This window comes from Pseudonocardia sp. NPDC046786 (assembly GCF_040645415.1).
Taxonomy (GTDB): domain Bacteria; phylum Actinomycetota; class Actinomycetes; order Mycobacteriales; family Pseudonocardiaceae; genus Pseudonocardia; species Pseudonocardia kongjuensis.
The window spans coordinates 1-57035 of the sequence record NZ_JBEYYF010000021.1 but is presented as its reverse complement, the minus strand read 5'-3'; the positions used below and the strand labels follow the sequence as shown (position 1 = coordinate 57035).

Here is a 57035-nt window from a genome sequence, read left to right as displayed (position 1 = left end):
CGTCCCGGGTGACCCGCCGCACCGTCTGCAGCACCGACGACCTGGCCGGCATCACGTTCGAGCCCGATGCCGGGGAGCCGGTCACCGATCCGGTGATGCTGGTCTGCGCGCACGGCAGGCGCGACGTGTGCTGCGCCGTGCACGGGCGGGCGCTGGCCGCGGAGGTGGCCGCCGAGGACGCCGACGTCTGGGAGTGCACGCACCTGGGCGGGCACCGGTTCGCGCCGACCGCGCTGGTGCTGCCCACCGGCTACGCCTACGGCAGGCTGGACACCGGCAGCGCGCTGTCCGCGCTCAAGGCGGCGGGCGGCGGCAACGTCGATCCGTGGTCCTGCCGCGGGCACGCCGGGCTGGATCCGGTCGCGCAGGTCGCCGAGCTGGCGGTCCGCGAGCACACCGGGATCGGCGACGCCGGCGCGCTGCTCGTGCAGCCGGTGGACGGTCCCGGTCCGGTCGTCGTCCGGGCCCGCGACGGCCGCCGGTGGTCGGTGGACGTGCGCAGCGACAGCAGCCTGCCGCCGCGGCCGCCGTCCTGCGGTGCCGCCCTGGAACCGACGACGCCGCTGGTCGCGGCCGCGCCGGTCGCCCTGCGCGGCTAGAAGAACCGGCGCAGCGCGGCGGCGAGGCCGTCGTCGGTGACCGGTCCGGTGGTCGCGTCGGCGTCGGCCAGCACCTCGGCGGGCGCCTGCCCCATCGCGATCCCGTGCCCGGCCCAGCGCAGCATCTCGCGGTCGTTGTCGCCGTCGCCGACGGCGAGCACCTCGGACCGGTCGATGCCCAGCCGGGCGGCCACCCTGGCCAGGCCGGACGCCTTGGACACCCCGGCCGGGACCAGCGTCACCCAGGGCAGCTCGTGGTCGAGGGTCATGGTGGTGCCGTCGACGTCGAGCGCGGCGGCCCGGGCCGCGGTCTCGGCGGGGGTGCGCCCCGGCCAGTAGGCGATCAGCTTCGGGGTCGGTTCGAGCAGCAGCCCGTCCTGCCCGACCTCGGTGACGGTGCCGGCCAGCAGGCCGTCCGGGAACGGGCCGCTGACCCGCTGGCCGACGCCGACGTGCTCGGCGGCGAACACCGCGTCCGGGAACAGCTCGCGCAGCCGGCCCAGGGCGGCGGTGACGTCGAACCGGGCCACCGAGAGCACCTCGCGGGACGCGGTGTCCATCTCGACGGCGCCGTTCGAGGTCAGCGTGACGCCGCCGGTGAGCCCGATCTGGTCGAGCGCGACGGCGGCGCCGATCACCGTGCGGCCGGTGCAGAGCATCACCTCGGCGTGCTCGGCGGCCGCGGCGATCGCCGCGTGCACGGCCGGGCTCGGCGGGTTCCGGCCGTCGACGATCGTGCCGTCGATGTCCAGGGCGACGAGTCGGGGACGGTGCACGTCCCGACCCTAGTCGTCGTGCGCGCGCGGCCGGGTTCACGGCAGGGCGTACCGGTCGACGCCGTCGACGGTGCCGGTGTGCTGCATGCCGAGCCGTTCCAGGACCCGGACCGAGGCGTCGTTGCCGGGCTCGACGCCGGCCACGATCCGCCGCACCCCGCCGGCCCTGGCCAGCTCGACCAGCGCCCGGGCCGCCTCCACGGCGTACCCGCGACCGCGCCGGGACGCGACGACGCCGTAGCCGACCTCCAGCCCGCCGTCGCCGTCCGGGAACAGGCCCGCCCCGCCGACGACGAGCCCGCTGGCCCGTTCCACCAGCAGCCGGTGCCCGTAGCGGCCCCAGCCGGGGCCGTCCGGCTCGTCCGCGAGCAGCCGGGCGACGACCCGGTCACCGTCCGCGGGGAAGTCGGCGGCCCAGCCGTCGCGGCGGGCCCCGGCGACGACGGCGGCCGCGGTCTCCGGCGTCCACGGGCGCAGCAGCAGCCGCACGGTCGGCAGGTCGGGCCCGGTCATCGGGGCATCGTCCTCCGTGCCGCCGGCCGACACACAGCCGGTGCACAGGTCGGCCACCGCTGCGGCACAGCCGGCCCGACGAGCGTCGGTGCACGTGACCAGCACCCTGGACCGGGTCTGTCCGGACATCCCAGCCCACTTCCCCAGCCCGTCGCACCGGCTCCGGCACCTGCCGCTCGCCGTCCTGCTCGCCGGGACGGCGCTGCTGTACCTGTGGGGCCTGTCCCGGTCCGGCTGGGCGAACGCGTTCTACGCCGCCGCGGCGCAGGCCGGTGCGCAGAGCTGGTCGGCGTGGTTCTTCGGCGCCTCGGACGCGGCGGGCGGCATCACCGTGGACAAGGCGCCCGGCGCCCTGTGGATCATGGGGCTGTCGGTGCGGCTGTTCGGCCTGAGCAGCTGGAGCATCCTGGTCCCGCAGGCGTTGATGGGCGTCGGCTCGGTCGCGCTGCTGTACGCGACCGTCCGCCGGGTCGCCGGGCCCGGCACCGGGCTGCTCGCCGGGGTGGTCCTCGCACTCACCCCGGTCGCGGTGCTGATGTTCCGCTTCGACAACCCGGACGCCGCGCTGGTACTGGTCCTGACCGGGGCCGCGTACGCGCTCACCCGGGCCGTCGAGCAGGGCCGCACCCGCTGGCTGGTGCTGGCCGGGGCGCTCGTCGGGTACGGCTTCCTGGTCAAGATGCTGCAGGCGTTCCTGGTGCTGCCGGCGTTCACCCTGGTGTGGCTGCTGGCGGCGCCGGTGCCGTGGTGGCCGCGGATCCGGGCGCTGCTCGCGGCCGGCGTCGCGCTGCTGGTGCCGGCGGGCTGGTGGGTCGCGGTCGTCGAGCTGTGGCCGGCCGCGGACCGCCCGTACATCGGCGGCTCGCAGACCAACAGCGTGCTGGAGCTGGTGTTCGGCTACATCGGCCTGGGCCGGCTGACCGGCGACGAGGTCGGCTCGGTCGGCGGGAACGGCGGCTGGGGCGAGACCGGGATCCTGCGGCTGTTCGGATCGGAGATGGGCGGCGAGGCGTCCTGGCTGTTGCCCGCGGCGCTGCTGCTGCTCGGGGTGCTGCTGTGGCGGACCCGGCGGGCGCCGCGCACCGATCCGCTGCGCGCCGCCACGCTGCTGTGGGGCGGCTGGCTGCTGGTCACCGGCCTGACCTTCAGCTTCATGGCCGGGATCGTGCACGGCTACTACACCGTCGCGCTCGCCCCGGCCGTCGCCGCGCTGGTCGGGATCGGCGCCACCGTGCTGTGGCGGGACCGGGCCGCGGCGTCGTCGCGGGTGCTGCTCGCGGCGACGGTCGCGGTGACCGCGTTCTGGTCCGCTGCTCTGCTCACGGACGCGACGGGCTGGCTGCCTTGGCTGCCCTGGACGATCGTGCTCGGCGGGCTGCTCGCGGCCGCCGCGCTGACCGGGGTGCACCGGATGCCCCGGGTGCTCGCCGCCGGGGGTGGTCGCGCTGGCCGTGCTCGCCGGACTGGCCGGGACGGCGGCGTGGTCGGTCGCCACCGCGGCGACCACGCACAGCGGGGCGATCCCGGCGTCCGGGCCCGCCGGGTACGGCGGCGGACCGGTGGGTCGGGGCGGGCTCGGCATGGGTGGGCCGGGCGGGAGCGGCACCGCCGGGCCGGGCGCAAACGGCACCGCCGGGCCGGGCGGGAGCGGCACCGCCGGGCCGGGCGCGAACGGCACCGCCGGGCCGGGCGCGAGCGGCACCGGTGCCGGCGGGACCGGCAGCACCACCGGGCAGGCTGGCGGCAGCAGCACCGGCACCGGCAGCAGCGGCAGCACCGGTGGCGGCTCCGGCCCCGGGGGCGGCCGTCTTCCGGGCGGCGGCCTCCGATCCGGCGGCCCGGGCGGCATCCTGAGCGCCCCCACCCCGTCCGCCCGGGTCACCACCCTGCTCCAGGACGACGCCGACTCCTACACCTGGGCGGCCGCCGCGGTGAGCTCCAACCAGGCCGCGGGGTACCAGCTCGCGTCCGGCCGCCCGGTCCTCGCGCTGGGCGGGTTCAACGGCACCGATCCCTACCCCACGCTCGACCTGTTCCGGTCGATGGTCGCCGAGGGCCGGGTGCACTGGTTCGTCGGCGGCGCCGGCCGCACCGGTTCCGCTTCGGGTGGCAGCGACGCCGCCGCCGAGATCGCCGCCTGGGTGGAGGCGACCTTCCCGGCCCGCACGGTCGACGGCGTCACCCTCTACGACCTGTCCGGGGATGCGTCGTGACCGGCGTCGCAGCCGGCGATGCGGCACGCACAGCCGGCGCACAGGTCGACCACATGATCACGACAGCGCCGGGGACGACGGTTGCGGCCATGACCCCAGTCGTGACCGGTCCGCCGACCGGCATCCGCCCGCCGGGCGAGGACCGGCTCCCCGTCGACGACGGTCCCGCGCGCACGGTGCTGGACATCGTCGTCCCGGTGTTCGACGAGGAGACCGACCTGGAGCCGTCGGTCCGCCGGCTGCACGCCTTCCTGACGGCCGGGTTCCCCTACACCTTCCGGATCACCATCGCCGACAACGCCAGCACCGACGCCACGCCGGTGATCGCGCGCCGGCTGGCCGCCGAGATCCCCGGGGTCCGCGCGGTCCGGCTGGAGCGCAAGGGCCGTGGCCACGCGCTGCAGGCGGTCTGGTCCACCTCGGACGCCGACGTGCTCGCCTACTGCGACGTCGACCTGTCCACCGATCTCGACGCCCTCCTCCCGCTGGTCGCGCCGCTGGTGTCCGGGCACTCGGACCTGGCGATCGGCACCCGGCTCGGCCGCGGCTCCCGGGTCGTCCGCGGCCTCAAGCGGGAGATCGTCTCGCGCGGCTACAACCTGATCCTGCGCGGTGCGCTCGCCATCCGGTTCTCCGACGCCCAGTGCGGGTTCAAGGCGATCCGGTCCGACGTCGCGCGCCGGCTGCTTCCACTGGTCGAGGACGCCGGCTGGTTCTTCGACACCGAGCTGCTGGTGCTGGCCGAGCGGGCGGGCCTGCGCATCCACGAGGTCCCGGTGGACTGGGTGGACGACCCGGACTCGCGGGTGGACATCGTGCCGACCGCGATCGAGGACCTCAAGGGCGTCTGGCGGCTCGGGCGGGCGCTGGCCACCGGGACGCTGCCGCTCGCGGAGATCGGCACCCGGCCCGGCCGGGCCGACCCGGCGCGGGTCCCGGGCGTGCCGCGTGGCCTGCCGGTGCAGCTGGCCCGCTTCGCCGCGGTCGGCGTCGTCTCGACGGTGGCGAACGTGGCGCTGTTCCTCGCGCTGCGCGGCGTGCTCGGGCCGATCGCGGCGAACGTCGTCGCGCTGCTGCTCTGCGCCGTCCTGAACACCGCCGCGAACCGCCGGTTCACCTTCGGCGTACGCGGCCGCGACCGGCTGGCCGTCCACCAGTTCCAGGGGCTGATCGTGTTCGGCCTCGGCCTCGCGCTGACCACCGGTGCGCTCGCCCTGCTGGGCGTGCTGGCCGCGGGCGCACAGCTCGCCGCCGAGGCCGCGGTGATCGTCGCCGCGAACCTGGTGGCGACGGTGCTGCGCTTCGTCCTGTTCCGCTCGTGGGTGTTCCGCCCGGCGAGCACCACCGCCCCGACGGAGGCTGCGCTCCGATGACGACCACCCTCGACCGCGATCCCGCGACCGCCGCCGATCCGGCGCCCCCGCCGCGCCGGCGGCGCCGCGAACCGATCGCGCTGATCGCCCTGCTCGTCGGCGCCGGTCTGCTGTACCTGTGGAACCTGGGCGCGTCCGGCTACGCGAACTCGTTCTACGCCGCCGCGGTGCAGGCCGGGGCGAACGACTGGACGGCGTTCCTGTTCGGCTCGCTCGACCCGTCGAACGGGATCACCGTCGACAAGCCGCCCGCGTCGCTGTGGCCGATGGAGATCGCGGCCCGGCTGTTCGGCTTCGGCCCGTGGTCGCTGCTGGTGCCGCAGGCGCTGATGGGGGTCGCCGCGGTGTGGCTGCTGTACGCGGCGGTCCGCCGGGTGTCCGGGCACGGCGCCGGGCTGCTCGCCGGGGCGCTGCTGGCACTCACCCCGGTCGCCGCCCTGATGTTCCGCTTCGACAATCCGGACGCGCTGCTCACGCTGCTGCTGGTGGCCGCGGCGTACCTGGTCGTCCGGGGTGTCGACGACGGCCGCACCCGCTGGATCGTGGCCGCCGGGCTGGTGATCGGGGTCGCCTTCCTGACCAAGTCGTTGCAGGCGTTCCTGGTGCTGCCCGGACTGGCCCTGGCGTACCTGTGCGCGGCGCCGGGCGGGTTGTGGCGCAGATCGTGGCAGCTGGTGGCCGGCGCGGCCGGGATCGTCGCCGGTGCCGGATGGTGGCTGTTGACGGTCGCGCTGTGGCCGGTGGACGCGCGCCCGTGGATCGGCGGGTCGGGCGACAACACCCCGCTCGGCCTGGCGCTCGGTTACAACGGCCTGAGCCGGATCGTCGGTGGCGCGGGCGGCGGCCCGGGTGGCGGCGGGGGCGGGTCGTTCGGCGGGGAGCCGGGCCTGCTGCGGATGTTCGGGGCGGCGTTCGGCACCCAGGTGTCCTGGCTGCTGCCGGCGGCGCTGCTGCTGCTCGTTGCCGCGCTGGTGGCACGCGGGCGGGCGCCCCGTACCGATCCGGTCCGGGCGTCGCTGCTGCTGTGGGGCGGTTGGACGCTGGTCACCGTGTTGGTGTTCAGCCTCATGGGCGGGATCGTGCACCCGTACTACGCGGTGGCGCTGGCACCCGGGATCGCGGCGCTGGTCGCGATCGGCGGTCGGACGCTGCTCGGACCGGGTGCCCCGCGGTGGTCGCGGGCCGTGCTCGCGGCCGCGACGGCGGTCACCGCGGTGTGGGCGTTCGTGATGCTGGGCTGGTCCCCGGAGTTCCTGCCCTGGTTGCGGTGGGTGGTGCTGGTCGCCGGGCTGCTCGCCGCCGCGGCGCTGCTGCTCCCGTCCCGCCTGGTCCGGCCGGGCCGGGTGCTCGCGGTGGTGCTCGGCGTCGCGGTACTCGCCGGGGCCGCCGCGCCGGCCGCCTACGCAGTGCAGACCGCCGCGACCACGCACACCGGTTCGACGCCGTCGGCCGGGCCCGAGGTGGCCGGTGCGGGTGGCGGGCCCGGTGGGATGCCGAGCGGCGGAGCGGGCCCGGGCGGTGGCGGGATGCGCGCTGACGGGATCCGCGCTGACGGCGGGATGCCGGAGGGCACCGGCAGCGGACCGGACGGCGGCACTCGGGGCGCGGGGCCCGGGGAGGCCGCGACCGGCACGGAGCTCACCGAGCTGCTGCGCACCGCGGGCGACGCCCGCTGGGCGGCCGCGACGATCGGCTCGCAGCGGGCCGCGTCGATGATGCTCGCCGCCGGCGGCGACACCGCGGTGCTGGCGATCGGCGGCTGGTCCGGCGGCGACGCCTACCCCACCCTCGAGCAGTTCCAGCAGTACGTCGAGCACGGCGAGATCCGCTGGTTCGTCGACGGCGGCGACGGCGGGCCCGGCGGCGAGCGCGGCACCGGCCCTGCGATCGCCGCATGGGTCGCCGAGCACTACGCCGCGACGACGGTCGGCGACAGCGTCGTCCACGACCTGAGCGCTCCCGTCCGATGAGCACCCACCCCACTTTCGGACACGGCACCGTGCCGGACGGCGCGGCCACATGCCCTCCCCGCCCGCGTTCGGCAGAGTGGGGGCATGACCGCCACCGGCCCACTCACGACCGGCGACGCCGCCGACGCCGGCGCGCTCCCGCTTCCACTGCGCCCGCCCGCGAACCGGGTGAGTCCGCGCGCGATCTGGTGGTGGCGGCTGCGTGCGGTGCCGACGCCGGTCGTGCTGCTGGTCGGGCAGGGCGTCGCCTGGTCGCTGCTGCCCGCGGCGCCGTGGCACGGGCTGCTGATCGCGACGATCACGCTGACCGTGCTGTGGATGCTCGCCGGGACACTGGTGGTGCCGACCCTGCGCTACCGGCTGCACCGCTGGGAGGTCACCGACGAGGCCGTTTACCACCGGTCCGGCTGGCTGGTCCGGGAGTGGCGGATCGCGCCCATCCCCCGGGTACAGACCGTCGACACCGAGCACGGCCCACTGCAGCAGGCGCTGCGGGTGGCGACGGTGACGGTGACGACGGCGTCCGCCCGCGGTCCGGTCCGGATCGCCGGGCTGGACGCCGACGAGGCCCGCGAGCTGGCCCGGCGGCTGACCGAGACGACCGGCCGCCACCCCGGGGACGCGACGTGAGCGAGCGCGAGCACCGGGGCCCGGCCGTGCCGGGGCCGGCCGTGCCGGGGCCGGCCGTGCCGTGGGACGACAACGCCCGGCCCGGCCCGGCACCCGCCACCCCGGGCGACGGCGACCGGCCCCACCCGGCACCCGCCGTGCCCGACCCGGGCACCCCGCCGGGGCCGACGTCCGCACCGGCCTACCCGCGCCCGGGCGCACCTGTCGTGCACGGACTGCCCCCGGGCCGCCCGGGCGCGGCGCCCGCGCACCGGGAGACCGCCGGCATCCCGCCGCCCTGGGCGCGCTACCCGACCCCGGCCGGACTGCCCGCCGCACCCCCCGCCCAGGACGACGGCTGGCGTCGGCTGCCCGCGATGATGCTGCTCGTCGCCCCGGCGACCGCCCTGGTCAAGCTCGCCCCGGCGGTGATCGCGCTGCTGATCTTCGGCGCCGGGCGGGGCAGCGCCACCCAGCTGTGGATCGCCGCCGGGATCGCACTGCTCGCCGTCGGGGCCGGGGTGATCCGCTGGCGGACCACCCGCTACCGGATCACCCCGGAGCGGGTGGAGCTGCACAGCGGTCTGCTGAACCGGCAGCGCCGCTCGGTCCCGCGGGACCGGATCCGGACCGTCGATCTCACCGCTCCGCTGCTGCACCGGCTGGCCGGGCTGAGCGTGGTCAAGGTCGGCTCCGGGCAGAGCGCCGGATCGGACTCCGGTCTCGATCTGGACGCCGTCAGCACCGGTGAGGCCGAACGTCTGCGCCGCGAGCTGCTCACCCGGTCCGATCCGGACACCGGGCCGGGGACGGCACCCGGCACCGGACCGGACGCCGAACCGGCCGAGGAGATCGACCGGATCGACTGGTCGTCGCTGCGCTACGCCCCGCTGACCGTCAGCTCGCTGGCCGCCATCGGTGCGCTCGCCGGGGCAGGCTGGAACCTGCTGCGGGAGGCGAACATCGACCCGCGCACGCTGCCCGGCGCCGACGCCGTCACCGGTGAGCTGACCACCGCGCCGATCTGGCTGTCGGCGCTGCTGGGCGTGGCGGTGCTGCTGTCGGTGATGGTCGCCGGCTCGATCGTGCTGTTCGTCGAACGCTGGTGGGGCTTCCGGCTGACCCGGGAGCCGGAGGGCACCCTGCGGGTCCGCCGCGGGCTGCTCACCCGGCGCTCGCTGTCGGTGTCCGAGCAGCGTCTGCGCGGGGTCACGGTGACCGAGCCGCTGCTGGTCCGGGCGATCGGGCGTGGCGCCCAGGCCGGCGTGCTCACGGTCGGGCTGGCCGGGGCGGGCGGCGAGGAGACCGGTGGCGGGGCGATCGGCCCACCGGTCCGCCGGGACCGCGCACACGAGGTCGCGGCGACCGCGGCCCGCGCGGAAGCCACGATCACCTCCGGGCCACTGCGGGCGCATCCCGCCACGGCGCGCACCCGCCGGCTGGTCCGCGCGACCGTCCCTGCGCTGGCGCTGCCGGTCGCCGCGGGCGTCGTCGCCTACCTGGGCGGTCCGGTGTGGCCGGTGGTCGTCGCGGTGCTGCTGCTGCTCGCCGCGGTGCCGCTCGGGCTGGACCGCTACCGGGCGCTCGGGCACCGGCTCGACGCACGCTATCTGGTCGCCCGGCACGGCTCGCTGGTCCGGACGACGTCGGCGCTGCGCCGCGACGGCGTGATCGGCTGGCGGATCCGGCAGAGCCGGTTCCAGCGCCGGGCCGGCGTGCTCACCCTGGAGGCGACCACGGCGGCCGGTCCCGGATCGGTGCTGATGCTCGACCTGGCCCCGGCCGACGCCGTCGCGCTGATGGCGGAGATCACCCCGGACGCCGTCGCCGGCTTCCGCACCGGAGAGCAGGCGGTCAGCGCCGCCGGCGGGTCCCGAACAGGCTCCGGGTGATCTCCCGGGTCACCGTGTTCGTGATCTGCCGCCCGGTCGGCGACGACAGGAAGTCACCGATCTTCGACAGGAACCCGCCGGACGGCTCCGGCGGGGGCGGCGGGGCCGCGTCCGCCGGCGGCGCGCCGACCGGTGTCGCGGCCTCCCCCGGCCCGGCCGCAATCCGCTGGGTCAGCTGCTCGTAGGCGGAGTCCCGGTCGATCGCCTCGCCGTACTTCGGCTGCAGCGGCGACCCGGCGGCGGACTCGCGCACCGCGTCGTCGCCGATCGCGGACATCAGCGACCGCGGAGCCCGCAGCCGGGTCCAGGCGACCGGGGTCGGCGCGCCGCGTTCGGAGAGCACCGTGACGATCGCCTCGCCGGTGCCCAGCGAGGTCAGCGCCGACTCGAGGTCGTAGACGTCGGACCGGGGGTAGGTCCTGACGGTCCGGGTGAGCGCCTTCTGGTCCTCCGGGGTGAACGCGCGCAGCGCGTGCTGCACCCGCGCGCCCAGCTGGGACAGCACGTCGTTCGGGATGTCGGTGGGCAGCTGCGTGCAGAAGAACACCCCGACGCCCTTGGACCGGATCAGCTTCACGGTCTGCTCGATGCGCTCCAGGAACGCCTTCGACGCATCGGCGAACAGCAGGTGCGCCTCGTCGAAGAAGAAGACCAGCTTCGGCTTGTCCAGGTCGCCCGCCTCGGGCAGCTCCTCGTACAGCTCGGCGAGCAGCCACATCAGGAACGTCGAGAACAGCACCGGCTGGGCGGCGCGCTCGGCGAGCTGCAGCAGGGTCACGACGCCCTTGCCGTCCAGCACGCGCATCAGGTCGGCCGGATCGAACTCGGGCTCCCCGAAGAACGTGTCGCCGCCCTGCGCCTCCAGGTTCACCAGCGCGCGCAGGATCACCCCGGCGGTGGCCGCCGACACCCCGCCGATCCCCTTCAGCTCGGCCTTGCCCTCGTCCGAGGTGAGGTGCGTGATCACCGCCCGCAGGTCCTTGGTGTCCAGCAGCGGCAGCCCGCGCTGGTCGGCCCAGTGGAAGATCAGCCCCAGGGTGGACTCCTGGGTGGCGTTGAGCCCGAGCACCTTGGACAGCAGGATCGGTCCGAAGTCGGTGATCGTCGCCCGGACCGGCACCGCGATCCCGCCGTCGCCGAGCGACAGGAACTGCACCGGGTAGGCGGTCGGCGTCCAGTCGTCGCCGGTGTCCCGGGACCGGGCGTCGATCTTGTCGTTCGGCTCGCCGGGGCGGGCCATCCCGGACAGGTCACCCTTGACGTCGGCCAGCAGCACCGGCACGCCGTGATCGGAGAGCTGGCCGGCGAGCGCCTGCAGCGTCTTCGTCTTGCCGGTGCCGGTCGCCCCGGCGACCAGGCCGTGCCGGTTCAGCGTCGCCAGCGGGATGCGGACCCGGGCCTCCGGATCGCAGACGCCGTCCACCAGCACCGTGCCGAGTTCGAGCGCGGCGCCCTCGGTGGCGTAGCCGGCGGCCACCGTCCGGGCCGGGGAGTCGGGGCTGGCTGGGGTGTCGGAGGTCACGGACCCGCAGCGTAGGGCACTCACGCGGACGCGCACCGCGAGGCGCGCGCCACCCGAACGGAAGTCACATAGTCTGCACCGATGACGGACCGGCTGGTGTGGATCGACTGCGAGATGACCGGGCTCGATCTCGGCAAGGACGCGCTCATCGAGATCGCTGCGCTGGTCACCGACGGCGACCTGAACGTGCTGGGCGACGGCGTCGACGTCGTGATCAGCTGCGACGAGGAGAAGCTCGCCGGGATGCCGGACGTGGTGCGCGACATGCACGCCCGCTCCGGGCTGACCGAGGAGGTCCGCCGGGCGACGGTGACCCTGGAGGAGGCCGAGCAACGGGTGCTCGACTACATCCGGGCGCACGTCCCGGACGCCCGCAGCGCGCCGCTGGCCGGCAACTCGATCGCGACCGACCGCGGGTTCCTGGCCCGCGACATGCCCGAGCTCGACGGCTACCTGCACTACCGGATGATCGACGTCAGCTCGGTGAAGGAGCTGGCCCGGCGCTGGTTCCCGCGGGTGTTCTACGCGAAGCCGGAGAAGGGCCTGGCGCACCGCGCCCTCGCCGACATCCAGGAGTCGATCCGGGAGCTGGCGTACTACCGCAAGGCGCTGTTCGTCGCCCCGCCCGGCCCGACCACCGAGCAGGCGCAGGCCGCCGCGGCGTCCGTCGCCGACGTCGCCGGCGGGGCGGATCCGCAGGCCGGGGGCGGTGCGCAGGCCTGAACGAACCCCCGCGCGGCCGGGCCCGGCCCGGGGGCTATGCTGTATCAGCGCTTCCGGCCACGGCCGGGAGAGTCCGCATGGTGGGTGTAGCTCAGCTGGTAGAGCACCTGGTTGTGGTCCAGGGGGCCGCGGGTTCAAGTCCCGTCACTCACCCGGTTGCCGACCTGGCGATCGACCCCGGAATGTCTGCTGCTAGCTTTCCGGGGTCGCAGTCGCCCGGGTCCGGCGGACACCCTAAATGAATACGCGCCGTTAGCTCAATTGGCAGAGCAGCTGGCTCTTAACCAGCGGGTTCGGGGTTCGAGTCCCTGACGGCGCACGCACGACAATTCCACATGCGCCGTTAGCTCAATTGGCAGAGCAGCTGGCTCTTAACCAGCGGGTTCGGGGTTCGAGTCCCTGACGGCGCACCATTGTTCACACCGGCCGTCCTTCCTTCGGAAGGGCGGCCGGTGTCGTCTCCGGCACCTCCGGCGGGGATCCGGGTTCCTGGACCGAGTGGCCGTCCTGCTGCGGCACGTCCGCACGGGACGCTCCCGCCGGGAGAGGCGATGCTCCGCCACGGTCACCCGCACGCCCGGTGGCCGGGCCACCCGACATGCCACGATATCCCCATGGCGCGCCCCGACCACACCGTGTTCCTCAAGCGGTCCTTCTCCAAGATGGACCAGCTGGCGACCCCGTTCCTGACCGGTCGCCGGCTCTGCAGGCAGCTCGCCCAGGTCGTCCCACAGGGGACGAACGGCGTGGTCGTCGAGCTGGGCGCCGGGCCCGGCGTGCTGGCCGAGCCGATCCGCGCCCGGCTCGGCCCGGACGCCCGCTACCTCGCGATCGAGATCGACGAGGAGCTGGTCGCCCACCTGCGGGCGCACAAGCCGTGGCTGGAGGTCGTGCAGGGCGACGTCGCCGATCTGGACCGGATCCTCGACGACGCCAGCATCGAGCGGGTGGACGCGTTCGTCTCCACCCTGCCGTGGGCGGTCTTCCCGCAGGCCCTCCGGATGCGGGTGATGGGGGTGATCGCACGCCGGCTGGTCCCGGACGGGGTGCTGAGCATGATCATCACCTGGATGGCGCTGCCGAACCGGGTGCGTGACCTGCGGGCGCTGCTCGACGCGCACTTCGACGAGGTCGTCGAGACCGCCACCGAGTGGCGCAACCCGCCGCCGGCCCGGACCTTCCTGTGCCGGCGGCCACTGCCCCGGTTCAACTCTCTCGACGAACGAGACACTCGCTCAGCAAGCTAATTTTGCGGGCGTGAACACACCGGTCCGGACCGTCGTCGCGGGCGGCGGCCCCGGCGGGATGCTGCTGGCCTACCTGCTGGCCCGCGCCGGCATGCCGGTGACGCTGCTGGAGCGCCACCACGACTTCGACCGCGACTTCCGCGGCGACTCGCTGCACCCGTGGACCCTGGAGCTGCTCGACCGGCTCGGCCTGGCCGGACGACTGCTGGAACTGCCGCACATCAAGGCCCTCCAGTTCCGCTTCCGGACCCCGCGCGGCCGGGCCCCCACCTCCGACTACGGCCTGCTCGACACCCCCTACAACTACGTCGCGCTGATGCCGCAGGCCCGGTTCCTGCACTTCCTGGCCGCCGAGGCCGCCACCCTGTAGACCTTCGAGCTGCGCACCGGCTTTGGCGTCTCCGGGCTGCTCGGCACCGGGACCGCGGACGATCCGGTGCGCGGCGTCCAGCTGCGCGACGGCGAGGAGATCCCGGCCGGGCTGGTGGTCGCCGCGGACGGCCGGTTCTCCACGATCCGCGGCCTGGCCGGGCTGACCGCGCAGTCCCAGGGCGCCACCACCGACCTTCTGTGGTTCGCACTGCCGCAGTACGCCACCGATCCGCCGGACGCCGACGTCGATCTCTTCTTCGGCGAACGGCACTACGTCGGCCTGCTCGGCGGCCCGGTACCCGCCGGTGACCCGCCGGACCCGCGGGTGACCGGGCGCTGGCAGGTCGGGCTGTCACTGCCCAAGGGCGGGTACGCCGAGCTCCGCGAGCGCGGTGTGGAGTACGTCCGGCGCGAGGTCGGGACCCGGGTGCCGTGGCTGGCCGACCGGACCGCGCTGCTCCCCGATCTCTCCGCGGCGACGCTGCTGTCGGTGGACATCTCCCCGGGTGCCGGTCTGGCACCGGGCCGGGCTGCTGCTGATCGGCGACGCCGCGCACGTCATCTCCCCGGTCGGCGGCAACGGGATCCTGATGGCCTGCCAGGACGCGCTCGCCGCGGCGGACCGGCTCGTCCCGGCCCTGCGCGGCGGCGGCGTCCCCGGCCCGGACGTGCTGGCCGCGGTCCAGGCCGACCGGGAACCGGCCATCGTCACCGTGCAGGACCAGCAGGTCCGGGTGGAACGGACCGTCGCCCGGGCCCGCGAGCGCGGCCGGCCGGTCACCCCGCCGTCGTTCCTGCGGCTGCTGTCCCGGATCCCGGCGGTCCGGAAGCGGTCGGCCCGGCGCAACGCCTACGGGCCGGCGCCGGTCCGGCCGTCGGCCGAGCTGGAGCGCGCACCGCGGCTGGGCCCGCCGCCCGCCTGACGACGGCGCCGGGGCCACGCCGGACCCGCCACCGCCGCCCGACCAGCCACATCCCGGCCGCCGCCGGACCGTGTCGGCCGGCGCCGACCGCCGGCGCGGCACCCGGCGGTCGACGACGTAGCGTCGTCCCGTGCGCCCCACCGGTAGTGCCGTCCCGCCCGTCCTCGCCGGCGCCGTCCCGCTGGCCCACGTCGAGCGGGCGGGTGAGGTCGAGTCGGTGCACCTGGGCATCCTCGCCGTCGTCGGTCCGGACGGCGCCCCGCTACCGGGGCGGGGCGGGGCGGACACCCCGTTCCTCCCCCGCTCCGCGCTCAAGCCGGTGCAGGCGGTCGCGATGCTGCGCGCCGGGCTGGATCTCGACGGCGAGCTGCTCGCGCTGGCCTGCGCCTCGCACTCCGGCGAACCGGGACACGTCGCGGGCGTCCGCCGGATCCTGGACGGCGCCGGGCTCACCGACGCCGACCTGGACAACACCCCGGACCTCCCGCTGGGCACCGAGGCCGCGGCGATCGCGCGGGCCGCGGGCACCGCGCCGTCGCCGCTGCTGCAGAACTGCTCCGGCAAGCACGCCGCGATGCTCGCCTGCTGCGTCGCCGCCGGCTGGCCGGTCCGCGGCTACCGGGATCCGGGGCACCCGCTGCAACAGCTGGTCAGGGCCACCATCGCCGACCTGACCGGCGTCGACCCGCACGTCACCACCGTCGACGGCTGCGGCGCACCGCTGTTCGGCTGCACCCCGGCCGGGCTGGCCCGCGCGTTCGGCCGGATCGCCGTCGCCGCTCCCGGGACCCCGGAGGGGCGGGTCGCCGCCGCGATGCGGGCGCACCCGTGGTGGGTCGGCGGGACCGACCGGTCGGTCACCCGGCTCGCCGAGGCGGTCCCGGGGCTCGTCGCGAAGGACGGCGCCGAGGGCGTGCTGGCGGCCGCCCTGCCGGACGGCCGGGCGTTCGCGGTCACGGTGCTGGACGGGGCGGTGCGGCCGTTGCCGGTACTGGCCGCCGCGGTACTGGACGGCTGGGGCGCGGGCGGCCCCGCCCTGTCCGCGGCCGGACGGGTGGACGTGCTCGGGCACGGGCTGCCGGTCGGGCGGGTGCACGCCAACCTGGCCTCATAGTGAACGTTGCGTTCCCTATGATCCCGCGCTAGCCTGGGGGAACGCAGCGTTCACTACCGGGGAGTCGCGATGGCCGGAGCACGCACCGGGCCCCCGGTCGCGGCCCTCGCCGCGGTCATGGTGCTGGCCCTGCTCGGCGCACTGGACCAGACGCTGCTCACCGCCGCGCTCGCCGTGATCGCCCGCGACCTCGGGCAACCGCACCTGGTGCCGGCCGTGCTCACCGCGTTCCTGGCGGCGACCACCTCGACCATGCTGCTGTCCGGTGCGCTGGGCGACCGGCACGGGCGCCGCTTCCTGCAGGGGCTGGGCGCCGGAGCGCTGATCGTCGGGGCCCAGGCCGCCCTGGTGGTGCTCCGCGGCCTCCCCCGGGCCCCGGGCCCCCGGGCCACCCGGAACCGGCCGTTCGACGTCACGGGATCGGCCTCGTTCGCGGTGCTGTCGCTCTCGGTCGTGCTGTGCGGCGCCGCCCTCGGACGGACCGGCGGGCTGCCGCCGTGGACCGCACCCGCCGCCGCGGCACTCGCCGCGGCCTCCGCCATCGGCTGGTGGGTGAGCACGCGCCGCGCACCCGCCCCCATCCTGCCGGCTCGGCTCCTCACCGGGCGCGGCACCGGCGTCCCGGCGCTCGTCTCGTTGCTGACGGGTGCCGCCCTGTTCGGCACGCTCGCCGGACGCCGGATGACCCGGACCGGCCGCTACCGAGCGATCCCGGTCGCGGGCGCCGCGGGCTGCGCGGCGGCGCTGGGCACCCTCGCGGCGCTCGGGCCCGGTGCGCCGCTGCCACCGCTCGTCGCCGTGCTGTTCCTGCTCGGTGGTGGTGCCGGAATGGTCGTGCAGGTGATGGTCCTCGTCGCGCAGAATGCCACCGGCCCCGATGAGCTCGGCTCGGTCACCGGCACCGTCACCTGCCTGCGTCAGATCGGCGCGACCCTCGGCGTCGCGGTCGTCGGCACGCTGCTGACCGGCCGGGGGCGGGTCGTTGCTCGATCCGGGAACCGCGGGGCACGCCCTGCAGGTGGGCAGCGCCGTGCTGGCCGTGGCGGCCGGGATCGCCGCCCTGGCCGTGCCGGCCGTCCCGCTCCGCACCCGGCCCGGCGGGACGGCCACCGGCCCCGGTCGGGCGACCCGGCCACACTCGCGCCGCCCGGTCACCCCCACGTGCGACGGCTCGGCCGCACCCGGACCGCGCCCGTCCCACCCGACGGAAGGACCACCCGATGACCCGACCGACACCGGCCCGGCCCGATCCGTCCGTCCCGGACACCGGGGACCGCTGGATCGTCCCGCTCGGAGCGCTCGGCAGCGGTGATCTCGCCGTCGCCGGAAGCAAGGGCGCCAACCTCGGCGAGCTCGTCCGGGCCGGGTTCCCGGTGCCGGACGGCGTGGTGATCACCACCGCCGCCCACCGGGCCGTGGTCGGGCACGATCCGGCGCTCCGCGACGCCGTCGCGGCCGGCGATCCCGGCGACGGCGAGTCACTGCGCGAGCGGTTCGCCACGGCGGCCGTGCCGGACGGACTCGCCGACGCGATCACCGACGCCTACCGCCGGCTCGGCGCCGGCCCGGTCGCGGTGCGGTCCAGCGCGACCGCGGAGGATCTGCCCGGTGCCGCGTTCGCCGGGCAGCAGGACACCCTGCTCGGGGTCGTCGGCGAGCAGGCGCTGCTCGACGCCGTCCGGCGGTGCTGGGGTTCGCTGTGGACCGACCGGGCGATCGCCTACCGGCGGCGGCGCGGGATCGACCCGTCCGGCGCGGCCGTCGCCGTCGTCGTGCAGCGGATGGTCCCGGCCGACTCCGCGGGCGTGCTGTTCACCGCGAACCCGGTGACCGGCGCGCGGGACGAGATCGTCGTCGACGCCGGCGCCGGGCTCGGCGAGTCGGTGGTGTCCGGGCTGGTCACGCCGGACCATGTCGTCGTCGGACCGGACGGCGTGATCCGCTCCCGGCGGACCGGGCGGCGCGAGGTCGTGCTGCGCCAGCTGGCCGGCGGCGGCGTCGAGCGGATCACTCCGGACCCGCGGGACACCCCGCGACCGCTGCTCCCCGATCCGGTCGACCGCGAGCTCGCCGACCTGGGCCGGGCGGTCGCCGCCCACTTCGGCCGGCCGCAGGACGTCGAGTGGGCCCGGCACGGCGGCCGGCTCGTGCTGCTCCAAGCCCGGCCGATGACCGCGCTGCCGCCGGCGCCGATCCGGCTGAACCGGCGGCAGCGGTTCCTCGGCCCGATGTTCGCCGAGCTGGTCCCGGTCCGCCCGTACCCGATGGACATGAGCGCGTGGCTGCTCCCCGGGCCGGGCCGGATGGTCCGCCGGATGCTCGCCGAGATCCCGGGCGCGGACCTCGACCTCACGGACGTGCTGCCCGAGGTGGACGGCGTGGTGGACCGGTTCGTGCCGCCCTCGCCGCGGCCGACCCGGGCGGTGCTCGGCGCGCCGCGACGGCTGCTGCCGCGGCTGCGCCGGTTCCGGCCGGCCGGCTGGACCGCCGACCGGCGGTTCACCGCGTTCGAGCAGCAGGTCCGGCAGCTCGACCGGCTCGACCCGGCCACCCTGGACTGGCCGGAGCTGCGCGGGCTCCCGCGGCGCGCCACCGAGACCGCGGACCTGGTCACCGACCTGCGGGTGGACTACCTGCCGCGGGCCGGGCTGGACCTGCTGCGGCTGCGGCTGGCCCTCGGCGCGCTGCGGTCGGGTGCACTGTTCGGCGACCTGGCGGCCGGGCCGAGCCGCACCACCGACGCGAACACCGCACTCGACGCGCTCGCCGCCACGGTGCGGGAGACCCCCGCGCTGCGCACCGCGTTCTCCGGGGCCGACGCCACCGGCCTCGCCGAGCGGATCGCCACGGATCCGGGTTGGGCGGCCTTCCGGGACGCGCTGCACGCGTTCCTCGCCGAGTACGGGCACCGGGAGACCACCAGCCTGCTGCTGATGTCCGGGCCGACCTGGCGGGAGGACCCGGCGACGGTGCTGTCGACGCTGGCCGCGCTCATCGCCGATCCACCCGCACCCACCGGGATCGACCGGGCCGGGCGGGCGCGGCGCAGGCTGCTCGCGCACCCACTGGTCGGGCGGCGCCGGATCGGGACGCTGGACCGCCTGGTCGAGGACGCCCGTGCGGCCGTCGCCCTTCGGGAGGACACCCACTTCCACTGCACCCGCACCCTGCCGGCGCTGCAGCGCGCGGTCCGCGAGATCGGGTCCCGGCTGGCCGCGGCGGGCGTGCTCGACGACCCGGCCGACGTGCTGCACCTGCGCCGGGAGGAGATCGAGCGGCTCCCCGCGCCGGACGTGCTGTCCGCGACCGAGGCCGGTGCGCTCCGCGGGCTGGTCGCGGCGCGTTCCGCCCGGCGCGACGAGCTGGCCGGGAGCCCGCTGATCGCCCCCGCGGTGCTGTTCGGCGACCGCACCCGCGACGACGACGTCCTGCTGACCGGCACCCCCGCCGGTGGCGGCCGGGTCACCGGGCCGGTCCGGATCGTCGACGGGCACGCCGGGTTCGCCCGGCTCACCGCGGGCGACGTGCTGGTCTGCCCGGCCACCAACCCGTCCTGGACACCGCTGTTCTCCCGGGCCGCCGCCGTGGTGGTCGACCAGGGCGGCGCCGCGTCGCACGCCGCGATCGTCGCCCGGGAGTACGGGATCGCCGCCGTGATGGGCACCGGGACCGGCACCGCGGTGCTGACCGACGGGCAGCTGGTCACCGTCGACGGGAACGCGGGCACCGTCGCCGACGCCGGCACCCACACGAGCACCGACGCCGGCCGGGCAGGCTGAGCGGATGGACACCGGACAGACCGGCAGCGCCACACCCGACGGCGCCGCACCCGGCAGCGGTCACCGCAACCGGCCCCGCCGCCGGGGCCCGCAGCTCGACGCCGAGATCCTGCAGGCGACCCTGGCCGAGCTGGCCGAGCGGGGCTACCCGGACCTGACCGTCGAGCGGGTCGCCGCCCGGGCCGGGGCCGGGAAGGCGTCGGTGTACCGGCGCTGGCCGGACCGGGCACATCTGGTGCTCGACGCCGCCCGCTCGGTGATGCCCGAGCCGGAGCGCCCGCCGGACACCGGCTCGCTGCGCGGTGACCTGCTGGCGGCGCTGCGATCGGTCGCGGCCGCACTGGACGGGCCGCTCGGACAGGCGCTGCGCGGGCTGCTCGGCGAGCTGCTCACCGGGCCGGACCGGGTCGAGTCGCTGCAGGCACTGTCCCGGCGCAGCGGACGGAGGCTGGTCACGGAGGTCGTGCGGCGTGCCCACGACCGGGGCGAGCTCGACATGTCCGGGATCACCGACCGGATGCTCGACGTGGCGCCGACCATGCTCCGGTTCCACGCCCTGGTGCACGGCACCCCGGTGCCCGACGACGTGGTCACCGGCATCGTCGACGAGGTCGCCCTGCCGCTGCTCGCCCCCGGGTACCACTAGGGGGCCCGGACCGCGCTGCCGGGTGCGGTTTGTCGATCACCGATACGGTGTCCGGTATGCCCGTTCCATCCGGTCGCGCGCGCCTGCTCGGCGCCGGGGTCCCGCTCGTCGCCGCGCTCGCCCTGCTCGCCGGATGCACCGGCGGGGGCGCGGAACCGCAGCCCGGGGCGGACACCCCGGACGGGCCGGAGCTGAGCTCCGCCTCGGTCGCACCCGCGGACGGCCTGCTCCCGCAGGCCACCGCCGGGGAGCCCGAGATCCTGGCGACCGGACTGTCCGCGCCGTGGGCGGTGGCGTTCCTGCCGGACGGCGACGCGCTGGTCACCGAGCGGGACACCGCGCGGATCCTGCGGCTGTCCCCCGACGGCGAGCTCACCCCGCTCGGCGTCGTCGACCAGGTGACCCCGCAGGGCGAGGGCGGCCTGCTCGGTATCGCGGTGTCCCCGGACTTCGCGACCGACGACCGGGTACTCGTCTACTACACCGCGGCCGACGGCAACCGGATCGTCGCGCTCACCATGGCCGACGACGGCACCATCGACGGCGCCGACCAGCAGACGGTGATCGACGGGATCCCCAGCGGGTTCACCCACAACGGCGGCGCCCTCGTCTTCGGCCCGGACGGCGAGCTGTTCGTCGGCACCGGCGACGCGGGCGACCGGTCGCGCTCGCAGGACCCCGACGACCTCGCCGGCAAGATCCTCCGGCTGACCGCGGACGGCGCCGCCGCACCGGGCAACCCGTTCGGCACCGAGGTGTACGCGCTGGGCATCCGGAACTCACAGGGCATCGCGTTCGGCCCGGACGGCGAGGTGTTCGCCACCGAGTTCGGCGCCCGGACCGCCGACGAGATCAACCTGATCGAGCCGGGCCGCAACTACGGCTGGTCCGAGGTCGAGGGCCCCCAGGAGCCCCCGATCGACGACGCCTACACCGAGCCGCTGCTCGTCTGGCCGGTCGACCAGGCGTCCCCGAGCGGGCTGGCGCAGGCCGGCGGCTCGCTGTGGATGGGCGCGCTGCGCGGCGAGCGGCTGTGGCGGATCCCGATCGGCGCCGGGGACGGCGCGGCCGGCACCGTCGGGGAGCCCGAACAGCTGCTGAACGACGACTTCGGCCGGCTCCGCGGCGTCACCGCCACCCCGGACGGCTCGGCGCTCTGGATCACCACCAGCAACCGGGACGGCCGCGGGAACCCGACCGCCGACGACGACCGGATCATCGTCCTTCCGCTGGAGTGATCCCGGCGCCGCGGGACGCCGCGGCGGCCCGGCCGAAGCGGGCCGCCAGCACGTCCAGGTGCTCCACCAGCTCCGGTGGCTCCAGCACGTGGAAGTCCACCCCGAACGAGCCGAGCCACATGCCCAGCGAGTCCAGCGTCCAGGCGCCGACGGCGAGCTCGCAGCGCCCGTCCCCGAGATCAGTGACGGTGCCCGACGCCGGGGTCACCCACTCCCCCACCTGCTCGGCGGGCGCCTCCAGCAGCACCCGCGCCCGGTACGGGTAGACCCCGCTGGTGATCCCGCGCTGGGCGAACGCGGCGATCCCGCCCTCCGGCGGGTCGCGCGGGACGAATCGCGGCCCGGCGGGCAGCTTCAGCCGCATCCGGTCCACCCGGAAGGTGCGGCGGTCGTCCCGCCCGGTGTCCCAGGCGACCAGGTACCAGCGGCGGCCGGTGTGCACCAGCCCCTCCGGCTCGGCGGTCCGGCGGGTCGGCGTGCCGTCCGCCGCGACGTAGTCGAACCGCAGCAGCTCGTGGTCCCGGCAGGCCGCGGCCAGCGCGGAGAGGTCGTCGGCGTCGACGGTCGGGCCGCGGACGGCGAGCGTCTCGGTGGCGGTGCCGAGCGCGGTGACCCGGCGGCGCAGCCGGTTGGGCAGCACCTGCTCCAGCTTCGCCAGCGCCCGCACCGAGGTCTCCTCGATGCCCGCGACGGTGCCGCCCGCGGCCGTCCGCAGCCCGACGGCGACGGCGACCGCCTCGTCGTCCTCCAGCAGCAGCGGCGGCAGCGCGGCACCGGCGCCGAGCCGGTAGCCGCCGGTCGTGCCGGGGGTGGAGTGCACCGGGTAGCCGAGGGTGCGGAGCTTGTCGACGTCGCGGCGGACCGTGCGCACGTCGACCTCGAGCCGCGCGGCCAGGGCCGGCCCGGTCCAGTCACGGGGCACCTGCAGCAGCCCGAGCAGGCGCAGCAGCCGCGCCGAAGTCTCCATCACCGGACCAGTGTGCCCGTCGATGCGGACAGTTCCGGTCCTGAATCGCCGGGGTGCCGGGGCGGCCGGACCGGCCGGGGCGGCCGCCGTCTACGGTCGCGCCCGTGGAGACGAGCGAGCGGGTGGGCCGGTACGTCCGGATGGTGGCCGTCGAGGGACAGGGGAGCGAGCTGGCCGCGGCGCTGCTCCGGGTCGCCGACGGGATGTCGGTCCAGCCCGGCTGCCTGGCGTACGTGGTCAACGCCGCGCCCGACGAGCCGGACACCGTCTGGGTGACCGAGGTGTGGTCGGACCCGGCGGCGTCCGAGGCCGCGCTCAACCGCGACATCGGCGAGGCCGGGCTCGGCGCGGTGCTGGAGCTGCTGGCGGCGCCGCCGGAGTACATCGAGGTCACCCCGCTCGGCGGCCCCGGCCTGCCCTGATCCCGAGGCCCGGCCCGGGCCGGCCGCTCAGTTCTGCTGCTCGGTGCGCTCCTTGCGCGCCCGCAGCGACCCCGGCTTCGCCTTCATCCCCGGGTCGCTCCGGGTCTTGATCAGGCTCGCGACGGTGACGATCGCCAGGATGCCCAGGATGACGACCAGGCTGAGCGTGGTCGGGATCTCCGGCACCGAGGGCGAGATGTCGACGTGTGCCCAGTGCAGCACCAGCTTCACCCCGATGAAGCCGAGGATGATCGCCAGCCCGGTGGACAGGTACACCAGCCGGTCGAGCAGGCCCTTCACCAGGAAGAACAGCGCGCGCAGGCCGAGCAGGGCGAAGGCGTTCGCGACGAAGACGATGTAGGCCTCCTGCGTCACGCCGAACACCGCGGGGATCGAGTCGAGCGCGAAGAGCAGGTCGATCCCGCCGATCGCCACCAGCACGATGAACATCGGGGTGGCGACCCGGCGGCCGTTCTCCCGGGTGAACAGGCGGCCGCCGTCATAGTTCTCGGTGACCGGGAACAGCCGGCGCGCGCCGCGCACCACGAGATTGTCCTCGACGTCGGGTTCCTCGTCCTTGTGCCGGTAGAGCTGGACGGCCGTCCAGAGCAGCAGCAGGCCGAACAGCAGGAACATGAACGAGAACAGGTACAGCAGGGTCGCGCCGACCACGATGAAGATCGCCCGCATGATCAGGGCGAGCACGATCCCGAAGGTCAGGACCTTGTGCTGGTGCTCCTCGGGCACTGCGAACGTGGTCATGATGATCACGAAGACGAACAGGTTGTCGACCGAGAGACTCTTCTCGACGATGTAGCCGGTGAAGTACTGGGTGCCGAAGTCCCAGCCGTGCACCATCGCGAAGACCACACCGAAGGCAATCGCGATCGCGATGTAGAAGACCGACCAGGCGCTCGCCTCGGCGAAGCCGACGCGATGCGGCTTCCACCAGGCGAGAAGCAGGTCGAGCGCGAGCAGCCCCACGATCACGCCGATCGTGATCGCCCATTCGAGCCCGCTGATCTCCAGCACCGGACACTCCTCCCCCGGGTGCCACGGCCGGGCCGGTTCGGACCGGTTGCGCGGCGCACCCTGTTGCGTTGTGCACCATAGCGGGGGATACCGACATTCCGCTGCGGAACGGGCGTCGGCGCCGCCCGTTCCGCTGCCGGTCAGCGCCTCGGCGCGGCGAACACCCCGTCCGCGGGGAACGCGCCGTTCGCCAGCGCAATGCGCACCAGCCCGCCGCCGATCTCACCGAGCCGCGCGGCGCGCTCGCTCCCGAGCGCGGCCCAAGGAGCGGCCCCGATCCGGTGGGTCTCGTCCTCCAGCCGCTTGCGCAGCGCGGTGCCCTCCTCGGTGAGGACCGGATCGACCGCGTCGTCGGACGGGGCCGCCTGCTCCAGCAGGCCGCGCTCGGCGAGCCGGGCGACGCCGTCGTTCCACTCGGTCCGCGACCAGCCGCGGCTGGCCCGCGCGAACGGCACGGTGAACCCGGTGCCGGTCGCGGTCGCGGTGATCAGCGCCTCCAGGCCGCTCAGCCCGGCGGCGGTGAGCAGCGCGATGTGCCCGTCGCCGCGGTGCTCACGCAGGATCGACAGCGCGTGCCAGAGCACCACGTGCGGGGCCGTGGGCCACTCGAGGTCCAGGTGTGCGGCGGCGAGCGGGCGGCCCTCGGGCGTCACCGCCTCGGCCGCGGTGCGGGCGATCCCCGCGGCCTCGGCGACCTCCGGCGAACCGACGCCGTCGTCGCCCAGCAGCCTGCGCAGCGAGGCGTCGGCGACCTCGAACCGGGCCGCGACCAGGTCCGCGGGCGACACCAGGTCCCAGGCACGCGGGATCGACGCGGCGACCAGCCGGGGCGAGAAGTTGTAGAACGTCGCGGCCACCGTGGACGGCCCGACCGCCCCGATCGGCGCGGCGCGAGGAGCGAAGTAGGTCATCCGGCCCTCGTCGAGACCCGCCCGGACGAACCGGGGTTCGGCCTCGGGCGCGAAGTAGATCTGGGCGTGCAGCGGCTCGAGGCCGCGGGCGAGACGGCCGGCGGCGACGGCGGCATCCGAGTTGCTCATGATCGTGACGGTAGCCCGCGCGTCCGCGCCCCGCCCGGTCCCGCACGGCGCTGCCGGAGCACGTGCCGATGCCCGCCGGCCGGTCGGCCGCCCGGTCAGCGCCGGGCCCAGCCCATGCTGCGTTCCACCGCGCGCTGCCAGTTGACGTGCTCCCGGTCGCGCAGGGCGGGATCCATCGACGGCTCCCACGCGGCGGCCCGGTGCCAGTTGCGGCGCAGCACCTCCTGATCCGGCCAGTACCCGACGGCGAGCCCGGCGGCGTAGGCGGCGCCGAGCGACACCGCCTCCGACCCCAGCGGACGCTCGACGGTCAGGTCCAGCACGTCGGCGACGCACTGCATGAGCAGGTGGTTCGCCGTCATGCCACCGTCCACCTTGAGCCGGGTGACGCCGAGCCCGGAGTCGGCGTTCATCGCGTCCAGCACCTCGCGGGTCTGCCAGGCGGTCGCCTCCAGCACCGCGCGGGCCAGGTGCCCGCGATGGATGTAGGACGTCAGCCCGACGATCACCCCGCGCGCCTCCGGCGACCAGCGCGGCGCGTACAGCCCGGAGAACGCCGGGACGACGTAGCAGCCGCCGTTGTCCGGGACGCTCAGCGCGAGGGTCTCGATCCGGGCCGCGGTGGAGATCATCCCGAGCGCGTCGCGGAACCACTGCACCAGCGACCCGGTCATCGCGATCGAGCCCTCCAGTGCGTACACCGGCTCGTCGCCGAACAGGTAGCCGACGGTCGGGATCAGCCCGGCGTCCGACCCGGCGATCCGGGACCCGGTGTTCTTCAGCAGGAACGCTCCCGTCCCGTAGGTGCACTTCGCCTCGCCGGGCGCGAAGCAGGTCTGCCCGACCAGGGCCGCCTGCTGGTCGCCCAGCGCGCCGGCCACCGGCACCCCCGGCAGGATCCCGACGCACCTGCCGTAGACCTGCGCGTTCGGCACGATCCGCGGCAGCATCGCCGGCGGCACCCGCAGCGCCGCGCACAACCGGGGCGACCACTCGCAGGTGCGCAGGTCCATCAGCATGGTGCGGCTGGCATTGGTGACGTCGGTGACGTGCACCCCGCCGTCCGGGCCACCGGTCAGTCGCCAGATCAGCCAGCTCTCGATCGTCCCGAACAGCACGTCACCCCGCTCGGCCCCGTCCCGGGCGCCCGGCACGTGATCGAGCAGCCACTGCAACCGCGGCCCGGCGAAGTAGGTCGCCGGACCGAGCCCGGACACCCGGGCGTAGAGCCCGGCGTCGTCGGCCAGCCCGGCGACGATGCCGTCGGTGCGGGTGTCCTGCCAGGTGATCGCCCGGGCGAGCGGGACGCCGGTGTGCCGGTTCCAGATCACCGTCGTCTCCCGCTGGTTGGCGATGCCCAGCGCGGCGACGTTCTCCGGGCCGAGGCCGGCCTGCCGCAGCGCCGCGGGCACCACCCGGGTCACCGCCCGCCAGATCTCGGCCGCGTCGTGCTCGGCCCGGCCCGGGCTCGGGAAGTGCTGCCGGTGCTCGCGCTGGGCCACCGCGACCATCCGGCCGGACCGGGTGAACAGCAGGCAGCGGGTCGACGTCGTCCCCTGGTCGATCGCCGCGACCACCCGCTCGGACGCCGGGACGGTGGTCATGCGAGCCCCTCCAGACCGGCCGCGATCTCGGCGGCCGCACCGGTCAGCCCGTCCAGCGGATCCGGCCGCGCCCGCCCGTCGCCGCTGAACAGCTGCTCCACCGGTCCCCCGACGCCGAGCGCCGCCACGGTCAGCCCGCCGCCGCTGCGCACCGGCACGGCCAGCCCGCCCGCGCCCGGCTCCCACCCGCCCGGGTCGGCGGCCCAGCCGCGCCGCCGGACCGCGGTCAGCTCGCGGGCGAGCACCACCGGATCGACGACGGTGCGCCGGGTGTAGCGGTCCAGCGGCTCCACGACCCGCACCGACGCCGGCGCGAACGCCAGCAGGCACAGCCCCCACGCGGTGGCGTGCAGCGGCTGCACCGTGTTCGTCCGCAACTCCTGCGGGCTGCCGTCCGGCCGGAACACGTGGTGCACCACGTCCACCCCGCGGCCGTCCGCCGCGGGCACCCCAAGGTAGACCGCACAGCCGGTGCCGGCCGCCAGCGCGTCCGCCCAGTTCATCGCCCGGGCCCGCAGGTCGTGCCGGTCCCACGGGGTGCCGAGCCGGCCCAGCCCGTCGCCCAGCAGGTAGCGGCCGGACGCGCCGTCCTGCGCGACCAGGCCCTCCTCGCGCAGCGTCCGCAGGATCCCGTGCGCGGTCGGCCGCGGCAGGTCCAGCGCCGCGGCGAGCTCCGCCAGCGCCAGCGGCCGCCCCGCTCCGCCGAGCAGCCGCAGCAGGGCGGCCGCCCGTTCCACCGACTGGATCTGCCGGGCCACGCCGCCGATCCTAGGCACCGGAAAGCGATCATGGGCCGTTCGACCCGCAACATTCGACATCGCCGAACGCCTCGCGTTGCCGCGGGACCCTGTCGCTCCTAGCGTCCCCGGGCACGCGACGGGGCCGCCCGGCCCCGTGCTGGGACGACACCAGGAGGGGGTTCGATGACGAGCTCCGAGAAGACCGGTGACGGGGCGACCACCGCCGCACCGAGCACACCGGCCCGCGGCCGGCCGCCTTCCCTGCTCGGCGAGCTGAGCGCCGAGTTCGCCGGAACGATGATCCTGATCCTGTTCGGCGTCGGCGTCGTCGCGCAGGTGGTCACCACACCGGACGGTTCGGCCGGTCAGTACGACTCGATCGCGTGGGCCTGGGGCATCGGCGTGATGCTCGGCGTCTACGTCGCCGGACGGATCTCCGGCGCGCACCTCAACCCGGCGGTGACGATCGCGTTCGCCGCCTACGACGGCTTCCCGTGGCGGAAGGTCGCCCCGTTCATCGCGGCCCAGTTCCTCGGCGCGTTCGTCGCGGCGCTGATCGTGCGGGCCACCTACGCCGACCTGATCCGCTCGGTCGACCCGACCCTGACCGAGACCCAGGGCATCTTCTCGACCTTCCCGTCCGACGTCACCACCATCCAGACGGCGTTCCTCGACCAGGTGGTCGGCACCGCGATCCTGGTCTTCGTGATCTTCGCGCTGGTGCACCCGCGGAACAAGGGACCGGCAGCCAACATGGCGCCGTTCATGATCGGCGTGCTGGTCGTCGGAATCGGCATGGCCTGGGGTTCGAACGCCGGCTACGCGATCAACCCGGCCCGTGACTTCGGCCCCCGGCTGGCGTCCTGGATCACCGGTTACGAGAACGCCTGGGTGACCGGCGACGGCGTCCAGTACTGGTGGTTGCCGATCCTGGCCCCGATCATCGGTGGTCTGGTCGGCGGCGGGCTGTTCAAGCTCCTGGTCGACCGCTACATCCCGGCCGAGGACGCCCCGCAGGAGGTCGGACGGGTCTGACGCCCGGCCGATCACGTACCCGACCCGCACATCCTTAGGAGAGCTCAATGGCAGAGTTCGTCGGCGCCGTCGACCAGGGCACGACCAGCAGCCGCTTCATGATCTTCGACCACTCCGGCAACGAGGTGGGCCGCCACCAGCTGGAGCACGAGCAGATCCTGCCGCAGGCAGGCTGGGTCGAGCACGACCCGATCGAGATCATCGAGCGCACCAACACCTGCCTGCAGCAGGCACTGACCAAGACCGGGCTGTCCGCGTCCGATCTCGTCGCGCTGGGCGTCACCAACCAGCGGGAGACGACCGTCGTCTGGAACCGGCACAACGGCCGGCCCTACTACAACGCGATCGTCTGGCAGGACACCCGCACCGACCGGATCGCCACCGCCCTGGAGCGCGAGGGCAAGGGCGAGGTGATCCGCCGCAGGGCCGGCCTGCCGCCTGCCACCTACTTCTCCGGCGGGAAGATCCAGTGGATCCTGGAGAACGTCGACGGGGTCCGCGAGGCCGCCGAGAACGGCGACGCGATCTTCGGCAACACCGACACCTGGGTGATCTGGAACCTCACCGGCGGCACCCAGGGCGGGCGGCACGTCACCGATGTGACCAACGCCAGCCGCACCATGCTGATGGACCTCGAGACCCTGGACTGGGACGACGAGCTGCTGGGCTTCTTCGGCATCCCGCGCCGGATGCTCCCGGAGATCAGGCCGTCGTCGTCGGCGACCGCGTTCGGCACGACCCTGGCGACCGGGCCGCTGGGCGGCGAGGTCCCGATCACCGGCGACCTGGGCGACCAGCAGGCCGCCACCGTCGGCCAGGTGTGCTTCGCCCCCGGCGAGGCCAAGAACACCTACGGCACCGGCAACTTCATGCTGCTCAACACCGGCAACGAGCTGGTCCGCTCGGAGTCCGGGCTGCTCACCACGCTGTGCTACCAGTTCGAGGGCGAGCGCCCGGTCTACGCCCTGGAGGGCTCGATCGCGGTCACCGGGTCGGCCGTGCAGTGGTTGCGCGACCAGCTGGGGATCATCTCCGGCGCCTCCCAGTCGGAGTCGCTGGCCCGCCAGGTGGAGGACAACGGCGGCGTCTACTTCGTGCCGGCGTTCTCCGGGCTGTTCGCGCCGTACTGGCGGTCCGACGCGCGCGGCGCGATCGTCGGGCTGTCCCGGTTCAACACCAACGCGCACCTGGCCCGGGCCACGCTGGAGGCGATCTGCTACCAGTCCCGCGACGTCACCGAGGCGATGTCGAAGGACTCCGGCGTCGCGCTGGACGTGCTGAAGGTCGACGGCGGCGTCACGCTCAACGAGCTGTGCATGCAGATCCAGGCGGACGTGCTCGGCGTCCCGGTGTCCCGCCCGGTCGTCGCGGAGACGACGGCGCTCGGTGCCGCCTACGCGGCCGGCCTGGCCGTCGGGTTCTGGAAGTCCACCGACGAGCTGCGGGAGAACTGGAACGAGGCGCGTCGCTGGGAGCCGCAGTGGGACGAGGCCCAGCGCGACGCCGGGTACGCGAAGTGGAAGAAGGCGGTCGAGCGGACGCTCGACTGGGTGGACGTGGACTGACACCCGCCCGCCCGGTGTCGCCCCGCGGGGCGACACCGGGCACATCCGGGCGCAGAACGCTGTTGGAACGGGTAGTCCCCGTGTGACGCAACGACTCAGAAGGGTCCGATCATGAAATCGGTGGCACTCTCCCCGGAGGCCCGTACCGCGGCGCTGCAGGCGATGGGCGACCGTGAGCTCGACGTGCTCGTGGTCGGCGGAGGTGTCGTCGGCGCCGGAGCGGCGCTCGACGCCGCGACCCGCGGCCTGTCCGCCGGCCTGGTCGAGGCCAGGGACTTCGCGTCCGGCACCTCCAGCCGGTCCTCCAAGCTCGTCCACGGCGGCCTGCGCTACCTGGAGATGCTGGACTTCCGGCTGGTCGCCGAGGCACTCGCCGAGCGCGGGCTGCTCATCCAGCACCTGGCACCGCACCTGGTCCGCCCGGTGCCGTTCCTCTACCCGCTGCAGCACCGCGGCTGGGAACGGCTCTACGCCGGGGCCGGTGTGGCGCTCTACGACACCCTCGGCTTCCTGTCCGGGCGCTCGCGGGGCGTGCCGCACCACCGGCACCTGACCCGGCGCGGCGCGCGCCGGGTGGTCCCGTCGCTGCGCAAGGACGCGCTGGTCGGCGCCCTGCAGTACTACGACGCCCAGGTCGACGACGCCCGGCACACCATGTTCATCGCACGCACCGCCGCCGCCTACGGCGCGCACGTGGCGACCCGGGCGCGGGTGGTCGGGCTGCTCAAGGACGCCGGCCGGGTGGTCGGCGCGACCGTGCAGGATCTCGAGAACGGGCAACAGACCCAGGTCCGCGCGCGTCAGGTCATCAACGCGACCGGGGTGTGGACCGACGAGACCCAGGCGCTGGCCGGTGAGCGCGGCCTGTTCAAGGTGCGCGCGTCCAAGGGCATCCATCTGGTCGTCCCGCGGGACCGGATCCGCGGCGACTCGGGACTGATCCTGCGCACCGAGAAGTCGGTGCTGTTCGTCATCCCGTGGGGCAGGCACTGGATCATCGGCACCACCGACACCGACTGGGACCTGGACAAGGCCCATCCCGCGGCGTCCGCCGCCGACATCGACTACCTGTTGCGGCACGTCAACGAGGTGCTGGAGCAGCCGCTCACGCACGACGACGTCGAGGGCGTCTACGCGGGCCTGCGCCCGCTGCTGTCCGGCGAGTCGGAGTCGACCTCCACGCTGTCCCGGGAGCACGCCGTCGCGACGCCGGTGCCCGGCCTGGTGGTGGTCGCCGGCGGCAAGTACACGACCTACCGGGTGATGGCCCGCGACGCGGTGGACGCCGCCGTGCACGGCCTGGACGCCAAGGTCGCGAAGTCGGTCACCGAGGACGTCCCGCTGCTGGGCGCCGAGGGCTTCCACGCGCTGCGCAACGCCACCGCACGGCTGGCCGCGCAGTCCGGGCTGCACCCGGGGCGGATCGAGCACCTGCTCGGCCGGTACGGCTCGCTGATCCAGGAGGTGCTGGACCTGGCCGCCGAGGACCCGACGCTCGCCGAGCCGCTGGCCGGGGCGTCGGACTACCTGCGCGCCGAGGTCGTCTATGCGGCCTCGCACGAGGGCGCCCGGCACCTGGAGGACATCCTGGCCCGCCGCACCCGGATCTCGATCGAGACGTTCGACCGGGGTGCGGGTGCTGCCGAGGAGGTCGCGACGCTGGTCGCCCCGGTACTCGGCTGGAACGACGAGCAGGTCGCCCGCGAGGTCGACCACTACGTCAAGCGGGTCGAGGCGGAGCGGGAGAGCCAGCGGATGCCCGACGACGAGACCGCCGACGCGGCCCGGCTCGGCGCGCCGGACGTGGTGCCGGTCAGCGGCTGAGGACGTCGCGGATGGGCGGTCCCGAGCTCGGGCGGACCCCGGACGGCCGGTACGTCGTCGTCCGGGGCCGCCGCTGGCGGGCCGCCGATCCGATCCTGCCCGACGACGTGCGGGCCGAGCTGCAGCAGCACCTCGGCCGGGCGCGCGCCGAGGTCGGCGCCGGGAAGCGGACCGGCGACGACGAGCGCGTCCGCGCGGCCCGGGAGCGGGTCGGCGCCGCCAGGCACGGTCTCGGTGAGCGCGGGACGCCGTGGTGGGAGCTGGACGGGGCGGCCCGCCGCGCCCGCTGGGAGGACGCCCTGCGCGCGCTGCGGCAGTGACCGCCGTCCTCGCAGAACGTGCGGATCCGTGTCCCATCGAGGACCGGAGCTGTCCGCATCGGGTCATAGCGTCGTTCACGTCGGACCGGGGGGGAACCGGGACGGCACCCGACGACCGAGAGGCGACCCGATCATGAACGCCACAGCCGAGACCACCGGGCAGCAGGCACCGGCCGGTGAGCGCGCCGAGCTGATCACCACCCTGGAGCGGCACCGCGGGTTCCTGCTGCAGACCGCGCAGGACCTCACCGAGGAGCAGGCCCGCACCGCGAGCACGGTCAGTGCGCTGACGATCGCCTCGCTGCTCAAGCACGTCGCGGACGCCGAGGAGCAGTGGTTCCGGTTCGCCGTCGAGGGCGCCGGCGCGTTCGGCTCCGAGCACGAGGTCTACGGCGACGACATCGACTGGAACGCGATCGCCGAGAACGACAGCTGGGCCGAGACCGAGTGGACCGACACCCGGTTCGTGCTCGCCGAGCACGAGACCCTGGAGCACCTGCGGGCCCGGGTCGAGCAGGTCGCCGCCCGCACCGAGGAGATCCTGCGCTCCGCCGACCTGGACTCGGCGCACCCGCTGCCGGTGGCACCGTGGTTCGAGCCGGGCGTCAGCTGGTCGGTGCGGCGGGTCGCGATCCACGTGCTCGCCGAGATCAGCCAGCACGCCGGCCACGCGGACATCATCCGCGAGGCGATCGACGGCCGGAAGACGATGGGCTGAGCTATGACCACCGCCGACTCCATGTCCGAGCTGCTCGCCGCCGTCCCCGCCGATCTCGACGGCGAGCGCCGCACCCTGCTGGAAACCCTCGCCAAGCACCGGATGCTGCTCCGGCACACCGTCGCCGAACTGTCCGACGCCGACGCCCGGCGGCGCCCCACGGCGAGCGCGCTGACCCTGGCCGGGCTGCTCAAGCACGTCGAGGGCGTCGAACGGGGCTGGGTGGACTTCATCCTCACCGGCACCGTGGAGGGCGCCGACGGCTGGGAGCAGGCCGCGGAGCCGGGAGCCGAACGGGACGACTTCGCCCTCGACGACAGCGACAGCGACAGCCTCGCCGCGCTGCTCGAGCGCTACACCGCGACCGCCGCCCGCACCGACGAGCTCGTGGCCACCGTCGACCTGGACCTCTCGCACCCGTTGCCGCCGGCGCCGTGGTTCCCGGAGGAGATGCACTGGAGCGCCCGCCAGGTGTTCGCCCACATCGTCGGCGAGACCGCCCAGCACAGCGGGCACGCCGACATCATCCGGGAGACCATCGACGGCCGGAAGACGATGGGCTGACGCCCGCAGCGCCGGGCCCGGTCACTACCGTCGCGGCCATGGCCGATCTGGTGACCCTCGACGACATCGAGACCGCGGCGGACCGGATCGCCGGGGACGTGCTGCGCACCCCGACGGTCCCCTCCCCCGGGCTCTCCGCGCTGCTCGGCGCCCCGGTCCTGCTGAAGCTGGAACAGTTGCAGCGCACCGGGTCCTTCAAGCCGCGCGGGGTGCTCGCGAAGCTCGCCACGCTTTCCGCCGACGAGCGCGCCGCCGGGCTGGTCGCGGTGTCCGGCGGGAACCACGGCCTGGCCGTCGCCGACGTGGTGGGCGCGGCCGGGGTGGCCGCCGTCGTCGTCATGCCGCAGAACGCGCCCGCCCGCTCGGTGGCCGCGGCCCGCACGGCCGGTGCGGACGTTCGGCTCACCCCGGACATCCCGGCGGCGTTCGCGCTGGCCACCCAGCTGCAGGCGGACGGGATGACGCTGCTGCACCCGTTCGACGATCCGGTCACCCTCGCTGCGCAGGGCACCGTCGGGCTGGAGCTGGCCCGCGACGCGATCGCCCTCGGCGAGCCGCCCACCGACGTGCTGGTCTCGGTGGGCGGCGGGGCGCTGCTGTCCGGGATCGCGGTGGCGATCACGGCGCTGCTCCCGGGGGCCCGGGTGTGGGGGGTGGAGACCCTGGGTGCCGAGGCGATGTCCGCGGCGCTGGCCGCCGGTGGCCCGGTCCCGGTCACGATCACCTCGGCGGTGACCACGCTGTCCGCGCCGTCGGTGTCGCAGCTGACCTACGACCACGTCCGCGAGCTGGTCGAGGAGGTGCTGGTGGTCACCGACGCCGACGCCCACGCCGGCTCGGTCGCGTTCGCCGAGCACGCCGGGATCTGGGCCGAGCCGGCCGCCGGTTGCCTGGTCCCCGCGGCGCGGACGGTCCTGGAACGGCACCCCGGCGCCCGCCTGGCGCTGGTGGTCTGCGGCCGCAACGCCGACGTCCCCGGCTGATCACCGCTGTCGATCACCCGGGATGAGCGCGGGTGGTGGCGGCGTTGCCCTGGAGGTGGGACGGGTAGCGGTGGTGGTGATCGGCGCGGGGCAGGCGGGCCTGTCCGCGGCGGCCGGGCTGCGCCGCGGCGGGCTCGTGCCCGGCCGGGACATGGTGGTGCTCGACGGCGAGGACGGCCCGGGTGGCGCCTGGCGGCACCGCTGGCCGACCCTGGTGATGCTCACCGTCAACGGCATCCACGACCTCGCGGGCGTCCGATCCGGGTTCGACGAGCCGGGGGCCGATCCGGACCGGCCGGCCCGGGAGGCGGTGCCGGAGTACTTCGCCGAGATCGAACGGACCGCCGGCCTGCAGGTGGTCCGGCCGGTACAGGTGCACGCGGTGCGGGACGCGGTGCAGGACGGCCTGCCGGACGGCGGCCCCGCCCCGGCCGCCCGGTCCGGCCCGCTGGCCGTCGAGACCGACCGCGGCACCTGGATCGCCGATCGGGTGATCAACGCGACCGGCACCTGGACCCGGCCGTTCGTCCCGGCCTACCCAGGTGCGGCGTCGTTCCGCGGGCGCAGCCTGCACGCCCGCGACTACCCGGGCCCGGCGGCGATGGCCGGGCTGCGGGTGGTCGTCGTCGGCGGCGGGATCACCGCGGTGCAGCTGCTGCTGGAGATCGCCCCGCAGGCCGCGGCGACGACCTGGGTGACCCGGCGCGAACCGGTGTGGAACGACGGCCCGTTCGACGCCGAGCGCGGCCGCGCCGCGGTGGCCCTGGTCGAGGAACGGGTCCGGGCCGGTCTGCCGCCGAGCAGCGTCGTCGGGGTGACCGGGCTCGGGCTCACCCCCGAGGTGCGCGCGGGCATCACGAGCGGGGTGCTGCGACGGCGGCCGATGTTCGCCGCGCTCACCCCGGACGGGGTGCGCTGGGCGGACGGCAGCACCGAGCCCGCCGACGTCGTGCTGTGGGCGACCGGCTGGCGTCCGGCGCTGGGGCATCTCGCGCCGCTGCGGCTGCGCGGGCCCGGCGGCGGGATCGTGATGGGTGAGCCGCTGGACACCGGGGTGGTCGCCGACCCGCGGCTGCACCTGGTCGGCTACGGACCGTCGGCCAGCACGATCGGCGCGGACCGGGCCGGGCGCGCCGCGGCCCGCGCGGTGCTGCGCGACCTCCCGCTCGCGGCCTGACCGCGGCGCGGCCACCCCCGCTCAGGCCCCGGACACCCGGGCGCGGCCCGCCCTGGCGCGGTCCGGCCTGGCGCGGTCCGGTCCCCTGGCGCAGCTGCCCCGCCCCACCCCGCACCGTCACATCGCGCGTTCCCGGCGCAGCAGCCGGTACTCCCGCACCACCAGCACGATGATCGCGATGTCCAGCAGCGCGAGCACCGGCAGCAGCACCGAACCGGTGTGCCAGGCGTGCACGAGCTCATAGACCACGAACAGCCCCAGCACGACGACGGCCGGCGGGTACGCCGGCAGCCACCGGCGCAGCAACGCCCACACCAGCGCCAGCTTGATCACGCCGTGCAGCGCCAGGTAGACGATCACGAACGTCCGGCCGCCGCCCGCGACGTCGTCGACGGCCGTCGTGAGGTGCCGGGCGAGCGGCGCGTCCGGCGGGCCCAGCAGGTCCCGGGCCAGCACCTGCGCGACCACCTGGTGCAGCCGGTCCCCGGAGACCAGCAGCAGGGCGATCGCGGCGAGCAGCTCGGCCGCCCCGTCGACGCCCTTGACCAGCATCGCGATCCGGAACAACCGCTCGGTCCGCCGGGCGGCCCGTGGCACGAACGGTTGCGCCATGCCACGAGCCTACCGACCGACGGGGTCAGTCGGTGCGGACCTCCGCGCCGTCCTGGCTCCACCGGGTGTGGAAGGCGCCGTCGGCGTCGGTCCGGTGGTAGGTGTGCGCGCCGAAGTAGTCGCGCAGCCCCTGGATCAGGTTGGCCGGGCCGCGCTCGCGGCGGTAGCCGTCGTAGTAGCTCAGGCTCGACGAGAACGCCGGGATCGCGACGCCGTGCTCGGTCGCCGTCACCACCACCCGCCGCCACGCGTCCTGCGCGTTCCCGACGGCCTCGGTGAAGTACGGGACCATCAGCAGGTTGTCCAGATCGGGGTGCGACTCGTAGGCCTCGGTGATCCGGTTCAGGAACTGGGCGCGGATGATGCAGCCGCCGCGCCAGATCCGGGCCATCGCGCCGAGATCGAGGTCCCAGCCGTTGGCCTGCGAGGCGGCCCGCATCTGGGCGAACCCCTGCGCGTAGGCGACCACCTTGGACGCGTAGAGCGCCTGCCGGACGTCGTCGACCAGCCGGTCGACGTCGGTGGCCGGCTTCGGCGCGGGCCCGGCCAGCGTCGTCGACGCTGCCCGGCGCTCGTCGCGCAGCGCGGACAGCGTCCGGGCGAACACCGCCTCGGTGATGCCGGTCAGCGGGACGCCGAGATCGAGCGCGTCGATCGCGGTCCAGCGGCCGGTGCCCTTCTGCTCGGCCTGGTCGGTGATCACGTCGACCAGCGGCCCGCCGGTCCGCTCGTCGGTCTTGGCCAGCACGATGCCGGTGATCTCGATCAGGAACGACTCGAGGTCGCCGGTGTTCCACTGCTCGAAGATCGTCCCGATGTCCGGCGCGGACAGCCCGCCGACGTGCGTCAGCAGGTCGTACGCCTCCGCGATGAGCTGGATGTCGGCGTACTCGATGCCGTTGTGCACCATCTTCACGTAGTGCCCGGCGCCACCCGGCCCGACGTGCGTGCAACAGGGGGTGCCGTCGACGTTCGCGGCGATCGCGGTCAGTACGTCGGCGATCTCGGCGTAGGCGGCCGGGTCCCCGCCGGGCATGATGCTCGGCCCGTTGAGCGCGCCCTCCTCGCCGCCGGACACGCCGATGCCCATGAACCGCAGGCCCAGCTCCGCGCAGTGCGCGGTGCGCCGGTCGGTGTCCGGGAAGTGCGAGTTCCCGGCGTCGACGATGATGTCGCCCTCGTCGAGCAGCGGCGCCAGCTCGTCGATGACGGCGTCGACCGGCTTGCCGGCCTTCACCATGACGACGACGGTGCGCGGCGTCTGGAGCGCGTCGACGAAGTCCTGCAGCGACTCCGAGCCGGTGAAGGCGCCCTCGTGGCCGTAGTCCTCGATGAACTGGGTGGTCTTCGCGGTGGTGCGGTTGTGCACCGCCACGGTGAAGCCGCGGCGGGCCATGTTGCGGGCCAGGTTCGCCCCCATCACCGCCAGCCCGGTGACCCCGATCCGGCTCTTCTCCGCCATCGTGCTCCTCCGTCTCGCCGGGCGCGGCCGGCGCCGCGCGTTCGTCCTGCCCCATCCTGGCCCCTCGCGCCCACGGCGTGCGCGGACCGTCCGGTGTCCGCTCGGTCACCCCGGTGCGGGCGGGCTCAGCGCAGGAAGTCGAGCAGCAGCTCGCTGGTCCGTTCCGGCGCCTCGGCCGGGATCCAGTGGCCCGCGCCGGCGACGCGCTCGTACCGGAAGTCCTCGGCGAACTCGGCGGAGCGCCGCATCTGGCTCTCGGTCAGCGCCATGTCGCGGTCGCTCCACACCCCGAGCACCGGGACCCGGACCGGCGGCATCTGCAGCGGGCCGGTCGGCACGAACGTCGCCGGGTCGATGTTGGCCCGGTACCAGTTCAGCGACGCGGTGAGCGCGCCCGGCCGGGACAGGTCGGCGATCTGCTGTCCGGGCAGCGGATGCCCGTCGTCGAACGACACGTGCGCCCAGGTCCGCAGGAACGCCCAGTCGTCGGCGGGCAACACCTCCTCGGCGACGCCGGGGAACTGGAACCACAGCATGTACCAGGACTTGGCCTTCTGGATGAGCCCGTCGGAGACGAACGCGGCCGGATGACCGACCGAGAACGCGGCGTAGCGGGTGACCCGCGGCGAGCGCAGCGTGATCGCCCAGCCGAGCGAAGAACCCCAGTCGTGCCCGGCGAGCGCGAAGTCACCGACGCCGAGCGCGTCCGCGACGCCGAGCACGTCGGCGGCGAGCGCCCCGATCCGGTAGTTCTCGACGCCCTCGGGCCGGTCGGAGTCGCCGAAGCCGCGCAGGTCGGGGGCGATCACCCGGTGCCCGGCGGCGGCCAGCGCCGCGATCTGGTGCGCCCAGAGCGTCGCCCGGTCCGGCCAGCCGTGCAGCAGGACGACGGGCGGGCCGGATCCGCCGCTGTCCAGGACGGAGAGGGTGGTTCCCGGCGGGGTCGCGCCGGGGACGGTGATCCGCTGCGGCTCGGGGAGGGCCGGGTCGGGTGAGGCCATGGCCGCGACACTAACCCGGCGCCCGGACCGGGCGGCGCCGCGCGGGCGAACAGCGGAGAACGGAACGGGAGAGCGGAAACGGCGCGCGAGCGCGGCGGAATGCGCTACTCTGTGGGGTGCCTTCAGATAGCAAAGCCACAGCAATACATTCAAACTATAGCACGGTCGGCAAGCCCGGTACCAGCCCCCGGTTCGCCGAGGAGCTCGCCGCCGAGACCACCCGGCTGCGGTGGCTGCACGGGCTGCTCACCGCCGAGCTCACCGCGGTCGACACCCGCGCCGCGACCGCCCGGTCCACCCCCGCCGGCGAGGAGCTCAGCGCCCGCTGGGAGCGCGACGTCTCGGAGTTCCGTTGGTCGGAGCGGGCCGGTGCGCTGCGGGCCGCCCGGTACGGGCTGTGCTTCGGCCGGCTCGACCACACCGACAGCGGCCCGACCTACGTCGGCCGGATCGGGCTCACCGACCCGGCCGACGGCGAGAGCGCGCTGATCGACTGGCGGGCGCCGGCCGCCCGGCCCTTCTACTGCGCCACCCCGGTCACCCCGCTCGGCGTGACCCGGCGCAGGCACTTCCGGCTGGCCGGCACCGCCCCCGACGAGCGGGTCGACACCTTCCACGACGACGTGCTGGACGGCGCGCTCGCCCACCGCACCGAGGCCGCGTCCGATCCAGCCCTGCTGGCCGCGCTGAAGGCACCGCGCGGATCGACGATGCGCGATATCGTCACCACCATCCAGGCCGAGCAGGACGACATCATCCGACTGCCGCTGGCCGGCACGGTGGTGATCGAGGGCGGGCCGGGCACCGGCAAGACCGCGGTCGCCCTGCACCGGGTGGCCTACCTGCTCTACGCCCACCGGGACCGGCTCGCCCGCAGCGGCGTGCTCGTCGTCGGGCCCAGCGCCGGGTTCGTCCGCTACGTCGGCGGGGTGCTGCCCGCGCTCGGCGAGTCCGCAGTCGTGTTCACCACGCCGGGGCGGCTCGCGCACGGGATCGTGGCGAGCGCGACCGACCCGCCGGAGGCCGCCCGCCGCAAGGGCGACCTGTCGATGGTCGACGTGCTCCGCCGCGCCGTCGCGGACCGGCAGGGGCTGCCCGCCGCGACCGTCGCGATCGAGCTGGAGGACGTGACGCTGCGGCTGGACCGGGCGACCGCGGCGGAGGCCCGCCGCCGGGCCCGGGCGACCGGTCTGCCGCACAACGCCGCCCGGGCGACGTTCCGGGACACCCTCGGCAGGCTGCTCGTCGACCAGGGGCTGGAACGGCTGGACACCCGGCTGGCCGACCCGCCGGAGCTGGCCGAGCTGCTCGCCGGATTGGACCTGCCCGAGATCGAGCCGGCCGGCGCCGCCGAGGTGTCCGCCGACCTGCGCCACGAGCTGCGCTCGGAGCTGCGCTCGGCGCCGGAGTTCCACGAGGCCGTCGAGGACCTCTGGCCGCTGCTGACCCCGCAGCGCGCGCTCACCGACCTCTTCGGCTCAGCCGACCGGCTCGCCGCAGCGGGCGAGGGCGCCGATCTCGCCGTGCTGCACCGCGCCCCGGGAGCGCCCTGGACGGTCGCCGACGCCCCGCTGCTCGACGAGCTGGACGAGCTGCTGGGCCCGCTCCCCGAGAACGCCGCGGCCGCGGGGAACAGCACCGCCGGGGCCGACGCACACTACGCCGAGGGCGTGCTGACCGTGCTCACCTCGGCCGACCGGGACCTGGCCGGCGAGGACGCCGACGAGCTGCGGGCCACCGACTTCGTCACCGCCGAACAGCTCGCCGCGCGGCACGTGCCGGGGGTCCCGCTGACGGTCGCCGAGCGGGCCGCGGGCGACCGCGTTTGGCGCTACGGTCATCTCGTCGTCGACGAGGCGCAGGAGCTGTCCGCGATGGACTGGCACGTGCTGCTGCGCCGCTGCCCGTCCCGGTCGATCACCGCGGTCGGCGATCTCGCCCAGCGCAGCGCCCCGGCCGGCGCGCGGAGCTGGGCCGAGGTGCTCGGCCCGCACCTGGCGGAGCGCTGGACGCACCGGACGCTCACGGTCAACTACCGGACCCCGGCCGAGATCATGGCGCCGGCGGCGGCCGTGCTGGCGACGTACGCGCCGGGGCACCGCCCGCCGGAGTCGGTCCGCGAGACCGGTGAGCAGCCGTGGGAGCGGACCGTGCCGGCCGCGGACCTGGCGGGCGTGGTGGCCGCCGAGCGGGCGCGGCTCGACGGCGGGACGCTCGCGGTGATCGTTCCGGAGGGCACCGACCCGCTGCCCGCCGCCGCCGGGGTGGCCGTGCACACGCCGTCGTCGTCGAAGGGTCTGGAGTTCGACGCGGTCCTGATCGTCGACCCGGACCGGATCCGGGAGCGCGAACCGGCCGATCTCTACGTGGCGATGACCCGGGCGACGCAACGGCTCGGGCAGCTGCACCTCACCCGGTGAGCCGCCCGGGGCCGGACGTCAGAAGGCCGGCCAGGGGATCGCCGGCCCGAACCCGTCCGGCCCCGGGAACCGCGGCTCGGCGAGCAGGTGGTCAATCCGGGAGCGCAGCGCGGCGATCTCGCGCCGGGTCACGTGCTCGCCGAGGGTGTCGGCGAAGTCGCCGGCCAGCTTGGCGCGCAGCTCCTTGAGTGCGGCGGTGTGCTCCTCGCCGAGCTCGTCGCCGATCCAGCCCCACAGCACCGTCCGCAGCTTCGGCTCGCTGTGCAGGGTCAGGCCGTGGTCGACGCCGTAGACGCCGCCGTCCCCGCCGAGGATGACGTGCCCGCCCTTGCGGTCGGCATTGTTGACGACGACGTCGAACAGCGCCATCGACCGCAGCTGCGAATGGTCGGCGTGCACCAGGACGACCGGGTCCCCGGCGCCGTCGCGGGCCCGCAGCACCGGCAGCCAGCCGTCCGGGACGCAGTCCGGCTCGCACAGCTCGACCAGCGACTCGGCGGCGAGCTGGATGGTCTCCTCGTCGATCTCGGCGCCGAACCCGTCGTCCGGCTCGTCGCCGCCGCCGGTGAGCGCGCTCTCGTCACCGGAGGAGACCCACGCCTGCACCATCCCCGGCCCGAACGGCGCCTCCTGGCGCAGCACGGTCGGCGGGACGACCCGCAGGCCGGACTCCTCGGCGACCAGGTAGGCGCCGACCTCGCGGCCGGCCAGGGTGCCGTCCGGGAAGTCCCACAGCGGGCGCTCGCCGCGGACCGGCTTGTAGACGCAGCGCAGCTCGATCCCGTCGAGGGTGGCGGTGCCGAACAGGGTGGCGTTGGAGGCGTCCACCATCCGGCCGGTGATCTCGATGCGGCCGCGGGCCAGGACCTCGAGGACGGCCGGGTCGCGCAGGTCGGGGGCCTGGCCGCTCACTCGGTCTCGGTCTCGGTCTCGGTCTCGGCCACGGGATTGCGGTCGTGGTAGCCGTTGAGCCGGACGCAGACGTGGCCCTCGGGATCGAGCGGCTCGGCGCACAGCGGGCACGGCGCGCGGCCGGCCGAGACGACCTTCTCCGCGCGATCGGCGAACGCCTTCGCCTCGTTCGGCGAGAGGAACACCCGCAGCGCGTCCGGGCCTTCCTCGGTGTCGTCGAGCACCACCGACTCGTCGATCTCCTCCTCGGTCACCGCGAGCAGCTCGACGACGATCGAGCTGGAGTCGGCGTCCCAGCCCAGGCCCATGGTGCCGACCCGGAACTCCTCCTCCAGCGGCACGGCGAGCGGGTCGGTGTCCGACCGCGGCGAGCCGGCGTCGGTGCCCTCCTGCAGGTTCTCCTCGCCGAACCGCTTCGCCACCTCGCCGAGCAGCGCGGTGATCCGCTCGGCCAGCACCGTGACCTGCTGTTTCTCCAGCAGCACGCTGATCGTCCGGGAGCTCTCGATCGCCTGCAGGTAGAAGGCGCGATCGCCGGGCTCGCCAACGGTCCCGGCCACGAAGCGGTCGGGTCGGCGGAAGACGTGGATGACGCGTGCCATGACCCTTCCCAGGGTAGGCGACGGCGGGGCGGTAGGCATCCCCGCCACCCCGCGCGATCGCCGCGACCTGCGCCGATGCGCACCGGGGGTGATCTCAGGCGTTCGTCGAGCCCCCGACGACGGCGTCCGACGCGGCCCGGTCGTCCTGGCCGGCGCCCTCCTCGGGCGGCTTCGGGACCAGGTTGGCGACGTCCCCGGACTGCTCGTTCATCCGGGCCACGAACGGCCGCAGCGAGGTGTAGGTGACGACGCTCACCGAGCAGGTGTCGACCACGATCCGCTGGAAGGTGTCGAGATGGCAGCCGAGCGCGTCGGCCAGCACCGACTTGATCACGTCGCCGTGGCTGCAGGCGAGCAGGATGGAGTGCTCGCCGTGCTCGGCCCGGACCCGGGCGACGTGCCGGCGGACCGCGGCGACCGACCGGGCCTGCATCCCGGCGAGCGACTCGCCGTCCGGGAACTCGGCCGCCGAGGGATGCGCCTGCACGACCTTCCACAGGTCCTCGGACACCAGCTCGGAGATCGGCCGCCCGGTCCACGAGCCGTAGTCGACCTCGGCCAGGTCGTCCTCGACGACCGGTTCCAGGCCGCGGGTGGCTGCCAGCGGCGCGACGGTCTGCCGGCAGCGGGTCATCGGGGAGGTGACGATCGAGGCGATCGGCAGGGCCGCGAGCCGGTCGACGACGGCGTCGGCCTGCTCCCGGCCGCGTTCGTCGAGCTCCACGCCGGGGGTGCGGCCGGCCAGGACACCGGCCGTGTTCGCCGTCGAGCGCCCGTGCCGCAGCAGGATCAAGGTCGTCACGCCGCCCGAGGCTACGCGGGCCGGGTCGCCGTCAGGTGGCGGAGATCGCGCCGACCGACAGCGCCGCCAGCAGCGCGACGCCCAGCGCGATCCGGTAGGCGACGAACACGTAGACGGTGTTGTTCTGCACGAACCGCAGCAGCCAGGCGATCACCGCGTAGCCGACGACGAACGCGATCAGCACGGCGACCAGCATCTGCACGCCGGACGGCCCGTCTCCGGCGAACACGTCGGGCAGGGTGAACAGCCCGGCGCCGAACACCGACGGGATCGCCAGCAGGAACGAGTACCGCACGATCGCCGGACGGGTCAGCCCGAGCGCCAGCCCGGCGGTGATCGTGCCGCCGGACCGGGAGACGCCCGGGACCAGCGCCATCGCCTGGGCGAAGCCGAGCACGATGCCGTCGCGCACGGTGATCCGCTCGATCGGCTTGGTCTGCCTGCCGTAGCGCTCGGCGAGCCCGAGCAGCACGCCGAACACGATCAGCATCACCGCGACCAGCCACAGGCTGCGGGCGACCGTCTCGATCTGGGTCTTGAACAGCACCCCGAGCACGGCGATCGGGATCGACCCGATGATGACCAGCCAGGCCAGCCGGTAGTCGTCGGTCCGGCGGACCTCGGCGTCGCGGAAGCCGCGCAGCCAGGTGGTGAACAGGTGCCAGATGTCCTTGGCGAAGTAGACGATCACCGCCACCTCCGTCCCGATCTGCGAGACGGCGGTGAAGGCGGCCCCCGGATCGCGCCCGAAGAACACCTCGGAGGCGATCCGCATGTGCCCGGAGGAGGAGACCGGCAGGAACTCGGTCAGACCCTGGACGAGGCCGAGGACGATCACCTCGAGCCAGCTCACGGGCGACCCCCGACGGGCGGGTCTGCCGGATGCGGAACCTGATCGGTCACGGGCGGTCACCGTACTCGCGGAGACGGGCGTCACAGCGCGCGCCCTCGACGGTGTCGGGGCCCTTCGGGCCTAGGCTCGTGCCCCGTGCAGCGCAGACCCGTCGGCTCCAGCGGTCTGGAGGTGTCCCGGATCGGCCTGGGCACGATGACCTGGGGCGAGGACACCTCACCGGACGAGGCCGGCGCGCAGCTGCGGGCGTTCGTGGACGCCGGTGGGACGTTCGTCGAGACGGCCGACGACTACGGCGGCGGCGCCGCCCAGCAGGTGCTCGGCGGGCTGCTGCGCGGCACGGTCGCCCGCGACGACGTGGTGCTCGCCGGGCGGGGCACCGCGATCGACGCGCCAGGCCGGGGCGGCGGCCCGGCGCGGGCGTCCCGGGCGGCGCTGCTGCGCTCGCTGGACGGCACCCTGCGCCGGCTCGGCGTCGACCACCTGGACCTGTGGCAGTTCCCGGGCTGGGACCCGCGGGTGCCGGTGGACGAGATGCTGTCCGCGGTGCAGGTCGCCGTGTACTCGGGACGGGTGCGCTACGCCGGGCTGGTCGCGCCGCAGGGCTGGCAGCTCGCGACGGTCGCGGCCGGTGCGGGCGCCGGGCCGGACCCGGCGGTGGCCAGGCCGGTGTCGACGCAGGTCGAGTACTCGCTGCTGGCCCGCGAGCCGGAGGCCGAGCTGCTGCCGGCGGCGCGCTACCACGGGCTCGGGATCCTGGCCTGGGCCCCGCTCGGGCGCGGCGTGCTCACCGGGAAGTACACCGACGGCACCCCGGCCGACTCGCGCGCCGCGAGCGCGCTGCTGGCGTCCTACGTCGAGGCCCGGCGCACCGAGCACTCGGCCCGGATCGTGCAGTCGGTGCTGACCGCGGCGGACGGGCTCGGCACGTCGCCGCTGGTGGTCGCCCTGACCTGGGTGCGGGACCGGCCGGGGGTGGCGACCGCTGTCGTCGGGGCGCGGGACGCGGCGCAGCTGCGGGCGTCGCTGGCCGCCGAGGACGTGACGTTGCCCGCCGAGATCCGGACCGCGCTGGACGACGTGAGCGACCCCGTCCGGTAGCGCTCCGGCGGTGGATCCGCGGCGCCGGGCGCGCCTATGGTGGGGGCACCCGGTGGGTACCGGGGCGGCACACGGCGGGGCAGCGGGTTCCGGGAGGCACGGATGGCGGAGAGCGGGCCGGAGGACGTCGACGGGAATCGCCGGGGCGGGGGCCGGCCGACCGGCACCCGCGACGGCGAGAGCTGGATCGACGACCGCTACGAGTACCGCCCGGTACGGATCGACGGCGACGTCACCCGGCTCACCGCATCGGTCCGGCTCGCCATCCAGGCCGAGTTCTCCGGCTGGGAGCTGTCCCGGCTGCGGCTCTATCCCGGCGGCGTCCGGAAGGTCGTGCTCCGGCGCCGACTGACCCACCGTGACATCGGGCTGCTCCCCGAGCCGACGATCTGAGACGTTCCCGCGGGTAACACCCGCCCATCGAGGTGATCACGCTCCGCGTTAACAGCACGCAGCGTGAACCTCGCGACCTTGTGCCGCGGTGGCGTCACCCGAAAGGATGAGGTCCGCGCCACCTGCCGCTCCCCGACTCCGGCACCGGTGCTGCCCGATCCGTTTCGCCCGGTGCCCAGGCCGAGGACGTCCAGGGACTGCTCGCGACCCACCCCCGGAGTACGTCCTCATGCCCGTCCGCCGTTCGCGGCCCACCGCACCCTCCGGCCCGGCCCCGCACCCCGGCCCCGCACCGGCCGGGGATCACCGCCGCACCCGCAGCCAGGACGTGGCCGCCTCGCCGTCGCTGATGGCGATCGTGCTGGTCGCGGCCCTGGGCGTGCTCGCGTACACGGTGTTCCTGTTCGACTTCTCCAACCGGGGCGACTGGCCCGCCTACACCCTGGTGCTGCTGGCCGAGTCGATCATCGTGCTGCAGGCGCTGCTGTCCCTGTGGACGATCCTGTCCAGCGGCTACGACCCGCGGGACTTCACCTTCAACGAGGCGCAGCGCAGGCTCTACGGCGGCGGCGACGGTGCCGACGGCGAGTCCACCCGGGCGATCGGGATCGGCAGGCGTACCGACCCGCTGCACCTCAACGGTGTGCCGGTCCGGGTCGACGTCTTCGTCACCACCTACGGCGAGTCGCTCGCCGACATCCGGCGCACCGTCGCCGCGGCGGTCGCGATGGACGGCGAGCACACCGTGTACGTGCTCGACGACGGCAAGTCCGAGGCCGTCCGCGAGCTGGCCGCCGAGCTGGGCGCGGAGTACATCGCGCGGGAGGGCAACGCGCACGCGAAGGCCGGCAACATCAACCACGCGCTGTCGGTGACCGACGGCGAGCTGTTCGTCATCCTCGACGCCGACTTCGTCGCCCGCCGGGACTTCCTCCACGAGACGGTCCCCTTCTTCGCCGACGGGGACGTCGCGTTCGTCCAGACACCGCAGACATACGGCAACCTGGGCGGGCTGATCTCGCGCGGTGCCGGCTACATGCAGACGGTCTTCTACAAGTTCACCCAGCCCGGCAAGAACCGGTTCAACGCGGCGTTCTGCGTCGGCACCAACGTGGTGTTCCGGCGGGCCGCGGTCGACGAGATCGGCGGGATCTGGCAGGAGTCGAAGTCCGAGGACGTGTGGACGTCGATGAAGCTGCACGAGCGCGGCTGGCGGTCGGTCTACATCGGCCTCGAGCTCGCCGTCGGGCACACCCCGGAGACCATCGAGAGCTACACCAAGCAGCAGCTGCGGTGGGCCACCGGCGGGTTCGAGATCCTGCTGCGGGCGAACCCGATGGGCCGCGGCCGCAACCTCACCCTGGACCAGCGGTTGCAGTACCTGGGGACGGCGACGTTCTACCTGGTCGGCATCGCGCCCGGGCTGCTGCTGCTGGTGCCGCCGATGCAGATCTACTTCGGGATCACCCCGATCTCGCCGGACGTCCCGGTGTTCACCTGGGTGCTGTACTACGCCGGCTTCTACTTCATGCAGGTCGCGGTCGCGCTGTTCACGATCGGCTCGTTCCGCTGGGAGACGCTGCTGCTCGCGTCGGCGTCGTTCCCGATCTACGTCAAGGCGTTCGTGAACGCGCTGCTGCGCCGGGACCAGGCGTGGAGCGTGACCGGGCGCAAGGGGGTGCGGAACTCGCCGTTCGCGTTCATCGGCCCGCAGGTGCTGGCGTTCGTGTTCCTGGCGGCGACGTCGGTGGTCGGGCTGTGGCAGGCACAGCAGATGCGGACGTTCGACCTGGCACTGTTCTGGAACCTGCTCAACACCGCCGTGATCGGGGCGTTCGTGGCGACCGCGGTCCGCGAGTCCCGGCAGATCCGCGCCGAGGCCCGGGAGCTGGAGCGGCTGCGAAGGCTCGGCCGGGCACCGGCCGGAGAGCACGACCGGAAGGTGCGGACGCCGGTGCTGCCCGCGCCGCGGGTCCGCTCCGCGGTGGTCCCGGTGCCCGCCGGACGGGTGTCGCCCGGATCCCCGCCATCGACGCGCTCGGCGGGCGGCCGCGGGACGGCCGCAGGATCCGGCCGCCGCACCGGCCCGCACCCGACGACCGGACCGCACGCCCTTCCCCGGCCGGCCCTGGCCGGGGCCGCGGTCGCACCGAATCCTGGTCCGGGTCCTGGCTCCGTCCCCGGGGCCGGGTCCCTCCCCGGGGTCGGGTCCGTGTCCGGGGTCGGGTCCGTGTCCGGGGTCGGGTCCGTGTCCGGGTCTGTGCCCGGGGCGGCCGGTGACCCGCGGCGGGACCGGGTGGCCGGGCCGCCGTCCGGACCGGTCGAGCCGGTCCGCGCCGGCACCGGTCCGGTACCGGACCGGGCCCGCCGCCGGGCCCGGCCCGGCCCGGCGACCGGCCCCCTCCCCGACGCCATCGCCGCGCCCGCCCTCACCGGCCCGTCCGGCATGCAGGACAGAGCCGCACCGGCCGGCGCCGACGGCGGCTCCCGCTCCACCGGGGCCGCGCAACCCACGGGTGCCCCACGCTCCAACGGCACCCGGTCCAACGGCACCCGCTCGACCGGCGCCCCACACTCCGCCGCGGCCGCATCCACCGCTGCCGACGGGGCGTCCCACTCCCCCGCCGCACCCCGGTCCCCGGAGGGTCGCGCCGCACCGCACCGGCACGACCCGGCACCTCACCGGCAGGACCATGACCCGGGCCCCCACCGGCACGGCCACCACCCGGCACCGCACGGGCACGACCACGGCCCGGTGCCGCGCCAGCACGCTGCCGCCCCGGCACCGCATCGGCGCGCCCCTGGGACACCCCCCGGCGCCCGCTCCACCCCCGCCGCCGCAGTCCCGCGGATCCCGCGGCCCCGGGAGACCGCGAGCGGCCCGCACCCGCTGCCCACCCGGGTCGCGTCCCGGCACGCCCGGAGCAGCCGGTGAGCGCCGGGCGCAGACTGCGGCTGGGGCTGGGCATCACCACGGTGCTGCTGCTGGTCGCGGTCCTGACGATGACCCTGAACGCCCGCAACGGCGTGGTCCGCGGCCACTCCGCCGCGCTCAACGCGCAGAGCTACCCGGTCGGGACCGACTACTCCGGCACCGTCACCGCGCAGCTGGTCCAGGTCGGCGACGAGGTCGCCGTCGGACAGCCGATGTTCGAGGTGCAGAGCGCCACCCTGTCCCGCGACCTGCAGCAGGGTCTGCTCGACCCGGCCCGGGTGCCCTACGACATCAAGGACGGCAGCACCCTCGTCGTGACCGCCACCGACCCGGGCCGGGTGGAGTCCGTCGGCTACGCGGTCGGCGCGTTCGTGGCCGCCAACTCGGAGCTGGCGACGGTGCAGCGGGCCGGGTCGCTCTACATCGAGGCCGAGTTCATCCTCACCGCACCGGACTACGCCCGGCTGCCGCCGAACGCGACCGTCGACGTCGTCCTGCCGGACAACGGGCGGATCACCGCGCAGGCCGGCCGGGTGCAGGTCAGCACCGAGAACGGCGAGGCCCGCACCGTCGTGCAGGCCTACAGCCCGGAGCTCGCGGACTCGACGGCCGACGGGCTCTTCGCCGTCGGGACGCCCGTCCAGGCGACCCTGCACCTGCGCAACGACAACGTCGTGACCCGGGCGTCCACCTGGATCACCGAGCTCACCGGCTTCGGCGGGTTCGCGCCGTGAGCCGGCACTCCGCCGACCATCCCGGCGCCTGGTCGGTCGACGTCCCCTCCCCGTCCGGTGGCCGGCGACGGCGCAGCGCCGACACCCCGGCCGCGTCCGGCCCCGTCCCGCACCCGCGGCGGCCGCCGGCCGGCCCGCCTGCGCCCGGAACGGACTCGCCGACCGTCCCGGTCCGCGCCGCCGTCCCCCGCCGGCCGCCGGCCGCCCCGCGACCCGGTCGTCCCCGCCGCTCACGGAGGCTGGTCGTGCTGCTCACCGTCGCCGTGGTCGCGATCGTCGCCGGTGTGGCCGGCGTGCAGCTGCTGCCCGGTACCGGCGATCTGGCCGGGACCACCGCCGGGGATCCGGCGATCGCTACGTCGGTCGCCGGGCTCCCGCAGCGATCGGTCGGTGTCCCGCCGGCGATGCGGCTCGCGGACGGCCAGGTCCCGCCGACCAACCGCTGGTTCTCCGGGCTGGTGTTCCCCGACCAGCCGGAGCCGGTGTTCCCGCTGCCGCTGTCCGTGGGGGTTCGCGTCGACGGCCTGTCCCTCGGGCTGCCGGAGGTGCGCGCCGACGGCTCGACGATCTTCGGCTCGCACACCCCGGCGCTGGACGTCCCGCTCGGGAGCAGCGACCTGCGCGTGGTCGCCTACGACGACCTGACCGTCACCGTCGCGATGCTCGCCGCAGGCGGCGCCGAGACCGGCCGGCTGGTCATCACCCGCGGCTCGCCGTTCGTCCACTACACCGCGACGACCGCGCAGGACCTCACGGTCGGGCCGCAGCCGCTGGACGCCGACGGGAGGGTCCTGGTCCGGGACGGTCGCTACGGCGTCGTCACCGACGGCGAGCTGACCGGCTCCGCGCTGAGCCTGCCGGCCGGCGGATCGGCGACGTTCTACGCGGTCCCACCGGACGGCGACCCGGCGGTGTTCGCCGACGCCGCGCGCGTCCCGGTGACCGGCGGAACGGTGACCGAGGACGCCGCGGGCGACACGGTCCGCTCCACCCTGACCTACCGCACCGAGGGCGGCGACACCATCGCGGGACCGATGCCGGGTGCGGCCGCCGGATGCGATCCGGTCGGCCGGTTCGCCACCGTCTACGGGCCGATGCCGGTGTGCCGCACCTCGGCGCTCACCGTCGCCGTTCCGGTTCTGGTGCCGTCCGACGCGCTGGACCTGTCCGGCGTCGACGACGCCGCTCGCGCCGAGCTCGCCACCCTCGTCGAACGCGACGTCGCCGAGCTGACGCCGGACGCCACCGACACCTACTTCGGCGGGAAGCAGCTGGTCCGGGCGGCGACGCTGATGCGGCTGGCGTCCGACCTGGGCATGGAGCCGGCCGCCCAGCGGGTGCGCGACCAGCTCGTCCCGCTGCTGGAACGATGGGCCGATCCCGCCGGGTGCGCCGGGCGGAGCACGCACTGTTTCGTCTACGACCCGGTGGTCCGCGGCATGGTCGGACTGGAGACCTCGTTCGGCTCCGAGGAGTTCAACGACCACCAGTTCCACTACGGCTACTTCCTCTACGCCGCCGCGCTGGTCGGCCGGGACGATCCGGCGCTCGTCGACCGCATCGGCCCGGTGATCGACCTGCTGGCCGCCGACGTCGGCAGCCCGGAGCGGACACTCCTGTTCCCCGAGTACCGGGCGTTCGACGCGTTCGCCGGGCACTCCTGGGCGTCCGGGTTCAGCCCGTTCGGCGACGGCAACAACCAGGAGTCCAGCTCCGAGTCGGTCTCCGCGTACAACGGTCTGGCGCTGTGGGCGGAGCTGCGCGGGAACGCCGCGCAGCGCGACCGGGCGGTCGCACTGCTGTCCCGCGAGGCCGCGTCGGCGAAGCGGTACTGGGTGGAGCCGGACCTCTCGCCGTTCCCCGGGTTCGCGCACGGCGTGATCGGCATCAACTGGGGCGGCAAGCGGGACCATGCGACGTGGTTCTCCGCCGAGCCGTCGGCGATCCTGGCGATCCAGCTGATCCCGATGTCGCCGGTCGCGGGGTACCTGCGCGGCGATCCGGAGCGGATCAGGCAGAACGTCGCCGCCGCGACGCCGGCCGGTTTCGACGTCCCCTACGCCGACTCGATCCTGATGTACCTCGCGCTGTCCGACCCGGACGCCGCCGCCACCGCGGCGCGGGCGCTGCCGGACGAGCGGATCGACGACGGCAACTCCCGCTCCTACCTGATGGCCTGGATCCTGGCGCAACGCTGACCCCCCCCCCCCCCCGCGGTTCCACTGCTCCGTCCGGGTGGTTCCGGCCGAAGTTGTCCACAGGGGACGACATCGGCCCCGGCGGTGTCGGTGCCCACCACCATACTCGACCACATGTTCGACGACAGCCCCTCCGTCACTACCGATTCCACGGGTTCGATCTCGGTACCCGAGCCCCGCGGTCGCCGCGGCACCAGGTCCTCAGGGCGCCGCGCCCGTCGCGGCACGCGATCGGCCGGGCGCTCCCGGCCCTCCGGTCGCGCCGGGCCCGCCGGCGCCGCTGCCGCCCCGGGCGCCTCCCGCCGGCCGGAGCCACCCCGCTGGTCCGGGCACGCACCCGGCACCGCGCTGGTCGCCGTCCTGGAACGACCACCCGTCCCCGGCACGTCCGGCCACGAGCGCCTCGAACGCATCGCCGCGTTCGAGCGCACGATCGCCTGGCTCCAGACCCGGCAGGAGGTCGAGATCGCCGGGTATGTCGCCGACGCCGAACGCGCCGCCGTGTCCGACACCCGCCGTGCGGGGACCAGCCCACCCGACGCGTTCGACTCCCCGGAGCACGCGGCCCGTTCGGCCACCGCGGAGATCCAGCTGATACTCCACCTGACCGGTTCCACGATGCTCGCCCGCCTGGAACGGGCCCGGCTGCTGCACCAGGATCCGGTACTGGAACCGACGGCGACGCTCGCCCACGCCGGGCTGCTCACCGCCCCGAAGACCCGGAAGATCCTCGACGGCGCCGCGGGGCTCGATCCGGCGCAGGCCACCCTGCTGCAGGACACCGTCCTGCCGAAGGCCCCCACCCAGACGACCGGGCAGCTGGGCGCCGCGATCCGCCGCTTCCTGGTCTCGCTGCCCGACCGGGAGGTCCCCGCCCGCCGCCGGGAGCGCGCCGGCCGGGCCCGTGGCGTCACCGTGCAACCGGGCACCGACAGCATGGCCGTGCTGCGCGCGTACCTCCCCTCAGCGGCCGCCACCGGCATCTACGCCGTCCTCGACGAGACCGCCCGGCGCCGCCCGTGCCGCTCCGCCGCCGACACCCGCACCATGGACCAGCGTCGCGCCGACGCGCTCACCGATATCGTCCTGCACCCCACCGGGCACGTCAGCGAGGGCACAGCGGCGACCGCCGGTGCCCCCGGCGCATCACCGGCGCCGCCGCCCGCCGCCCCCGCTCCCGCAGGCCCCGGCTCCTCCGGCACCCCACCGGACCCGCCTGCTCCCGCCGCCGACAGCGGTTCCGGCGCACCCTCGGCTCGGCCGGCGGCTCCGGCCGTCGTACCCGACATACCCGGCGTCGCGCCCGCCCCGCCCGGCATGCCGCCGCCGCCACATCCCTCCGTCTCGGTGCGGATCAACGTGACGGTGTCGCTCGACACCCTGCTCGGTGCCGACGATGCTCCCGCCGAACTCGCCGGCCACGGCCCGATCCCGGCCGCGGATGCCCGCGCGCTTGCCTTCGCGACCGGCAGTGTCTGGTACCGCCTGATCACCGATCCGGTCAGCGGCCGCGTACTGCACCGCGACACCACCCGATACCGGCCCGATGCCGCGCTGGCCGAGCTCATCCGGGCGCGGCACCCCGCGTGCACCCACCCGGGGTGCCGGGTCCCCGCGCACCGCTGCGATCTCGACCACGTCGTGCCGCACGGTCCGGACCGCGAATCCGGTCCGACCAGCGCGGACAACCTGCATCCGCTGTGCCGCAGCCACCACCGGCTCAAGCACAGTCCGGGATGGGAGGTGCGGCTGCTCCCGGACGGCAGCACCCGATGGACCACCCCCTCCGGGCACGTGCACGTCGCCGAGCCGACACCGGTCGGTCCGGGCCGGGCCGGCGGTGCCACCGGTCGGCGCGGCCCGCGGCTGCTCGCGCTGTTGCGCGACCCTGGCCTCGCCGACCGGCTCGCCACCGGTACCGCCGAGTCACCGTTCTGACGTCGCCCGGCATCCCACGGCCGGGACCGGTCCACCGACCAGGTCCCGGGCGGTGCGGCGCGGCTCAGTGGTCCCCAGGCCGCGCTGTGCTGCGGCCCGGGCCCGCAGCCATCGGGCCCGGCGGTCAGCCGGCCAGACGCAGGCGACCGTCACAGCAGCTCAGCCACCGTCGGGCACGGTGAGGATCTCCAGCAGATGCCCCGACGGATCGTCGAAGTAGACACCCCGGCCGCCGTCGTCGGTGTTGATCTCACCCGGCCGGGACCGGCCCGGGTCGGCCCAATACGCGTCGCCCCCTTCCCGGATCCGGGCGAACGCGGCGTCGAACTCGGCGTTCGTGAGGAGGAAGGCGTAGTGCTGTGACGTGATCTCCGCGCCCGGCGCGGCGTCGAGATAGTCGAGGCTCACGCCGTTGGCGGTCTCGACGACCTGGAACGGCCCGAACGGTCGGGGCTCCGCGAGCGCGAGGACCCCGGCCAGGTACGCGGCACCGGCTCGCTTGTCTCGGGAATGGACGATGGTGTGGTTCAGCTCTGCCATGCGCACCACGGTGCAACCTCGACCACGGTTGAGGTCAACACCGCGCTGCACTGCACGGCACTGCACCGGGCCGGGTCCGGGGCCGGGATCAGCCGCCGTGCAGCCCGACCTCCGGTGGGCGTCCGGCGCCACGCGGGCTGGGTACCCCGCGGAAACCGTACGGGGCTGGATCGCGGCCCGGCTGCACGAACCAGCACTCCCCCGGCTCGCCCCGATCGAGGATCTGTTCGACGGCGGCGGCCACGTCGTCGGCCGTCAACATCGGGAAGTCCCCGAACTGCTCACGCACGTCGGCGATCAGCGGGGTGTCGGCGAAGCCGGGACAGACCGCGTTCACCCGGATCCCGTCCGCCGCCAGGGGGCCTGCTGCCGAGCGGACGTATCCGACGACCGCGTGCTTCGTCGCCGCGTACAGCGCATCACCCGGCAGCGGGACGAGACCGGCCAGCGAGGCGGTCGCCACCACGTTCCCGCCGCCGGCCCGGCGCAGCGCCGGGACGGCAGCGGACAGCCCGAACACGACGTGATCGAGGTTGACGCCGACGATCCGCCGATAGGCGGGCAGGTCAAGGTTCTCGAAGCCCGACTGACTACCGGTGATCCCGGCGTTGAGCAGCACGACGTCGAGCCGGCCGAACCGCTCCTCGGCCGCGGCGATCGCCGCGGGCATCGCCGCAGGATCGGTCATGTCGGCCTGCACGGCGTGACCCCCCGACCGGGCTGCCACGGCCGTCGCGCCGTCCCCGTCGAGATCCACCACCACGACCTGCGCACCCGCCGCCATCAGCCGGTCCACGGCCGCCGCACCGATACCCGATGCGCCGCCGGTGACCAGGGCGACCCTGCCCGAGAGATCCATACCGGTCACCATGCCCGACCGGACCGACCGAGGACAGCCGGACCCGCCCGGGTCGGCGGGCCCGGCCGCGCCGTCACACGGTCCGCAGGAAGCGGTCCAGCACCCGGGTCCCGAACGTCAGCGCATCGACCGGGACACGCTCGTCGATGCCGTGAAACAGCGACGCGAAGTCCAGCTCCGGCGGCAGCCGCAGCGGCGCGAATCCGTAGCACCGCATCCCGAGCGCCGAGAACGCCTTCGCGTCGGTCCCGCCGGACAGCATGTAGGGCACGATCTCCGCCGTCGGGTCCTCGGTCCGCAACGCGGCCAGCATGGCGTCGGTGAGCGGCCCCTCGAACGGCGTCTCCACCGCGGGCAGGTCGGTGACCCACTCCCGCTCGACGTCGGGCCCGAGCAGCTCATCGACCTCGGCGAGGAACGCCTCCTCACGGCCGGGAAGCACCCGGCAGTCGACGACCGCCTCCGCCGTCGACGGGATGACGTTCGCCTTGTACCCGGCGTTGAGCATCGTCGGGTTCGCGGTGTCCCGGACGGTGGCGCCGATGATGCGGGAGATCGGGCCGAGCTTCGCCAGCGCGCCCTCCAGATCGTCCTCCGGGTACTCGACGCCGGTGAGCTCGGTCATCCGGTCCAGGAACGCCCGTACCGTCGGCGTCACGACCAGCGGGAACGTGTGGTTACCGAGCCGCGCGACGGCCTCGGCGAGGATCGTGACGGCGTTGTCGTCGTGCAGGAAGGAGCCGTGGCCGGGCTTGCCCTTCGCCCGCAGCCGCATCCAGGCGATGCCCTTCTCGGCGGCCTCGATGAGGTAGGCCCGCTGGTCCTCGCCGAGGGTCAGCGAGAAGCCGCCGACCTCGCCGACCGCCTCGGTGCAGCCCTCGAACAGGTCGGGCCGGTTCTCCACCAGCCACTGGGCGCCCCACTTGCCGCCGGCCTCCTCGTCGGCGACGAACGCCCACACGATGTCCCGCGGCGGGACGACACCCTCACGCTTGAAGCGGCGGGCCACCGCCAGCATCATCGCGTCCATGTCCTTCATGTCGACGGCACCGCGGCCCCACACGTAGCCGTCCTGCACCGCACCGGAGAACGGGTGCACCGACCACTCGCTCGCGTCCGCCGGGACGACATCGAGATGGCCGTGCATCAGCAGCGCACCCCGGGACCGGTCGGCCCCGGCGAGCCGCGCGATCACGTTCATCCGTTTCGGCATGCCGGACTGGACGATCTCGACCTCGTAGCCGACCTCGGTCAGCTTGGCCGCGACGTAGTCGGCGGCCTCCGCCTCCCCGGCGAGAGTCTCCGGATCGGCGGTGTTGGTCGTGTCGATCCGGATCAGCTCCGAACAGAGCTGGACGACCTCCGCCTCGGCGCTGGCCGCCTCGCTGGTGAGTGTGTCGTTCGGGTCGCCGGTCATGGGCGTCTTCCTACCACCGGCGGTCCGGACGACCCGGCCTCAACCCCTCCGAGGCGCTCGGTTATGCTTCTCCGGCACGCGATCGAGAGGTCGTGGGGTCCGAGTGGCGGAATGGCAGACGCGCTAGCTTGAGGTGCTAGTCCCCGTATTAGGGGGTGGGGGTTCAAGTCCCCCCTCGGACACACTCGTTAGCCACAACCATCGTGACCGCGGCCTGCCCGCCGTTGTCGGTGTGCCGATAGCGGACTTCCAGTCCGAGGTCGCGGTACAGCCGGGCGAGCCGCTCGGGATGCGCGCGGCCGATGGCAGACCCGACGTCACCCAGCGAGTCGATCATTGCGTGCACCTCTGCCACGCCCACGGTGTGCGACTTCGGCACGTGTGCCAGTTCGGCGCGGGCGTGGTCACGATCGGCCTGCGCCTGGTTGATCGCCTCCACCATCGCGTCCGGATCGACACCGGCCGCGATCGCCGACTGATAGCGGCGCAGGGCAGCCTCCGCGTCCGCGAGCCGCTGCTGCGACGCCTCGCCGGCACCCGAGCGCTGCCCGTCCGCCTGGGAGTCCATCAGGGCTGCCACGGTCTGGTCCCGGTTCTCCGAAGCGAATAGTCGACCGATCACTTCGTTGATCGCTGCGGTCAGCACGTCCTCACGGAGGTTTGAAGTGACACCTACTGGCCGGACGCCTCCAGACTTGGCAGTAGCCGAGGAGGAGGACGTGCGATGGGGCGTCGAAGTAGGTACCCCGAGGAGTT

49 protein-coding genes, 4 tRNA genes and 1 pseudogene (1 of these 54 running past the window's edge) are annotated in these 57035 nt (G+C 74.8%); 35 read left to right on the top strand and 19 right to left on the bottom strand.

The annotated features are described in order from the left end of the window. On the top strand, window positions 1-599 hold the 3' portion of the coding sequence (locus tag ABZ881_RS23100) for a sucrase ferredoxin (RefSeq protein WP_358487591.1). It extends 313 nt beyond the left edge of the window; 599 of the gene's 912 nt are visible here — the last part of the coding sequence; its start codon lies beyond the left edge, outside the window; its stop codon occupies window positions 597-599. On the opposite strand, the gene ABZ881_RS23095 is transcribed toward ABZ881_RS23100, so the two are convergent. Together ABZ881_RS23095 and ABZ881_RS23090 are read right to left on the bottom strand one after the other, a co-directional pair. Continuing rightward, the gene (locus ABZ881_RS23095; protein ID WP_358487589.1) at window positions 596-1375 is read right to left on the bottom strand and encodes an HAD family hydrolase; all 780 of its coding nucleotides are present in this window, start codon (window positions 1373-1375) and stop codon (window positions 596-598) included. The two genes, ABZ881_RS23100 and ABZ881_RS23095, sit on opposite strands and share 4 nt — an antisense overlap. A gap of 36 nt (window positions 1376-1411) precedes the next feature. Continuing rightward, a complete protein-coding gene (locus ABZ881_RS23090; RefSeq protein ID WP_344023542.1) occupies window positions 1412-1888 on the bottom strand; it encodes a GNAT family N-acetyltransferase in 477 nt (158 codons plus the stop codon). Between the two features lie 127 nt (window positions 1889-2015). Between ABZ881_RS23090 and ABZ881_RS23085 the strand changes: the two are divergent. The 5 genes and pseudogenes from ABZ881_RS23085 to ABZ881_RS23065 all read left to right on the top strand — a co-directional run bounded on the left by ABZ881_RS23085 (window position 2016) and on the right by ABZ881_RS23065 (window position 9945). Further along, window positions 2016-4101 (top strand): annotated as a pseudogene (locus tag ABZ881_RS23085) (glycosyltransferase family 39 protein). 89 nt (window positions 4102-4190) lie between these two features. Beyond that, window positions 4191-5474, top strand: coding sequence for a bifunctional glycosyltransferase family 2/GtrA family protein (locus tag ABZ881_RS23080; protein ID WP_358487588.1), 1284 nt, complete (start codon window positions 4191-4193; stop codon window positions 5472-5474). Then, a complete protein-coding gene (locus ABZ881_RS23075; protein WP_358487586.1) occupies window positions 5471-7444 on the top strand; it encodes a glycosyltransferase family 39 protein in 1974 nt (657 codons plus the stop codon). Before ABZ881_RS23080 ends, ABZ881_RS23075 begins: the two co-directional genes overlap by 4 nt. Window positions 7445-7528: 84 nt before the next feature. Further along, a complete protein-coding gene (locus tag ABZ881_RS23070) occupies window positions 7529-8074 on the top strand; it encodes a PH domain-containing protein (protein WP_358487584.1) in 546 nt (181 codons plus the stop codon). Further along, complete coding sequence (locus ABZ881_RS23065; protein ID WP_358487582.1) at window positions 8071-9945, top strand: PH domain-containing protein; 1875 nt, start codon at window positions 8071-8073, stop codon at window positions 9943-9945. Before ABZ881_RS23070 ends, ABZ881_RS23065 begins: the two co-directional genes overlap by 4 nt. On the opposite strand, the gene ABZ881_RS23060 is transcribed toward ABZ881_RS23065, so the two are convergent. Next, entirely contained in the window at window positions 9908-11467 is a 1560-nt protein-coding gene (locus ABZ881_RS23060; protein WP_358487580.1) for a helicase HerA-like domain-containing protein, read from the bottom strand. The genes ABZ881_RS23065 and ABZ881_RS23060 overlap by 38 nt on opposite strands. Window positions 11468-11548: 81 nt before the next feature. On the opposite strand from ABZ881_RS23060, the gene orn reads away from it, so the two are divergent. From orn to ABZ881_RS23000, 12 genes are all read left to right on the top strand, one after another. Further along, window positions 11549-12190 (top strand): oligoribonuclease, encoded by a 642-nt coding sequence (orn, locus tag ABZ881_RS23055; protein ID WP_344023554.1) that lies wholly within the window; start codon window positions 11549-11551, stop codon window positions 12188-12190. An 80-nt stretch (window positions 12191-12270) separates the two neighbouring features. Beyond that, window positions 12271-12343 (top strand) — tRNA-His (locus ABZ881_RS23050). Between the two features lie 93 nt (window positions 12344-12436). Next, a tRNA-Lys gene (locus tag ABZ881_RS23045) sits at window positions 12437-12509 on the top strand. A gap of 18 nt (window positions 12510-12527) precedes the next feature. Continuing rightward, window positions 12528-12603: transfer RNA gene (locus ABZ881_RS23040), tRNA-Lys, on the top strand. A gap of 201 nt (window positions 12604-12804) precedes the next feature. Then, complete coding sequence (locus ABZ881_RS23035) at window positions 12805-13437, top strand: methyltransferase domain-containing protein (RefSeq protein WP_358487577.1); 633 nt, start codon at window positions 12805-12807, stop codon at window positions 13435-13437. 10 nt (window positions 13438-13447) lie between these two features. Then, complete coding sequence (locus tag ABZ881_RS23030; protein WP_358487576.1) at window positions 13448-13807, top strand: FAD-dependent monooxygenase; 360 nt, start codon at window positions 13448-13450, stop codon at window positions 13805-13807. 508 nt (window positions 13808-14315) lie between these two features. After that, window positions 14316-14732, top strand: a complete 417-nt coding sequence (locus ABZ881_RS23025) for an FAD-dependent monooxygenase (RefSeq protein WP_358487574.1) — start codon at window positions 14316-14318, stop codon at window positions 14730-14732. Between the two features lie 130 nt (window positions 14733-14862). Further along, entirely contained in the window at window positions 14863-15846 is a 984-nt protein-coding gene (locus ABZ881_RS23020; RefSeq protein WP_358487572.1) for an asparaginase, read from the top strand. 69 nt (window positions 15847-15915) lie between these two features. Then, window positions 15916-17070, top strand: coding sequence for a hypothetical protein (locus tag ABZ881_RS23015; protein ID WP_358487570.1), 1155 nt, complete (start codon window positions 15916-15918; stop codon window positions 17068-17070). After that, complete coding sequence (locus ABZ881_RS23010) at window positions 17067-19625, top strand: PEP/pyruvate-binding domain-containing protein (RefSeq protein ID WP_358487569.1); 2559 nt, start codon at window positions 17067-17069, stop codon at window positions 19623-19625. The genes ABZ881_RS23015 and ABZ881_RS23010 overlap by 4 nt, the downstream gene beginning before the upstream one ends. A 4-nt stretch (window positions 19626-19629) precedes the next feature. Further along, window positions 19630-20271, top strand: a complete 642-nt coding sequence (locus ABZ881_RS23005; protein ID WP_358487567.1) for a TetR/AcrR family transcriptional regulator — start codon at window positions 19630-19632, stop codon at window positions 20269-20271. A 56-nt stretch (window positions 20272-20327) separates the two neighbouring features. Next, window positions 20328-21509, top strand: a complete 1182-nt coding sequence (locus tag ABZ881_RS23000) for a PQQ-dependent sugar dehydrogenase (protein WP_358487565.1) — start codon at window positions 20328-20330, stop codon at window positions 21507-21509. On the opposite strand, the gene ABZ881_RS22995 is transcribed toward ABZ881_RS23000, so the two are convergent. Beyond that, window positions 21487-22479 (bottom strand): WYL domain-containing protein, encoded by a 993-nt coding sequence (locus ABZ881_RS22995; protein WP_358487563.1) that lies wholly within the window; start codon window positions 22477-22479, stop codon window positions 21487-21489. The genes ABZ881_RS23000 and ABZ881_RS22995 overlap by 23 nt on opposite strands. A gap of 101 nt (window positions 22480-22580) precedes the next feature. Here ABZ881_RS22995 and ABZ881_RS22990 point away from each other — a divergent pair, with 101 nt between their 5' ends. Beyond that, window positions 22581-22898, top strand: a complete 318-nt coding sequence (locus tag ABZ881_RS22990; protein ID WP_358487562.1) for an antibiotic biosynthesis monooxygenase family protein — start codon at window positions 22581-22583, stop codon at window positions 22896-22898. A gap of 27 nt (window positions 22899-22925) precedes the next feature. Here ABZ881_RS22990 and ABZ881_RS22985 read toward each other — a convergent pair whose 3' ends face one another. From ABZ881_RS22985 to ABZ881_RS22970, 4 genes are all read right to left on the bottom strand, one after another. Further along, a complete protein-coding gene (locus ABZ881_RS22985; RefSeq protein ID WP_358487560.1) occupies window positions 22926-23930 on the bottom strand; it encodes a TerC/Alx family metal homeostasis membrane protein in 1005 nt (334 codons plus the stop codon). Between the two features lie 140 nt (window positions 23931-24070). Beyond that, window positions 24071-24970 (bottom strand): hypothetical protein, encoded by a 900-nt coding sequence (locus ABZ881_RS22980; protein WP_358487559.1) that lies wholly within the window; start codon window positions 24968-24970, stop codon window positions 24071-24073. 95 nt (window positions 24971-25065) lie between these two features. Further along, window positions 25066-26574 carry a glycerol kinase GlpK gene (glpK, locus tag ABZ881_RS22975; RefSeq protein WP_358487558.1) on the bottom strand — a complete coding sequence of 503 codons (1509 nt, stop codon included), beginning with the start codon at window positions 26572-26574 and terminating at the stop codon, window positions 25066-25068. Then, window positions 26571-27332: a helix-turn-helix domain-containing protein gene (locus ABZ881_RS22970; RefSeq protein WP_344023599.1), complete on the bottom strand. Its 762-nt coding sequence runs from the start codon at window positions 27330-27332 to the stop codon at window positions 26571-26573. Before ABZ881_RS22970 ends, glpK (ABZ881_RS22975) begins: the two co-directional genes overlap by 4 nt. A gap of 165 nt (window positions 27333-27497) precedes the next feature. Here ABZ881_RS22970 and ABZ881_RS22965 point away from each other — a divergent pair, with 165 nt between their 5' ends. The 8 genes from ABZ881_RS22965 to ABZ881_RS22930 all read left to right on the top strand — a co-directional run bounded on the left by ABZ881_RS22965 (window position 27498) and on the right by ABZ881_RS22930 (window position 35500). After that, window positions 27498-28349 carry an MIP/aquaporin family protein gene (locus tag ABZ881_RS22965; protein WP_358487556.1) on the top strand — a complete coding sequence of 284 codons (852 nt, stop codon included), beginning with the start codon at window positions 27498-27500 and terminating at the stop codon, window positions 28347-28349. Window positions 28350-28396: 47 nt separating this feature from the next. After that, window positions 28397-29914, top strand: coding sequence for a glycerol kinase GlpK (glpK, locus tag ABZ881_RS22960; RefSeq protein WP_358487554.1), 1518 nt, complete (start codon window positions 28397-28399; stop codon window positions 29912-29914). Between the two features lie 162 nt (window positions 29915-30076). Continuing rightward, entirely contained in the window at window positions 30077-31738 is a 1662-nt protein-coding gene (locus ABZ881_RS22955) for a glycerol-3-phosphate dehydrogenase/oxidase (RefSeq protein ID WP_358487654.1), read from the top strand. An 11-nt stretch (window positions 31739-31749) separates the two neighbouring features. Continuing rightward, window positions 31750-32058, top strand: a complete 309-nt coding sequence (locus ABZ881_RS22950) for a hypothetical protein (protein WP_358487552.1) — start codon at window positions 31750-31752, stop codon at window positions 32056-32058. 133 nt (window positions 32059-32191) lie between these two features. After that, complete coding sequence (locus ABZ881_RS22945; RefSeq protein WP_358487550.1) at window positions 32192-32776, top strand: DinB family protein; 585 nt, start codon at window positions 32192-32194, stop codon at window positions 32774-32776. A gap of 3 nt (window positions 32777-32779) precedes the next feature. Then, entirely contained in the window at window positions 32780-33340 is a 561-nt protein-coding gene (locus ABZ881_RS22940; protein WP_358487548.1) for a DinB family protein, read from the top strand. A 38-nt stretch (window positions 33341-33378) separates the two neighbouring features. Further along, on the top strand, window positions 33379-34323 hold the full coding sequence (locus tag ABZ881_RS22935; protein ID WP_358487546.1) for a pyridoxal-phosphate dependent enzyme: 945 nt from the start codon (window positions 33379-33381) through the stop codon (window positions 34321-34323). Window positions 34324-34378: 55 nt separating this feature from the next. Continuing rightward, window positions 34379-35500, top strand: coding sequence for an FAD-dependent oxidoreductase (locus tag ABZ881_RS22930; protein WP_358487544.1), 1122 nt, complete (start codon window positions 34379-34381; stop codon window positions 35498-35500). A gap of 117 nt (window positions 35501-35617) precedes the next feature. On the opposite strand, the gene ABZ881_RS22925 is transcribed toward ABZ881_RS22930, so the two are convergent. The 3 genes from ABZ881_RS22925 to ABZ881_RS22915 form a co-directional block, all read right to left on the bottom strand. Next, window positions 35618-36112, bottom strand: coding sequence for a DUF2127 domain-containing protein (locus ABZ881_RS22925; RefSeq protein WP_358487542.1), 495 nt, complete (start codon window positions 36110-36112; stop codon window positions 35618-35620). A 25-nt stretch (window positions 36113-36137) separates the two neighbouring features. Continuing rightward, window positions 36138-37574, bottom strand: a complete 1437-nt coding sequence (gene gndA, locus ABZ881_RS22920; protein WP_358487540.1) for an NADP-dependent phosphogluconate dehydrogenase — start codon at window positions 37572-37574, stop codon at window positions 36138-36140. Window positions 37575-37699: 125 nt separating this feature from the next. Then, window positions 37700-38575 carry an alpha/beta fold hydrolase gene (locus ABZ881_RS22915; protein WP_358487539.1) on the bottom strand — a complete coding sequence of 292 codons (876 nt, stop codon included), beginning with the start codon at window positions 38573-38575 and terminating at the stop codon, window positions 37700-37702. A 116-nt stretch (window positions 38576-38691) separates the two neighbouring features. Here ABZ881_RS22915 and ABZ881_RS22910 point away from each other — a divergent pair, with 116 nt between their 5' ends. Then, the gene (locus ABZ881_RS22910) at window positions 38692-40995 is read left to right on the top strand and encodes a UvrD-helicase domain-containing protein (RefSeq protein WP_358487537.1); all 2304 of its coding nucleotides are present in this window, start codon (window positions 38692-38694) and stop codon (window positions 40993-40995) included. Window positions 40996-41013: 18 nt separating this feature from the next. On the opposite strand, the gene ABZ881_RS22905 is transcribed toward ABZ881_RS22910, so the two are convergent. The 4 genes from ABZ881_RS22905 to ABZ881_RS22890 form a co-directional block, all read right to left on the bottom strand. Next, entirely contained in the window at window positions 41014-41907 is an 894-nt protein-coding gene (locus tag ABZ881_RS22905; RefSeq protein ID WP_358487535.1) for an SCO1664 family protein, read from the bottom strand. Further along, a complete protein-coding gene (locus ABZ881_RS22900; RefSeq protein ID WP_358487534.1) occupies window positions 41904-42509 on the bottom strand; it encodes a DUF3090 domain-containing protein in 606 nt (201 codons plus the stop codon). The genes ABZ881_RS22905 and ABZ881_RS22900 overlap by 4 nt, the downstream gene beginning before the upstream one ends. Window positions 42510-42603: 94 nt before the next feature. Continuing rightward, complete coding sequence (locus tag ABZ881_RS22895; protein ID WP_358487532.1) at window positions 42604-43311, bottom strand: histidine phosphatase family protein; 708 nt, start codon at window positions 43309-43311, stop codon at window positions 42604-42606. Window positions 43312-43342: 31 nt separating this feature from the next. Then, window positions 43343-44164, bottom strand: a complete 822-nt coding sequence (locus ABZ881_RS22890; RefSeq protein ID WP_358487531.1) for an undecaprenyl-diphosphate phosphatase — start codon at window positions 44162-44164, stop codon at window positions 43343-43345. Between the two features lie 135 nt (window positions 44165-44299). Here ABZ881_RS22890 and ABZ881_RS22885 point away from each other — a divergent pair, with 135 nt between their 5' ends. The 6 genes from ABZ881_RS22885 to ABZ881_RS22860 all read left to right on the top strand — a co-directional run bounded on the left by ABZ881_RS22885 (window position 44300) and on the right by ABZ881_RS22860 (window position 53463). After that, complete coding sequence (locus ABZ881_RS22885; RefSeq protein WP_344023633.1) at window positions 44300-45265, top strand: aldo/keto reductase; 966 nt, start codon at window positions 44300-44302, stop codon at window positions 45263-45265. A 102-nt stretch (window positions 45266-45367) separates the two neighbouring features. Further along, a complete protein-coding gene (locus ABZ881_RS22880) occupies window positions 45368-45658 on the top strand; it encodes a DUF5703 family protein (protein ID WP_358487528.1) in 291 nt (96 codons plus the stop codon). A gap of 229 nt (window positions 45659-45887) precedes the next feature. After that, window positions 45888-48593, top strand: coding sequence for a glycosyltransferase family 2 protein (locus tag ABZ881_RS22875; RefSeq protein WP_358487527.1), 2706 nt, complete (start codon window positions 45888-45890; stop codon window positions 48591-48593). Continuing rightward, window positions 48590-49327: a hypothetical protein gene (locus ABZ881_RS22870; protein WP_358487525.1), complete on the top strand. Its 738-nt coding sequence runs from the start codon at window positions 48590-48592 to the stop codon at window positions 49325-49327. The genes ABZ881_RS22875 and ABZ881_RS22870 overlap by 4 nt, the downstream gene beginning before the upstream one ends. Beyond that, window positions 49324-51525: a glycosyl hydrolase gene (locus ABZ881_RS22865; protein WP_358487524.1), complete on the top strand. Its 2202-nt coding sequence runs from the start codon at window positions 49324-49326 to the stop codon at window positions 51523-51525. The genes ABZ881_RS22870 and ABZ881_RS22865 overlap by 4 nt, the downstream gene beginning before the upstream one ends. 114 nt (window positions 51526-51639) lie before the next feature. Beyond that, window positions 51640-53463 carry a DUF222 domain-containing protein gene (locus ABZ881_RS22860; protein ID WP_358487522.1) on the top strand — a complete coding sequence of 608 codons (1824 nt, stop codon included), beginning with the start codon at window positions 51640-51642 and terminating at the stop codon, window positions 53461-53463. A gap of 159 nt (window positions 53464-53622) precedes the next feature. Here the strand turns inward: ABZ881_RS22860 and ABZ881_RS22855 are convergent, their stop codons facing one another. From ABZ881_RS22855 to ABZ881_RS22845, 3 genes are all read right to left on the bottom strand, one after another. Beyond that, window positions 53623-54003 (bottom strand): VOC family protein, encoded by a 381-nt coding sequence (locus ABZ881_RS22855; RefSeq protein ID WP_358487521.1) that lies wholly within the window; start codon window positions 54001-54003, stop codon window positions 53623-53625. Window positions 54004-54091: 88 nt separating this feature from the next. Beyond that, window positions 54092-54862 (bottom strand): SDR family NAD(P)-dependent oxidoreductase, encoded by a 771-nt coding sequence (locus ABZ881_RS22850; RefSeq protein WP_358487519.1) that lies wholly within the window; start codon window positions 54860-54862, stop codon window positions 54092-54094. A 73-nt stretch (window positions 54863-54935) separates the two neighbouring features. Continuing rightward, window positions 54936-56279 (bottom strand): M20/M25/M40 family metallo-hydrolase, encoded by a 1344-nt coding sequence (locus ABZ881_RS22845; protein ID WP_358487517.1) that lies wholly within the window; start codon window positions 56277-56279, stop codon window positions 54936-54938. A gap of 97 nt (window positions 56280-56376) precedes the next feature. Between ABZ881_RS22845 and ABZ881_RS22840 the strand changes: the two genes are divergently transcribed. Beyond that, a tRNA-Leu gene (locus tag ABZ881_RS22840) sits at window positions 56377-56461 on the top strand. Here the strand turns inward: ABZ881_RS22840 and ABZ881_RS22835 are convergent. Next, a complete protein-coding gene (locus ABZ881_RS22835; RefSeq protein ID WP_358487516.1) occupies window positions 56443-56925 on the bottom strand; it encodes a hypothetical protein in 483 nt (160 codons plus the stop codon). The two genes, ABZ881_RS22840 and ABZ881_RS22835, sit on opposite strands and share 19 nt — an antisense overlap. Between the last annotated feature and the right edge of the window lie 110 nt (window positions 56926-57035).

What these genes read in the sequence shown, in the direction of transcription:
- ABZ881_RS23090 (WP_344023542.1), bottom strand. Translation starts at nt 1,888, where the DNA reads ATGACCGGGCCCGACCTGCCGACCGTGCGGCTGCTGCTGCGCCCGTGG.
- ABZ881_RS23080 (WP_358487588.1), top strand. Translation starts at nt 4,191, where the DNA reads ATGACCCCAGTCGTGACCGGTCCGCCGACCGGCATCCGCCCGCCGGGC.
- ABZ881_RS23075 (WP_358487586.1), top strand. Translation starts at nt 5,471, where the DNA reads ATGACGACCACCCTCGACCGCGATCCCGCGACCGCCGCCGATCCGGCG.
- ABZ881_RS23070 (WP_358487584.1), top strand. Translation starts at nt 7,529, where the DNA reads ATGACCGCCACCGGCCCACTCACGACCGGCGACGCCGCCGACGCCGGC.
- orn (WP_344023554.1), top strand. Translation starts at nt 11,549, where the DNA reads ATGACGGACCGGCTGGTGTGGATCGACTGCGAGATGACCGGGCTCGAT.
- ABZ881_RS23035 (WP_358487577.1), top strand. Translation starts at nt 12,805, where the DNA reads ATGGCGCGCCCCGACCACACCGTGTTCCTCAAGCGGTCCTTCTCCAAG.
- ABZ881_RS23015 (WP_358487570.1), top strand. Translation starts at nt 15,916, where the DNA reads ATGGCCGGAGCACGCACCGGGCCCCCGGTCGCGGCCCTCGCCGCGGTC.
- ABZ881_RS23010 (WP_358487569.1), top strand. Translation starts at nt 17,067, where the DNA reads ATGACCCGACCGACACCGGCCCGGCCCGATCCGTCCGTCCCGGACACC.
- ABZ881_RS23005 (WP_358487567.1), top strand. Translation starts at nt 19,630, where the DNA reads ATGGACACCGGACAGACCGGCAGCGCCACACCCGACGGCGCCGCACCC.
- ABZ881_RS23000 (WP_358487565.1), top strand. Translation starts at nt 20,328, where the DNA reads ATGCCCGTTCCATCCGGTCGCGCGCGCCTGCTCGGCGCCGGGGTCCCG.
- ABZ881_RS22980 (WP_358487559.1), bottom strand. Translation starts at nt 24,970, where the DNA reads ATGAGCAACTCGGATGCCGCCGTCGCCGCCGGCCGTCTCGCCCGCGGC.
- glpK (WP_358487558.1), bottom strand. Translation starts at nt 26,574, where the DNA reads ATGACCACCGTCCCGGCGTCCGAGCGGGTGGTCGCGGCGATCGACCAG.
- ABZ881_RS22965 (WP_358487556.1), top strand. Translation starts at nt 27,498, where the DNA reads ATGACGAGCTCCGAGAAGACCGGTGACGGGGCGACCACCGCCGCACCG.
- glpK (WP_358487554.1), top strand. Translation starts at nt 28,397, where the DNA reads ATGGCAGAGTTCGTCGGCGCCGTCGACCAGGGCACGACCAGCAGCCGC.
- ABZ881_RS22955 (WP_358487654.1), top strand. Translation starts at nt 30,077, where the DNA reads ATGGGCGACCGTGAGCTCGACGTGCTCGTGGTCGGCGGAGGTGTCGTC.
- ABZ881_RS22950 (WP_358487552.1), top strand. Translation starts at nt 31,750, where the DNA reads ATGGGCGGTCCCGAGCTCGGGCGGACCCCGGACGGCCGGTACGTCGTC.
- ABZ881_RS22945 (WP_358487550.1), top strand. Translation starts at nt 32,192, where the DNA reads ATGAACGCCACAGCCGAGACCACCGGGCAGCAGGCACCGGCCGGTGAG.
- ABZ881_RS22940 (WP_358487548.1), top strand. Translation starts at nt 32,780, where the DNA reads ATGACCACCGCCGACTCCATGTCCGAGCTGCTCGCCGCCGTCCCCGCC.
- ABZ881_RS22935 (WP_358487546.1), top strand. Translation starts at nt 33,379, where the DNA reads ATGGCCGATCTGGTGACCCTCGACGACATCGAGACCGCGGCGGACCGG.
- ABZ881_RS22925 (WP_358487542.1), bottom strand. Translation starts at nt 36,112, where the DNA reads ATGGCGCAACCGTTCGTGCCACGGGCCGCCCGGCGGACCGAGCGGTTG.
- gndA (WP_358487540.1), bottom strand. Translation starts at nt 37,574, where the DNA reads ATGGCGGAGAAGAGCCGGATCGGGGTCACCGGGCTGGCGGTGATGGGG.
- ABZ881_RS22915 (WP_358487539.1), bottom strand. Translation starts at nt 38,575, where the DNA reads ATGGCCTCACCCGACCCGGCCCTCCCCGAGCCGCAGCGGATCACCGTC.
- ABZ881_RS22900 (WP_358487534.1), bottom strand. Translation starts at nt 42,509, where the DNA reads ATGGCACGCGTCATCCACGTCTTCCGCCGACCCGACCGCTTCGTGGCC.
- ABZ881_RS22880 (WP_358487528.1), top strand. Translation starts at nt 45,368, where the DNA reads ATGGCGGAGAGCGGGCCGGAGGACGTCGACGGGAATCGCCGGGGCGGG.
- ABZ881_RS22875 (WP_358487527.1), top strand. Translation starts at nt 45,888, where the DNA reads ATGCCCGTCCGCCGTTCGCGGCCCACCGCACCCTCCGGCCCGGCCCCG.
- ABZ881_RS22860 (WP_358487522.1), top strand. Translation starts at nt 51,640, where the DNA reads ATGTTCGACGACAGCCCCTCCGTCACTACCGATTCCACGGGTTCGATC.
- ABZ881_RS22855 (WP_358487521.1), bottom strand. Translation starts at nt 54,003, where the DNA reads ATGGCAGAGCTGAACCACACCATCGTCCATTCCCGAGACAAGCGAGCC.
- ABZ881_RS22850 (WP_358487519.1), bottom strand. Translation starts at nt 54,862, where the DNA reads ATGGATCTCTCGGGCAGGGTCGCCCTGGTCACCGGCGGCGCATCGGGT.
- ABZ881_RS22845 (WP_358487517.1), bottom strand. Translation starts at nt 56,279, where the DNA reads ATGACCGGCGACCCGAACGACACACTCACCAGCGAGGCGGCCAGCGCC.